Consider the following 57671-nt stretch of genomic DNA (forward strand, 5'->3'; position numbering starts at 1 on the left):
CGTTGTCGGCGGAGAAACCCGCGTCGCGCTGTCGCCCGACGGGCACTACTGGCTGAATGCAGAGGTCAACGGCGTGCCCGCGCGCTTCCTGGTCGATACGGGAGCCACGCTGACCGCGATTTCCGCCAGCACGGCCGAGGCGGCCGGGCTCGAAGAACGGACCGACCGACTGCCGGTGATGATGACCACCGCGAACGGAACGATCCGTGTCGGCACGACCACGGTGGACGAACTGCGCTTCGGCAATGTCGCTGCCTTCGGGCTCGACGCGGTGATCGCCCCCAATATCGGCGAGACCAATGTGATCGGGATGAACCTGCTCAGCCGGCTGGCCCAATGGCGGGTTGAAGAGGGGACGCTGATTCTGGTCCCCAACAATCCGCAGGCCGAGGAAGTCGGCCTGGCAGGGCCTGGCGAAGCGCCCGTGCGCTGATTTTCCAAACAAGCGCAACAATTTGTTTCACTGGCGGCTCGCGCAAGCGGCTCGGATGCGCTATTCTCAATCGAATTTTCATGTGCGTCCGATCCGATCCATGGCGCCTGTGTCGGGGCAGACTAAAGAACGATGTTGGAGGAACAGGGGACAAGCGAGAGGGGGTTCGACCACCCGGTGGTCGCCATCGGTGCATCTGCGGGTGGGATAGAAGCGCTGCAGGCCTTCGTTTCGGAGATTCCGGCGGAGACCCCGGCAAGCTTCGTCGTCATCCAGCACCTCGCTCCCGATCACGATAGCCAGCTGGGCGACATTCTTGGCCGGGCGGCAAATCTTCCGGTTCTCGAAGCGAACAAGAATATCGCCGTGGAGCGCGGGCACATCTATGTGATTACGCCCGACAGCTTCCTCACGATCGTCGACGACGGCTTGTTCGTGGAGGCCCCCACGCAGCCGCGCGGACTGCGCATGCCGATCGACCATTTCATGCGTTCGCTTGCCGAGACGGCAGGGGAACGCGCTGTCGGCGTCATCCTCTCGGGCACGGGGAACGACGGTACGGCCGGGCTCAAGGCGATCAGGGACGCGGGCGGCGTGGCGCTGGCGCAAGACCCGGAGACCGCGCTCTACGATGGCATGCCACGTGCCGCGATCGAGGCTGACGCGGTCGACAAGGTGGGCGATCTGGCCAAGCTGGGATCGAACATCGTCGAAATCGCCAGCCGTCTGCGCGATGCCCCGGAAGAGGGCGGGTTCAGCGGGCAGGATATCGGCAGCGTGATCGCCTTGCTCAAGGCGCGCATGGGCCATGATTTCGGCCCCTACAAGCGCGGGACGATTTCGCGCCGGTTGCGCAGGCGGATGAGCCTGCTGCGGTTCGACACGCTGGCGGAATACATCGCCCACCTGCGCGAGAACGCCGACGAGGTGCAGCGGCTGTTCGACGATCTGCTGATCAATGTAACTTCGTTCTTCCGCGATGGCGAAGTCTGGGAAGCGGTGACGAAGGAAGCGCTCGTTCCGCTGATCGATCGGCAGGCGAAAGCCAGGGAGCCGGTTCGCATCTGGATCCCTGCCTGTTCCACGGGCGAAGAGGCCTTCACCATCGCGATGCTGATGGACGAACAGTGCCGACTGACCGACAAGCGCTGCGACTGGCAGATCTTCGCGACCGACCTCGATACCGATGCCATCGCGCAGGGCAGGGAGGGGTTCTATCGGCCCAACATCGTCGACGAGGTGAGCCCCGAACGGCTGCAGAGGTACTTCCAGCGGGAAAACTCAGGCTACCGCGTGCGCAAGCACCTGCGCGAAAAGGTGGTGTTCGCCCGGCAGAACCTGCTGACCGACCCGCCGTTTTCCAGGCTCGATCTCATCAGCTGCCGCAATCTGCTTATCTATCTCGACCAGAGACATCAGGAACAGCTGCTGGAAACCTTCCACTTCGCGCTGAAGGAAGGGGGCTTTCTGGTGCTGGGCACCTCAGAGACCAGTGGCTCGAGGCAGCGTGAATTCAGCCTGGTCGATTCGGCGGCGCACATATTTGGCCGCAAGGCCGGCCGCTCGATCGCACGGCTCAGCCCGCGCAGCGAGCGTGCTGCCGACATGCCATCCGCATCGTCGCCGCGGTCGATCCGGCGGGACCGCGAGCGTGATCTGACCACCCAGATCCGCCGCTCGCTCGTCGAGCGCTACACCCCTGCGTCGGTCGCAGTGAAGGCGGATGGTGAAATCGTCTACTTCCACGGGCCCGTTCGCCGGTTCATCGACCAGCCCGAGGGTTCGCCCTCCTACTCGATCTTCGATGTTCTGCCGCCGCCCCTGCGCGGCCGGGCCCGTGAAGCCATCAGGGCGGTCTCCGCCGGGGAAACGCCCTCGCATCGCAGCGCGCGGATTCGCTATTCCGACAGGGATACCTCGGTGTGCCTCGAATGCGTGAAGATCGAGGCCGACGATGGCGCGCTTTTCCTCATCAGCTTTATCGAGGACGAGGAAAGCGGGGCCGCCCCCCCGCCGGCGAGCGAGAGCGACGATTCCGTATATGTCCGCCAGCTCGAAAACGAACTGGCGATCGTGCAGGAGGACTTGCAGACGACGGTGGAGGAACTCGAGACCTCCAACGAGGAACTGAAGGCGAGCCACGAGGAAGCGGTGGCCGCCAATGAGGAACTGCAGTCCGCCAACGAAGAGCTGGAAACCAGCCGCGAGGAATTGCAGTCGCTCAACGAAGAGCTGGTCACGGTCAACAACCAGCTCGAGGAAAAGATCAAGGAGGTAGAGAAATCCTCCGACGATCTTCGCAACCTGCTGACCAGTACCAAGCTTCCCGTGCTGTTCCTGGGGCCGGAACTCAAGATCAGCGGCTTCACCCCCAGCATGCGCGAACTGGTCGAGCTGCGCGATAGCGATATCGGCCGTCCCGTCACCGAACTTGCCTTCAAGGCGGACGACCCCAGCCTGTTCGACGATATCGCAAGCACGCTCGACGATCTTGCAGTGTCCGAAAAGCAGATCGTTTCCGACAATGATCGAACGTACCTGCGCCGGGTTCAGCCGTACCGTACTGCGGACGAGCGGATCCATGGCGTGGTCGTCACCTATGCGGACATCACCGAACAGGCGAAGATCGCAGCCCGCCTTACCGAGCGCGAACGCCAGCAGAGGATTATCGCCGACCTTGGCCAGAAGGGGCTGGCCGCGCGCAACCTCCAGGCCTTTCTCAACGAGTTCTGTGCTGTTCTGCGGGTCGCCTACGATTGCGACTATTCCAAGGTTCTCGCCTATGACGAAGGCGGCTCGCAATTCCTGCTGGTAGGCGGAGCGGGCTGGCCCGACGGCATGATCGGCGAGGCGACGGTGCCGGATAGTGTGAAGAGCCAGGCGGGCTACACGGTGAAGGAACACTCGGTCCTGGTCCGCGACTTCCAGAGCGAACGCCGGTTCGAGGCTCCCCCTCTCCTGAGAGACAATCAGGTATCCTCGGGGATCAGCTGCGTCATCGAAATCGGTGGCAAACCGTGGGGCGTTGTCGGCCTGCACGACCGCGATCCGGACCATTTCCGCGAGGAAGACCTGCTGATCCTCAATGCCGCCGCCAATGTTGCCGCGGCCACGATCAAGCAGGTCCAGCGCGAGCATCAGACCGCGCGCGAAAGCCTGATCCTCTCGATGGCGATCAAGACGGCGGAGATGGGCGTGTGGCAGTACGATGCCACCACCGGCAACGTCGTGTGGGATGAACGCCTGCGCGAAATGATCGGCCGTGGGGATTCGCGCACAAAACCATCTGCCGCCGATTTCTTCGACATGATTTATCCCTCCGATGTCGAACGCGTTCGCACGGCGCTGGACGAGACCATTGCCACCGGTGTGCCCTTCGACGAGGAATTCCGGCTGACGCGGGCGGACGGCAAGCTGGCCTGGCTGGATGGCCGGGGGGAACGTTTTGTCGAGAATGACCGCACCCGCGTGATCGGCATTAATGCCGACATTACCGAGCGCAAGATCGCCGAGGAGCAGAACAGCTTCGTCATGCGAGAGCTCGACCACCGGGTGAAGAACATCCTGGCGATCATCCTCTCCATCGCCAAGATCACCGGAGCGAACGCTCCCGATTTCAAGACGTTCAGTGCCTCGTTCGAAAAGCGGCTCTATGCGATGGCGCGCACCCATAGCCTGCTGGCGGAAGCACGCTGGCAGGGCGCGGATCTGAGGTCGCTGGTCGAGGACGAGCTGAGCCAATCCGCCGATATCGAGAATATCGCGATCGAGGGGCCCCGCGTCAGCCTGACGCCCAGTGCGGCGCAGAACATCTCCATGGCGCTGCACGAATTGTGTACCAACGCCATGAAATACGGCTCGCTTTCGGTGCCCGACGGGGCCCTGCGCGTGGCCTGGGGATGGCGCGAGGCGGACCGCGAGGGTGGGGATCCCGTCCTCGATCTGGTGTGGGAGGAAAGTGACGGCCCGACGGTGCGCGAACCGGAACGCAAGGGGTTCGGCTCGACGGTGATCGAACGCATCCTGCGTGCGCAAATGGGCGCCGAGACGGAGATCGATTTCGCGCCTGAGGGGCTGAGGGTAACCTGCGCGATACCGAGCAAGCGGATCCTGCCCGGCTCCGCAGCCGACCGGAACAACACCGCTTCACCAGCGTCTTCCTTGCCGCATGTCGATTTCGATCTGCTGGAGGGTGCCCGCATCCTGGTCCTCGACGACGAGTGGCTGGTGGCGGAGCAATATGCGAATGCGCTGGTCGGGGCGGGGTGCGATGTCATCGGGCCATTCCACGATCTCGAGCAGTCCCGGCAGGCGATCGAGGGCCGGAAGCTCGATTTCGCGGTGGTCGATTTCAACATCGACGGCGAGGAAGCGACCCCGCTGATCGAGCTGCTCGAAAGCCGCGCCATCCCCTTCCTGGTGGTGTCGGGCTATGGCAGCGAACTCGATCTGGCGGACAAGCTGGACGACCGGGCCTTTCTGGCGAAACCCGCGTCGCCCGCCGCGATCATGGCCCGCATAGCGCAAATCATTTCTGGCAAGCGTGGTCGTTCCGATGGCACGGCGTGACCTGATCGGGATCGGCGGCAGTGCGGGAGGCCTGCCCGCGCTGCTCAACCTGCTCGATAGCTTCGAGCCCGAAGAACCCGCTTCGCTGTTCGTGGTTCTTCACCGCAGGAATGAGGCGGGCCACCTGCTCGACATCCTGCGTCGGCGCAGCCCGATCGAGGTGATCGAGCCGGAGGACGGCTGCCCCATCCGGCATGGTTGCCTGCATCTCGCGCCGCCCGATACGCACATGCTGGTGGGCGATGGCCACGTCCATCTGCGCGGTGGGCCGAAGGAAAACAATTTCCGCCCCGCGATCGATCCGCTGTTCCGCTCGCTCGCCGTGTTCGGCCAGTCGCGGACCACGGCGGTGATCCTTTCGGGCTATCTGGACGATGGCGCGGCAGGGTGCAGGGCCGTCCTGTCGACCGGCGGTCGCGTGATCGTGCAGGACCCCAATGATGCCACCTCGCCCGGCATGCCGCGCGCCGCGATCAGCGCGGCGGGCGAGCCCGAGCTGATCGAAAAAGCCGGTGCCATCGGCCAGGCGCTGTCCTCGCTGGTGGCGCAGGAGGCGGGGCCGGGCCAGGAAGCGTCCGATGCCATCAAGCTGGAAATCATGATCGCGGGACTGGAGAAGGCCAGCATGTCGAGCGAAGACCGGCTCGGGGAGCTTTCCCCCTATAACTGCCCCGATTGCAACGGGGTGCTGTGGCGGATCGAGGACGGGCCGCTCAGCCGGTTTCGCTGCCATACCGGCCATGGCTACACGCAGGCCTCGCTGGCCGAGCGGCAGGACGAACTGCTCGAGCAGAGCATGTACGATACGCTCAGGTCGCTGAGAGAGAAGGCGCGGATGATGCGCGATCTGGCGGCGAAGGACGATATCAATCGCCAGACCTATCTGAGGCGGGCGGCCGACAGTGATTCGGACGCTGCGAATATCGAGCGGATGATCCTGCAGCGCACGGCGCGGGCGTCCTAGCGGACGCGATTCGCCCGGCCTTCAGTCACCGAAAACCCGACCGCCCGGCCGGCGGCCCCGTACCCGCCGCACCGAAAACCCCCTGCGAATTCGTCTGTACGATGGCGCGCGGCGCAGCAGTGTGGGTGCCATTTTTCCCTGCAATTTCCGTTATTCACAGTGCTCGGTCGGTTCGCCGGTGCCGCGCCGTGATCGGAAGTTCCTGGCTTCCTCGTCAACATTCACACATGAGAGAGTGAATGTTGACATCGGCGTTTTATTCGCGGATGTGTGAGTAACCACGGCAGGACCAACTGCCGGGAACGATGGAGAGGATTATGAGGGGATCGCTGCTTGCGTCCGCGTCTGCGGTCGCGCTTGGGCTTCTTCCGACCGCTGTCAGCGCGCAGGCGTCCGACCAGCCGGAACCGGGTGTGGATGCCGAGACGGAAACCACCGAGGAAATTTCGCCCACCGCCCAGCGCGAGGGCAACGAGATCATCGTCACCGCCACGCGGCGCGAAGCGCGCCTGCAGGATGTGCCGGTGAGCGTCACCGCCTTCCAGCAGGAAGAACTGACCGAAAAGGGGATCGTCGGCTACGAGCGGCTGGCGCGCGAAACGCCGGGCGTGGTGCTCAACCGGCCCACGCAGAACTTCAACAACTTCACCGCGCGCGGCATCTCCACCAACGGCTACAGCGCCGGGCTGCAGGCGCCGGTCGCGATCTATATCGACGAACTGCCGATCTCCGCGAACGGCAACTCGACCATCCTCGATCCCAACCTCTACGATGTGGAGCGGGTGGAATTCCTGCGCGGCCCGCAGGGCACGCTGTTCGGATCGGGTTCGCTGGCAGGGGCCATGCGGATCATCACCAAGGCGCCCAATCCCGGGCGGTTCGAGGCATCGGCGCTGGTCGATCTGGGCTACACCGAGGAGGGCGGTCTTCGCCAGCGCTACAACGCGATGGTCAACGTCCCCATCGCGCAGGACACGGTCGCCTTCCGCGCCGTGGGCTACTACCGCAATGAAGACGGCTGGGTCGACAATATCGGCACGGGGATCGACGATGCCAATTCGATCGAGGCTTACGGCGTTCGGGCTGCGGTCCTGATCGAGCCGACGAACAAGTTCTCGGTCAAGCTGTCGGTCAACAAGGAGGTCAGCAACCCCGCCGATTCCTCGCTGACAAACCCGGCCCTGGGCACCTATGTCCGCAGGACCGCGCAGCCCGATCTGTTCCAGAGCGATCTGACCGCGATCAACGTGACCGTCGTGGCGGACTTCGATTTCGCCGAGCTCACGAGTTCGAGCACCTATTCGGACCTCACCGGCGATTTCATCGTCGATCTGGCGGGCACCTACAACCAGCTGGTTCCCTTCTCGCTCGATGCCGTCGGTTACGACGATATCTTCGTGCAGGAACTGCGTCTGGCATCGACCCATGCCGGGCCCTTCGAATGGATCATCGGCGGCTTCTATTTCGACAAGCGGCGCGATGTCGATTTCGACTATCGCACGACGCAGGCCTTCCTGAACCAGACCAACACCACCGCGTTCTCAGACCTCTACTACCAGCGGTTCAAGAACTTCACCGACATCAGCGAAAAGGCGGTCTTCGGCGAACTCACCTATCGCTTCAGCGACAGTTTCTGGCTGACCGGCGGGCTGCGTTACGGCGAGGTGCAGGTCCAGACCACGACCCGTGGCGGCGGCTACAACAGCAACTTCCTGACCCGTGGATACTGCACGGTCTTCACCGCTCTGTGCGGAGGGTTCATCCCGGCGCTCGCGATCACGCCGATCCAGTCCTCGGTCGGCCTGCTGGCGAAGGACGACAAGCTGTCGTGGAAGGCCAGCATGTCGTACAAGCCCAGCCGCAACCTGACGACATATGCCACCGTTTCCACCGGCTTCCGTCCGCCCGTGGTCAATGCGCGCGCCGGTCTTCCGCCGCCCGCGGCCCAGCCGAACGACATCACGATCCCGGCCGGGGCAAGTTCGGACAAGCTGACCAACTACGAGCTCGGCCTGAAGGGTTCGTTCTTCGAAAACCGCCTGACCGCCAACCTCGCGGCGTTCTACATCGACTGGAACAACATCCAGGTGCAGGCGAACCGTGTTTCCGACGCGATCCAGTTCGCCACCAATATCGGCGGTGCGGTCAGCAAGGGGATCGAGCTCGAACTGGTGGCGCGGCCGGTCGAGGGTCTGCGCCTGCAGGCGAGCGGAGCCTATATCGACGCGCGGATCGACGATCTCTCTCCCACTGAAGCGGCGATTTCGGGTGCCGAGGACGGTATCCGGCTGGCCACGCCCGAATTCCAGGGGTCGGCTACTGCAACCTACAGCTTCCCGGTGGGGGACACCGAAACGGCGTTCGTGACCGGAAACGTGGCCTATGTCGGCTCCTTCCCGGGGCTGTTCCCCAATGTGCCGGGGCAGCCGGGCGTGCAATCGCCGCAGTACGATCTCACCGACGAGTACGTGTACGCGAATGCCTATGCCGGGGTGAACATCTCGCCCGACCTCACGATCACCGCCTATGTCGAGAATGTCTTCGACAACGACGCGATCAACTACGTCCATCCCGAAGCCTTCCTCGACGGGCGATACGGGCGTCTTCGCCCGCGCACCTTCGGGGTGCGGACCAACTTCGTCTTCTGACGCACAGGAGGCTTCGCGGCCCGAGCCAGGTCGCGAAGCCTCGCCATTGCAACAGCCCATGCGGCGTCCGGGACAGGGCGGGCATGTGAACGTGAACAGGTGATCTCTTGGTCGTGCCGAACATCCGACATTTCGTCTCCCTGCTGCTGGCCTTCGGAGGGGCGGCACTGGTTCTGCAACCGGCAATGGCGCTGGCCGGTCCCGCTGCCGAGACAGTGGTCGAGGCACCTGCGGGCACCGTCGAGGGAGTGACCGAGAACGGCATCGCCAGCTTCAAGGGCATCCCCTACGCCGCGCCGCCGACTGGCGATTTGCGCTGGCAGCCGCCGGTTGAGCCCGCCCGGTGGGACGGGGTGCGCGATGCGAGCGAGTTCGGCCCGGCCTGCTACCAGCCGACGGTGCCCGGCGCGGCCAACTCGATCTATCACGAGGAGCTCGGCCCGATGAGCGAGGACTGCCTCTCGCTCAATATCTGGGCTCCCGAGCACGCCTCGAATGCGCCGGTGCTGGTGTGGATACACGGCGGCGCGCTGGTATCGGGCGCCAGCAGTTTCGACATGTATGACGGTTCGCGGCTGGCGCGGCAGGGCGTGGTGGTCGTGTCGATCAACTACCGCCTCGGCGCGCTGGGCTTTCTCGCGCATCCGGGGTTGAGCGCGGAATCGCCGCAGGGCATTTCGGGCAATTACGGCCTGATGGACCAGATCGCCGCGCTGCGCTGGATCGAAAGCAATATCTCGGCCTTCGGCGGCAATCCGCAGAACGTCACCATCGCGGGCGAATCCGCCGGTGCGCTGAGCGTGATGTGGCTGATGACCGCGCCACCCGCACGCGGCCTGTTCGACAAGGCGATCATGCAGAGCGCTTACATGATTTCCTCGCCCGCGCTGAAGGAAGCAGAACACGGCCATGTATCCGCCGAAGCCATGGGCACCTGGTTGCAGGAACAGCTCGACGCGCCCGATCTCGCCGCGATGCGCGAGATGGCGCCTGGCGAACTCGTCAATCGGGCGGCTCGCGCAGGCTATCTCATCTGGTCTACCGTCGACGGGAAACTGATCCCCAACCAGATTGCGGAGACCTTCGATCGGGGCGCACAGGCGCCTGTGCCGGTGCTCGCCGGATTCAACAGTGGCGAAATCCGCTCGCTGCGGAGGCTGCTGCCTCCGGCACCGGCGACTTCGAGTGGGTACGAGGCGAAAATCCGTGAAGCGTATGGCGATCTCGCCGAGGTGTTCCTCGCGCTCTACCCGGCGGATACTATCGACGAGAGCATGCTCGCCGCCACGCGCGATGCGCTCTACGGCTGGACGGCGGAACGGCTGGCGCGCAAGCAGACCCTGCTGGGGCAGGACGGCTTCCTCTACCTGTTCGATCATGGCTATCCCGAAGCGGACAAGGCAGGGCTCCATGCCTTCCATGCCTCGGAAATTCCCTATGTCTTCGGGACGATTCACGAGACCGCGCCAAACTGGCCGAAGATCCCGCGCAACGCGCAGGAGCGCGAACTCTCCGACGCGATGCTGCAATACTGGGCCACCTTCGCGCGCGACGGGCAGCCAAGGGCCCACGGCCAGCCGGACTGGCCCGCCTACGGCGCGCAGGCCGCGTTCATGGTGTTCGACGAAACCCCGCAGACCGGTACCCGGCTGATGGGCACGCGCTACGCGCTGAACGAGGCGGTGGTGTGCCGCCGCCGTGCGGCGGGCGACCAGCCGTGGCACTGGAATGTCGGCATTGCCAGCCCGCCGCTGCCCCCGCGCGCAGAGGGCTGCCAATGATCCCCGGCAGCATGCAGCCCTATGCGCTGACTCTGGACAAGTTTCTGGACCATGCGGCCCGCTGGCACCCCCATTCGCAGGTGGTCACCGCGCTGGACGATGGCCGCAGCGCGCGGATCGATTACCCCGGCTTGCGCGAGCGGGCGAAGCGCGTGTCCGCCGCGCTGGCGGAACGCGGCGTGGGCCATGGCGACTGCGTGGCGACGCTGGCGTGGAACACTCAGGCGCACGTCGAATGCTGGTACGCGATCATGGGCATGGGGGCGGTCTGCCACACGCTCAATCCGCGCCTGCTGCCTGGGCAGATTGCCGCGATGCTGCGCCAGAGCGGGGCGCGCATCCTGATCCTGAGCGCGGATTTGCATGCGCTGGCGCGCGAAGTCCTGGCACAGGCGGAGCCGGTCGAGGAAATCCTGCTGATCGACGGCGCGGAGGGCGAGCCCGACGCGCTTGGCGAAGGCGCGCGGCGGGTCGGCACGCTCGCGGGCGCGGTGGCGAGTGCTGAGGGCGACGTCGCGTGGGGCGGGTTCGACGAGAACGCGCCGTGCGGCCTGTGTTTCACGTCGGGCACCACGGGCGAGCCCAAGGGAGTCACCTATACCCACCGGGGCAATTATCTGCACACGATGCGCCAGCTTCAGGCCGATGTCGCGGGGCTGACGGGCGAGGATTGCGTGCTGACCGTCGTGCCCATGTTCCACGCCAATGCCTGGGGTCTGCCGTTTTCCGTACCCGCCGTGGGTGGCAGGCTGGTGCTGCCGGGCCGGCATGCCGACGGAGCGACACTCGCCCGGCTGATTGTGGAGGAACAGGTCACGATCGGCGTCGGCGTGCCGACCGTCTGGCTGGGGCTGATGGACCATCTTGATGAGACAGGGGTGGAAGTGCCGTCCCTGGCGCGCATCATGGTGGGCGGGGCTGCCATGCCGCCCGCGCTGATGGAGCGGATCGAGGCACGCGGGATCGGCGTGCAGACGACCTGGGGAATGACGGAGATTTCGCCGCTGGGCACGGCCATGCCGCCCGCACGCGACATTCGCGATCCCTCCGTCTCGGGCCGCCCGGCAATCGGTATCGACCTGATGCTGAGCGACGCAGCGGGCACGCCGCTGGAGCAGCAGCGCGATGCCGAAGGGCACCTGTGGGTGCGCGGGCCGAGCGTGGTGGAGCGTTACCTCGGGCAGAGCGAGCCCGCGACGCGCGACGGCTGGTTCGACACCGGCGATCTTGCGCGGATCGATGCGCAGGGCATGCTTTCGATCACGGGGAGGTCCAAGGACCTCATCAAGTCGGGCGGGGAATGGATCAATCCGGCCGAGATAGAGGCGATCGTGGGTGCGCATCCGGACGTGTCGATGGTCGCCGTGATCGGCCGCGAGGATGCCAAGTGGGGCGAACGCCCGATGCTTCTGGTGGAGGTTCGCCCGGGTGCCGATATCTCTGACGGGGCGCTGCTTTCCACGCTGGACGACCGGGTGGCGCGCTGGTGGAAGCCCGACAGTGTGCAGCGGTTGGCGAAGATGCCATTGGCAGCGACGGGAAAAATCGACAAACTGCGGCTCAGATCGGAGTATGGCCGGTCATGACCCTTTTGCAGCAGCCTGCGGACCGCACGGCCGATCCCGCACGGAGGAAAATCGAATTGTCGAATACGCAGGCCCGCAAGAAGCGGCCGACCAAAGCCGAGCAACGCGCCGAGACCACCGAACAGATCCTCGATGAAGCGGAGTACCTCTTTTCCAAGCACGGCCTGCACGGGGTTACGCTGAAAGACGTGGCCAAGCGGGTGGGGGTGCATCACACGCTTCTGAACTACTATTTCGAAGACAAGCAGAAGCTGTTCGACGCAGTCTTCGGGCGCCGCGCCGTGGTCGCCAACGAGGTCCGCATGAAGGCCCTCGACGAATATGATCGGGAAACCGGCGGCAATCCAACGGTGGAAGGCGCGCTGCATGCCTTTCTCGATACCAACCTCGACCTTTACGGAGAGGGCGGCGATCAGTGGCGCTATTCGGGCAGGCTGGCCGCGCTGGTCTCCAACACGCCCGAATGGGGTGCCGAAATGTTCGATCAGTGGTTCGATCCTGTCGTGCTGCGCCTGATCGAGATGCTCAAGAAGGCGCTCCCGCATGCGGCGGAGGAAGACCTTTTCTGGGGCTACCACTTCACGACCGGCGCACTGATGCTGACGCTCGCGCGGACCGGTCGTATCGACAAACTTTCCGGTGGGCTCGCGCAATCGGAGGATTTTGCCGCCGTGAAGCAGCGCATGGCGCGGTTCATGGCCGCCGGCATCCAGGAAATCTGCGGCACCGGCGAAGGAGCGCCGCAAGCGGAAAGTTAAGGGAACGGGGCGGCCGGGCCTCCAGACGGGAGGGAGCACCCCCTTCCATGCAAGATATTAACTCGCTAGAGAGTGAACAACATTCACGGATGCAGAAAGGTGGGACAATTGGCTGGCGATAGGACACTGGAAGGCAAGGTTGCGATCATCACCGGCGCGGGCGGAGGGCTTGGCCGCTGCCACGCGCTCGAACTGGCGCGGCATGGCGCGAGGGTGGTGGTCAACGATCTGGCCGAGGATGCCTGCGCACAGGTGGTCGAGGAAATTCGCGAGGGCGGAGGCGAGGCGATGGCAGCCGCCGGTTCCGTGACCGACGAGCAGGCGGTGGCGGCGATGGTGGCAGGCGCGATCGATGGCTGGGGCCGGGTCGACATCCTCGTCAACAATGCCGGCATCCTGCGCGACAAGAGCTTCGCCAAGATGGACCTCGCGGATTTCCGCGCCGTGGTGGATGTTCACCTGATGGGCGCGGCGATCTGCACCAAGGCGGTGTGGGCTCCCATGCGCGAACAGGGCCATGGCCGCATCGTCATGACCACGTCCTCCTCCGGCCTGTACGGCAATTTCGGCCAGGCGAATTACGGCGCAGCGAAGATGGCGCTGGTCGGCCTGATGCAGACGCTGGCGATCGAGGGCGCGAAATACGACATCCGCGTCAACTGCCTCGCGCCCACGGCGGCCACGCAGATGACCGGCGGCGTGCTGCCCGAAGAGGCACTGGCCCGGCTGGACCCGGCCTTCGTGAGCCCCGGCATCGTGCATCTTGTCGGCAGCGACGCACCCTCGCGGGCGATCCTGTGCGCAGGCGCGGGCCACTTCGCCGCCGCGCATGTCACCCTGACCGAGGGCGTTCAGATCGGAAGCGCAGACAACGCCGCCGCCGAGGTGACGCGCCAGTGGAGCGCCATTGTCGACCGGTCGGGCGAAATCGTGCCGGAGTACGGGTTCACCCAGGCCGAACGCGAGGTCGCAGCGGCGCAGGCCGGATCCGGGGAGGCGCTCGCCCGGGCGCAGTGATCGAACACGCGGGAGCGAAGCGAGCGGGGCAAACCCGCCGCACCCCTGCGAGGAGAGGAGTGAGGAAGGCATGAAACGGCTCGTAACCTCTGCTGCGCTGATGGCGGCGGCCCTGCTTGCGGGCGCCTGCGCGAGCGTGGGCGGTGGGACAGCCACATGGACGGGCGTTTCGTCCGCGCCGGTGGCCACCACCTCGCACGGCGCCCTTCGCGGGACGGCGGAAGACGGCCTGCGCGTCTTTCGTGGCATTGCCTACGCCGCGCCCCCGGTGGGCGATCTGCGCTGGGCGCCGCCGCAGCCTGCCACCCGGTGGGATGGCGTACGAGATGCGAGCCGCTTCGGTCCCGCCTGCGTCCAGCCGCCCGTTCCGGCTGCGAGCCTCTACAACGATCCTCCCGCCAGCACCTCGGAAGACTGCCTCAATCTCAATGTCTGGGCGCCGGAGGATGCGCAGAACGCGCCCGTGATCGTCTGGATACACGGCGGTTCGCTGAGGATCGGTGCGAACAGTCTGCCGATGTACGACGGCGCCAATTACGCGCGGCGCGGGGTGGTGTTCGTATCGCTCAACTACCGGCTCGGCCCGCTCGGCTGGCTGGCGCACGAGGAGCTGAGCGAGCAATCCCCGGACGGTATTTCGGGCAACTACGGGCTGCTGGACCAGATCGCCGCGCTGCGCTGGGTGCGCGAGAATATCGCGGAGTTCGGCGGCGATCCGGGGAACGTCACGGTAATGGGCGAATCCGCAGGCGCGCTCAGCACGACCTACCTGATGGTGTCTCCGCAAGCGCGGGGCCTGTTCGACAAGGCGATCATCCAGAGCACCAACCTGCGCAGCTTCCCGGAACTGTCGGAGGCTGCCAATGGCATGCCCCCGGCCGAGCGGATCGGATCCGGTGTGCTCGAAAAGCTGGGTGCAGCCGATATCGACGCGGCCCGCGCAATGGACCCGCAGACCCTCACCAACAAGGCGACGCTGGCGGGATTTGTCCCGCAGGGCACGATTGACGGGACAATCCTGCCCGATCAGCTCAACGAAATCTTCGACCGCGGCGAACAGGCGCGCGTGCCCGTGATCGTGGGCTACAACGCGCACGAATACCGGCCCGTGGGCGGGCCCGGCCTGCGCATGCCCGCAACGCCGGAGCAGTACGAGGCGATGATCGAGCGCGTCTATGGTGCGCTGACGCCCCAATTCCTGCGCATATATCCGCATAGCGATGGCGACGACGCCCTGCTCGACGCGACGGGCGACATTATCTTCGGCTGGTCGGGAGAGCGCATCGCGCAAAGCCAGGACGCGCTGGGCCTCCCGGCCTACTTCTACGTCTTCGACCATTGCTATCCGTCCGCCAGGGCGCGCGATCTTTGCGCGTTCCACGCAAGCGAAGTGCCTTTCACCTTCGGCAATCTGGACGCCGATGCCCTGCCCGAAGTGTGGCCCGTGCCCGATGGCCCGCATGATCGCGCGGTGTCGGACGCGATGCTCGATTACTGGACCAGCTTTGCCGCCAGCGGCCGCCCGCAAGCGGACGGGCTGCCCGCGTGGCAGCCCTATGGTTCGGCGCAGCACTACGTCCGCTTCGACGACGCTCCGCTGGCGGGGCGCGACTACAAGCCAGGCATGTTCGAACTGCACGAAGCATTCGCCGCGCAGCAGCGCGCGGCCGGGCGATCATGGGGAATGCCCGCGGGCCTGAATGCCGCACCGCAATCCGACGACACAGAATAGAACGAAAATCCAAGGGGGGGAGAGCCCGATCATGAGCATGACCAACACCAGTCCGGCGGGGGCGCCGCCTGTCGAGACGCCCTATTCGAAGGCCTCCTACCGGTATTTCGTCCTCGGTGTGCTCACCCTGGTCTACGCGCTCAACTTCGTCGACCGGCAGCTGCTCGTCATCCTGCAGGAGCAGATCAAGCTGGAGCTCGACCTGTCGGATACCCAGCTCGGGCTGCTGTCCGGCTTCGCCTTTGCGCTGTTCTATGTTTCCTGCGGCATTCCCATCGCGCGCTGGGCGGATGGCGGCGTGCGGCGCAACATCATCGCCCTGGCGCTCACCGTGTGGAGCGGGATGACCGCCGTTAGCGGACTGGCGCAGAATTTTGCCCACCTGCTGCTCGCCCGGGTCGGGGTCGGCGTGGGCGAGGCGGGTGGCAGCCCCCCTGCGCACTCGATGATATCGGACATTTTCCCGGAGAAGGAGCGCGCCACCGCGCTCTCGATCTACTCCATCGGGATCTACATCGGCATCCTGACCGGCTTCGCGCTGGGCGGCTTCATTGCCGAGGCCTTCGGCTGGCGCACGGCCTTCTTCGTCGTCGGCCTGCCGGGCATTCTCGTCGCGCTCTTCCTGCGCCTGACCGTGGCCGAACCGATCCGTGGCTGGTCAGAAAAGCGCGAGAGCGAGGCGGGCGAGAGCCCGACCTTCGTGACGGTCCTCAAGTTCCTGTGGTCGCGCAAAACCTTCCGCAACCTGGCTCTCGCGGGGAGCCTGCAAGCCACGGTGATCTACGCCATCGGCAACTGGCTGCCCTCGTTCTTCCTGCGCAATCACGAGATCGGGCTGGCGGAACTGGGCCTGTGGATGGCGCTGACCTCCGGCCTGGGCGGGGGTGCGGGCTCGTTCTTCGGCGGGTGGTTCGCCGACAGGATGGGCCAGCGCGACCGTCGCTGGTACGTGTGGGGTTCCGCGATCCTGATCCTAGCCATCACCCCTGTGCTGCTGGTGATGCTCAACACGGGCAACCTGGCGCTGGCGCTAGCGCTGACGGGCGTGTTCCACTTCCTCTCGGCTTCCTATCTCGGCCCGGCACTGGCCGTGTCGCACGGGCTGGTCGGGCTGCGGATGCGGGCGATGACGTCCGCGGTGTTCTTCTTCTTCATCAACCTGATCGGCCTCGGCCTCGGCCCGCTGATCGTCGGCTATCTGAGCGACACCTTTGCCGCTGCGGGTTCCGAAACGGCACTGGCGACCGCGATGCTGATCGTGGGGTGCGCGGCTTCGCTGTGGGGCGGGGCGCATTACCTCTTCGCCTCGCGCCATATCCGGGGCGACATCGCCAACAGCCCGGCCACCGCGCCCAAGGTGGAATCGCTGTGACGGCAGCGGTCGGCCTGCGCATGCCGCTCGCCACGCTGGCCGCAGTGGCGGTGGGCGGCTGCGCGGCGGGTGCCGGCTTGCCGGCCGCTCCGCTCACGGTTGCGGATACGCCGACCTCTGCCCCCACGCCCTCGGGAGAATACATCTCCTGGCGCGAACACCGCATCGACGACGAGGATCTGGGCGGCGTGCCCATCCGTGGCGGCGACGGGCTGCAGATGGCCGATATCGACCGCGACGGCTTTCCCGATATCGTCTCGGTACACGAGGATTCGAACCATCTGCGGATCGCCTTCGGGAGTGCGGACCCCGACCGCTGGGTGCTCGCTACGGTTGCCTCGGGCGATATCGTCGCTGCGATAGAGGATGTCGCGGTCGGCGATCTCGATGGCGATGGATGGCCCGATCTGGTCGCCGCGAACGAGGAGGCGCATCTCGCTGTCTTCCGCAATCCGGGCAGCCACGAGGGCGCGCGCGCCGGCGGCTGGCCCGGCTTCGTGCCGCCGGTCACGCAGGGGCGCGGATCGTGGCTGCGGGTGTTCGTCGCGGATATCGACGGGGACGGGCGGCCCGACGTAACGGCCGCCAACAAGGGCGCGAGCGATATCGTCGATCCCGATGCTCCGCGAGAAGACCGGACGACCTCGCTGTTCACGCTTCACGGCGATCCGATGGCGGCCGGGGCGTGGCGCGAACAGGTGCTTTTCAGAAAGGATGTGCCCAACACCGCGATGCCGGTCGATATCGACGGCGACGGCGATCTGGACGTGCTGGCCGCCGCGCGCCTGGCCCAGCAGTCCTACATCCTCGAAAATCGCGGAACCGATGCTGAGGGGGCCGTGCTGGTCGTGCCGCACCGGATTGCGATCGACGACAGCGCGCTGCCCGGCTGTACGGTTTCGACCAGCGCCTTCCAGTCCGCGTTCCGCGATGTGAGCGGCGATGGGCGGCCCGACCTGATTATTGGCGCAATCGAGAAATGCGCCGATCCGCGCGCACCCGGCGGTCTGCCCGCGCTCGGCTGGCTGGAGCAGCCCGAGACGCTCGACGCGCCGTGGACCTACCACCGCATCGGAGACATCCTGCCCGATATGGTCATCGCGGTCGAACTCGCGGACATAGACGGTGATGGCGATCTGGACGCGATCACGGGGGGCTATTCGGGGCTCAACATCGTCAAGGGCGGCTATTCGGGTGCGACGCGCGAGGCGGATCATCCCGCTGTGACCGCGTCCTCCACGGTCGGACGGATCGCCTGGTTCGAGAACCCCGGCGCAGCGGATGGCGCCTGGCAGCGGCACGATATTTCGCGCCGGGTGCGCGGCATGTTCGACCAGTTCATTGCGCGCGACATGGACGCCGACGGCGATGCCGATCTGGTGGGCACGCGCGGAAACAGCGGACGGTTCGACGGGGTCTTCTGGCTGGAACAGGTGCGCTCTGCCGATCCTCGCGCCGCTTTCTCACCCGCTCGCGCCGAGGAAAGCCGCCCGCTTCCGCTGCCCCCCGCCGATTGGCTGGATCGTTACCACGAAGCGAACACGCTGGTTGCGCCCAACAAGCGCTAGGCCACTCCGAAAACTGTCACGAGGTTTACCAATGACGCATGCTCACCCCCTTGCCGGACGGGTCTGTCTGATCACCGGCGCATCCTCCGGCATCGGCGCGCATCTTGCGCGGCGGATGGCGCGGGCGGGCGCGCAGGTGGTGCTCGGGGCGCGCAGGACCGAACTGACCGGGACGATCACTGAGGACATCAACAGTGCCGGGGGCAAGGCGCTGGCCGTGCCGCTGGACGTGACCAGCGAAAGCTCGATCGCGGAGGCGTTCGCTTCTGCCGAAAGCCGCTTCGGCCCGGTCGATACGGTGGTCGCCAATGCCGGCGTGGTTCGCAACGGACGCTCTACCGACGCGCCGGAAACCGACTTGCGGCAGGTCTACGACACCAATCTTCTGGGCGTGCACCTGACCGCCAATGCCGCTGCGCGCGCGATGATGGCGGCGGGCAGCCGGGAAAGCGAGGCGGGGCGAATCGTCATCATCGGTTCGATCACCGCGCAGATGACGGGGCAGGGCGATGCCGCCTATGCAGCCAGCAAGGCAGGCGTCGCGCACCTTGGCCGGCAGCTGGCGCGCGAGTGGGTGCGGCAGGGGATCAACGTCAACACCGTGCAGCCGGGCTACATCCGCACCGAACTGGTCGGCGACTGGTTCGATAGCGATGGCGGCAAGGCGCAGATCGCCGGCTGGCACAGGCGGCGCCTGATGGAGATCGACGCGCTGGACGATCTGGTGCTGTTCCTGTGCAGCGACGCTTCGGCGCATGTCACCGGAGGCACCTTCACGGTGGACGATGGCCAGTCTCTCTAGCGCGCCGTCACCAGCTCTCGTGCCCGACCCCGGCGCTCAACCCGGTGCGCCGTTCCTGCGGACCACGGCCACGCTTCCCACGGCAACGGTCTCGCCGCCGTGATGGACGAACACCTCGGCGATGATCCGCCGCCGTTCGTCGTACCGGGCCGTGCCGTGCGCGGTGATTTCCCCGCCATCGACGGGGATCGGCGCGCAGTAGCGCAGTTGCAGATCGCTGGTGAGCAGGATTTCGCCGGGCTCCAGCAGGGTGAGCGCGGCGCCGGCGCCTGCAATGTCGATCAGCGATGCGGCCACGCCGCCGTGGATCGTCCCAGCAAAATTGGCGAGGCCAGCCTCGGCCCGGCAGGCGAACCGGATCGCGCCGCGCTCGGCATGAACCGGGCGCACGCCGAAGGTGCCGACATAGCCTGCAACCAGCCCGGCCTCGATCCAGGCCTGCGCGATTTCGAGCCCCGACTGGTCTGCCGTGAAGCCGAATTCGGGCAGGGCAGACGCGGGCGATTGCGCGCCCGTCATAGAGCCAGCCGGTTGGCATTCAGCGCGGCGAAACGCGCGACTGCCGCATCGTACTGGTCGGCCAGTTCGTCCACGATCTCGCCGATCGGCTGGACCTTCCTGATCGTCTCCAGCCCCTGGCCCGCCGCCCAGGTATCTTTCCAGCGCTTCGCGGGCGACTGGTTCGCGTCGTAATTGCGCACGGCAGCGGGGCGGGCGAGATCGTCGGGATCGTAGCCGCTGGCGATCAGGCTGGGCCGCAACCAGGAGGCAGGCGTGCCGGTAATGCCGTCGCTGACCACCAGATCGGCCATGCCGTGGTCCACCACCATCTGCTTGTAATCGTCGACCGCAAGGCTCTCGCGCGCGGGGATGAAGCGCGTACCCATGTAGACCGCGTCCGCACCGGCGGCGATGGCACCGGCGACGCCCGCGCCACTGGAAATGCCGCCGCCGACCACGATGGGCCCGGAAAAGAATTCGCGCACCGTGGCAATGAAGGCGAAGGGGGAGAGCGAGCCCGTGTGCCCTCCGGCGCCCGAGGTGATGCAGGCCAGCCCGTCGGCGCCCGCATCCGCCGCCTTGCGCGCCAGCTTCAGATCGACCACGTCGGCCAGCACGATCCCGCCATAGCCCTTGACCGTTTCCATCACCGGCTTGGGAGAGCCCAGCGCGGTGATGACGATGGGCGGCTTGTATTCGCCGACCAGCGCAAGATCGTCTGGCAGGCGCGAATTGCTGCTGTGCGTGATGAGGTTCACCGCCCAGGGCGCGTTATCCCAGGCTTGCCCGGCATCCTTCGGCTTCGACAGCGCGTCCGCGATGGAGCCCATCCATGTGTCGAGCTCCTCCACCGTCCGGCAGTTGGAGGTCGGGAAACTGCCGACGATGCCTGCCTTGCAGGCGCCGACGACCAGATCCACGCCCGAGACGAGGAACATGGGCGCGGCAAACAGGGGGAGCCGCATGGGGGAGGGCAGCTTTGCCTCGGTCGAGTTCATCGGGCGCCTTCTTTTTCGAGTATCGTGACGACGGTCGCGGCTTCTTCGCCGCGCAGGAAGCCGCCGCCATTTTCGGCCAGGGCGATCCGGGCATTCTCCACCTGGCCACTGCCCGCTTCGCCGCGCAGTTGCACGCACAGATCGTGCAGCTGGATGATGCCGGTCGCGCCGACCGGGTGCCCCTTCGAAAGCAGCCCGCCCGAGGCGTTGACCGGCTGGCGTCCGCCGAGCGCGAAATCGCCGTTGGCGAGGCATTCGCCGACGCTGCCCGGCTCGGCCAGGCCGAGGTTCTCGATCTGCTGGACTTCGGCATAGGCGGTGGCATCGTGGACTTCGATGCAGTCGATGTCTTCGGGGCCCAGGCCCGCCTGCTCGTAGGCGGCAAGCGCGGTCAGGCGGCCGATATGGCGATCGAAATCGTTCGTTTCGCGGTCCACGCCACTGCGCAGCACGCTGGCGCGGACCGTCACCGCGCGCGGGCGTGCCTTGGCAAGGCGCGCAAGACCTGCCGCGTTGCAGACCACCGCTGCCGCGGCCCCGTCGCTCAGCGGCGCGCACATGGAGCGGGTGAAGGGGAAGGCGATGGGCTTGTCCGCCATCACTTCCTCCACGCTCATGGGATCGCGGTACTGCGCCAGCGGATTGTGCTTCGCATGCGTGTGGTTCTTGGCCGCAATGGCCGCGAAGTCTTCCTGCGTGGTGCCGAAGCGATCCATGTGCGCGCGCGCCTGTGCGGCATAGAGGTCCATGAAGATGCTGCGCTTGCCCGCGCTCTCGTCGTCGGCATCGCCGCCCAGCGACCGGACGAAAGCCTTGGTGGCCTCCATGTCGTGGATATCGGTGCCGCCTTCGAATGCGGCGGCCATGGCTTCGGTCCGGTCGGGGAAGACCATCTTTTCCGCGCCCACGACCAGCGCGATGTCGGCCATCCCGGCGCGCAGATGCGCCATAGCCTGGATCAGTGCGGAGGCCCCGCTGGCGCAGGCATTCTCGATATTGACCACCGGCACGCTTTCGAAGCCCAGCGGCCGCAGGGCAATCTGCCCGCGCACCGTGTTCTGCCCTTCGAGCATCGGCTGCCGCGTGTTGGAGAACCACGCCGCGTCAACGTCGCCCACGCTTGCGCTTGCATCGGCGAGCGCGGCGTCCACCGCCTCGCGCACCATCTGCTTCACGCTCGCGTCGAGGCGCTTGCCCAGCTTCGTGCAGGAAATCCCTGCGATATAAACCTTGTCCTGCATCCCCATCATTCAGGGCGGCGCCGCTGGACGATGCGGAAGCGCGAGGCGACGAAGGCGAGATCGGCGAGCGAGGCGTTGCCAGCGGGATTGAGCCCGGTGACGTGGTAGTCGCTGTAGGCCGCCGCGAAGTTGATCCACATCGAACCGTGCAGGTTGATGGAGAGGTTCGCGCCCGCTTCCTCGTAGGCATCGGTCGACCGCGCGATGAAATCCTCGTTCGTCGAATAGAGGTAGGTCGCGATGGTCCCGTTTTCCTTCGCCAACCGGCTCGCCCGCGCTACCGCATCATCGGCGCTCGCGGTCGGGACGACGAACAGGACCGGCCCGAACTGCTCGTCTGCGTAGACCGCTTCCAGCTCCGCAGGCACGACAGCGACCAGCGGCGTCAGCGTGCGGGCCTCCGGGTATTCGGGGTGGGGGTAGGGCGATGCTTCGCGCACGATCTCGACATCCTCGCGGGCCGCGAGTTTGCTGCGAACCGTGTCCACCACATCCATGCTAAGCTCGGCCTGCACCGCGCCCATCACGCCCGCTGCGGCCTTGGGATTGTCCGCCAGCGCATCGATTTCGTCGGCCAGCGCCTGCGCGACGTCGCGCGGGGAGGCGGTGCCATCGCCGGTCTTGATGCCGTCTTCGGGTACGAAGATGGTCTGCGGGCTGGTGCACATCTGTGCCGAGAACAGCGATGCGGAGCGCGCAACCGCGCGCGCCGTCGTCGGCAGGTCCGCAACCGATTCGATCACCACGCTGTTCACGCCGCTGGTCTCGGTGAACAGCGCCTTCTTCGTGATCGAGTTTTCGAGCTGCGAGCCGTAGCGCGCGCTGCCGGTGAAATCGATGATCTGCACGGCAGGATCGTCGATGAAGGCCTGCGCGACCGGTTGCTCACGCGTGTCGGTGGCCAGCGTCACGACATTCGGATCGAAGCCGAATTCGCTCAGCACCTCGCGGGCGATCTTCACGGTCATCGCCACAGGGAAGATCGCGATCGGGTGCGGCTTCATGATCGCCGGATTGCCCGTCGCCAGGTTGGCGAACAGCGCGGGGTGCGAATTCCACGTGGGGAAGGAGGCGCAGCAGATCACCAGCGCGAGGCCGCGCGGCATGATCGTATAGTGCTTCTCCAGCGCCACATCGTCGGGCCCGAACTTGCGCCGCCACACCGCATGCGGGGTGACGTCTCGCATCGCCTTGACGGCGTAGGCCAGCGCCTCGATCCCGCGATCCAGCGCGTTGGGGCCGCTGCCCGCAAAGGCCTGGACATAGCTTTGCCCGGCGACATGCATGATGGCGTGCGCCATCTCGAAATTGCGGTCGTAAAGCCGCTGCGCGATTTCGAGGCACACCAGCGCGCGGGCTTCGAAATCCACCTTGCGCCAGCTTGCGAGGGCCTTGGTGCCTGCCTCGATCAGCGCGGCAGGCTCGCTGCGCGGATAGGTGATGCCCAGCGGCTGGCGGGTGTAGGGCGAGACCTCGTCGCCGATCCATTCCGCGATCCCGGGCTGGTCGATCTCGTACCGCTTGCCGAGCCACGCTTCGAACGCGGCCTGTCCTTCGGCGGGCTTTTCCGCGCCGTGGATCTTGCTCGACGGAGAGTCGGAGAACGGGCTCCAGCTCTCGCGGGTGGAAACCGCCTCGATTGCGCGTGCCAGCGTGTCGGAGTGACGCGCAGACAGTTCCTCGTACGCCGCGTCGGGGGACGCGGTGGCTTGCGTTGCCATGAATGCCAATCCTTCTTGTCGGTGTCCGGCCGGGGGCAGGGTGTCCGGGCGGGTGCCCGGACAGGAGTTCAGGCCGCGATCTTGTCGCCGTCCGCCCAGGTCGCGTGGAAGCCCGCAGGCACGCGCGAGGGAAGGGGGATGCGCGCGATCGGCCCGTCGGCGAATTTCTTCGCGTCGAGGATCAGCACTTCGGATTCGCCCGTTTCGGTGTGCGTGACGAAGGTGATGACATAGCCGTCATCCTCGTCCTTGGCGCCGGTACGCGGGGCGAAGACCGGTTCGGAACCGCCCTGTCCGTCCTCGAACAGGTATTCCTGCTTCTCGCCGGTCTCCAGGTCGTACTTGATGAGGCCTTCGAAGCGCTGCAGGCGCTCGTGCGCCATCGCGACGTGGTAGGAATAGCGCGTCTTGCGGCCCGCATAATCCTGGTTGATCGCGGGAAATTCGCTGAGCCGGTCGTCGAGCTGGCGCGAGGTGATCTCGCCCGTCTTCATGTTCATGCGCCATTCCCATGCATAGGCATGCAGCGCCATGACGTTGACCATGCTGGCAAACTGGCCGTGCGCAGGGTCGGGATCGAAATTGTTGGGCACCATGCGGCAGGCAACCATAACCACTTCGTCGCCTTCCTCCCACGAATTGGCGACGTGGTAGAGGTAGCAGGGATCGGTCTCGAACCATTTGACGTCGTCGTTGGTCCCGTTGCGTGGCACCACACCGAAACGCGCGCCACGCTGCTCGGTCTTGATCTGCCACATGCCGTTGCGCAGCCCGCTTTCGGTGAACACCACCGGGAGATCATGCAGGATCACGTAATTCTCGGTGAAGCCCATGTCGTGCGGCAGGCGCGGGCCGGGCAGGTCGATCTTGGCGAAGTGGGTCAGTTCGCTCTTGGGGCTGACCACGCCGAAGCTCATCCAGGGTTCGTACAGCGAATAGTCGAAGAACAGGAATTCGCCCGTTTCGGGGTCGATCTTGCCGTGGGCGGAGACATTGCGCGGAAGCTTGCCGCCGAAATCCTCGTTCCCCAGCGTTTCCAGCGTGCGCGCGTCGAGCCGCACCGGCGTGCCGGAAATGTACCACAGGGCCATCAGCTTGCCGTCGTGCAGCACCAGATCGGTGTTGGCGGTGTCCTTGTAGACCTTGTTCGGCCGGTCGCGGTTGGAAGGAACCAGCACGCCGCGGGCCTCGGCCCCGTCGCCCTTCATGTCGGCGACGTTATCGTCGGAGAGCACGTAACGGTTGCGATATTCGGCCTTGCCGTTCTCGAAATAGATCGAGTGGACCATGCCTTCGCCGTCGAACCAGTGGTGCGGCACGTCAGGGACTTCGAAGGGGTTGGGGCCGTTGCGAACATAGGCGCCCCACAGGTCGGTCGGAAGCTCGCCGATCACTTCGAGATCGGTCTTCGTCACTTCCTCGGGTTGGGCGGCATAGAATCCCTGCACGTAGGGATTCAGTTCGTTCACGTTGCCTTCTGCCAGAGCGCTCGGTTTCATAGGGCTTTCCTTTCGTGCAGTCTGAATAACAAAATAAGTCCACTACCGCAAGTTAGGCGGTGGGCCGGGGTAGCGGGAAGAACCGTGGGGTGCGGGCGCAATAGGCGGCCCATGCCTCGCCGCGCGTGCGCCGCATGTGCGCTTCCTTGAAGGGTCCGGCGGAACCGAAGCCCATGAACCATGTGGCGAAGATCGGGCCGATCACCGTGAGCCATCCCCACGGGTGCGCGAGCGCGCACAGGAAATAGCCCCACCACATCATCGATTCGCCCAGATAGTTCGGCTGGCGCACGATGGCCCATGCGCCGGTATCCAGGATCGCGCCGCGGTTGGCGGGATCGGCGCGGAAGCGCGTCAGCTGCCGGTCGGCCGTCGTCTGGAGCGCGAAGCCGGCCAGCCACACGGCTCCGCCGGCGATGGCCCAGGGGAGGGAGAAATCGGCCTGTACCGCGAAGGCCAGCGGAATCGCCCACAGCCACAAGGTAATGCCCTGCAGGCCATAGACCTGAAACAGGCTCCACCAGCGCCACTGCGGGCCGAAAGCCTTGCGCCATGCGGCATAGGGCTGGCGTTCCTCGGCATGGTTCTGGCCGATCGTCTGAACGAAAAGGCGCAGCGCCCACACCGTGACCAGGGCCAGGACAAGCGGCGCCATCGTGCCGCCTGTCGCCATGCCTCCAGCGACGAGAAAAGCCGTCCACGCAATCGCCGTCGGGGCCAGCGGATAGGAGATGTCCATGAAGCCGTGATTGCGCTTGATGCTTCCCAGCGCCCAGGTGAGCAGCAGAAGCAGGGCAGCGGCCGCGCCGCCTGCAAGCCAGGCATCGAGCGATTCGCGCAATGCCCCGGCGGGCAGGTTGCTCGCGATGAGGAAGACGAGTGCCGGTATGCCGACAAGGGCATAGTGCCAGGTCTTGCCCTTCGCCCGGGCCGGCATGGCAATGATCCAGATCAATGCGATCGCGAGCAGGATCGCGGTAACTGCGATGTCGAGAATGTCCATGAACAATTCATCACACAGAATAGTCCACTAACGCAAGTGGCAATCGGAAGTCGCCGTGCGCGGTTGCCCAGCTTCGATGAAAGGCTCTACATCCCGTGAACATGCAAGAGACGCATCCCCCTATAAAAACGGCAGATTCGCCTTCCGTCCGGGCGCTCGTCACCGGCAATCCGGTCGCGCTCGCGCATGGGGTGATCGGGGATGCGTGGACGCAGCTGATCCTGCGCGAGGCCTTTTACGGCGTTCGCCGGTTCAACGACTGGTCCGAAGCGCTGCACATTCCCCGCACCGTTCTTTCGGGGCGCCTGAAGCGGCTGGTGGAGAACGGCCTGCTCGACAGTGTCATACCGCCCGGGCGCCGACGCGCCGAATACCGGCTGACCGCGATGGGCCGCGACCTGTTCGGCATCGCGCTGATGCAGGGCCGGTGGGAACGCGACCACGCGCCATCGCGCATGCAGTCGCGCTACGACATGGTGTTCTACGATCCGGCGACGCGCAAGGCGCTCGACCCGGTGGTGCTGGACGGCCCCGGAGGCTCCACCATCGATCCCGAGAACGTCGGCTGGGAGGTCGGCCCGGGTCTCGTCGAGCGGGAATCGCCGACGCAGCGGCGCTGGCGCAGCAAGCGCCCGCCGGTCGATCGCCCGATGATAGACCGCTCGGTCGAGCTGATCGGCGACTACTGGAGCTGGATGGTCCTGGGGTGCGCCTTCTTCCGCCTGCGGCGCTTCGAGGAGTTCCTCTCCGCCACCGGCATGGCGCCCAACATTCTTTCCGACCGGCTGAACCGGCTGGTCGGCGGCTCGATCCTCGTCAGGCGCGCCTACCAGTCGAGCCCGCCGCGTAGCGAATACCGCCTGACCGAAGCGGGGCGCGCGCTGTACCCCGTCGTGCTCGCCACGCATGGCTGGTCGCTGCGGTGGCTGTGCGACCAGGATGCGCCGCCTCTCTCGCTGGTCGATCTGACCACCGGCAAGCCGATCCATCCGGTCGTGTGCGACCGGAATACGGGCGAACCGATCCAGGCTGCGCGCACCCGCTGGGTGATGGAGGGCCAGTCCGCATCGCGCAGCCGCGGCGATTCGATCGCGGGCGGATCGATCGCGGGCTGAGGCCCCATTTCTCCGAAATTGCAGACCTTCCGGTTCGGCAGGAATGGCCGACGCGATGCCCCATGTCCGGATATCAAGCGATTACGCGGCTTGAGATTAAGTCCAGTTGTGATATTCACCTCCCCGTATCGTATCCGAAAGAAGCGGAACGAACGAGAGGAGAGCAAGCATGAAAAGCGTCACCCAACCATTGTATCTCGGGACGGCCATGGCGCTGCTCGCGTGGTCGTCCGGTGCATCCGCGCAGACCACACGAGACGCGGATGCCGACGGTGTAGCCGAACAGCCGGGCGAAGCGGATAACGCCGCCGCGCTGGATACAATCGTCGTTACCGCGCAGCGCCGCGAACAGGATGCAACGCGCGTTCCGATCTCGATCGAGGTGATCGGGGGAGAGGATATCGCGGACACTGCAATCAGTACGTTAGAGGAAGTTACACTCTCCGTACCCAACTTCCAGATCACCCAGACGGGCCTGACCACGCAGACCTATATTCGCGGGATCGGCTCGGGCAACGACCCTGCTTTCGAACAGTCTGTCGCGCAGTTCGTCGACGGCGTGAGCTACGGCCGCGCGCAGCTGACCCGTGCGCCCTTCTTCGATCTGCAGCGCGTGGAAGTCCTGCGCGGCCCGCAATCGATCCTGTTCGGCAAGAACTCGACTGCCGGCGCGCTCAGCATCATCACCGCGCAGCCGACCGATTATCTCGAAGCGGGTGCCACCGCGACCTATACCGATGTGTTCGAAGGGTTCGAAGGGCAGGCCTTCGTATCCGGACCGCTGGCCGATGGCCTTTCGGCAAGGCTTGCAGTTCGCGGACTGACGGAGAACGGATACGTCTTCAACACCACGAAGGACCGCACCGAGCCGCGACTGGACGAAATCGCCGGTCGCGCAACGGTCCGGTATGAAAGCGGCAACTTTACCGCCACGCTGAAGGGCGAATATTCCAAGTTCGACGTCGAAGGGCGCAACCTTGTGGTGAGCCAGGACGTGGCGACAACCGAGGCGGCCCCCGGTGTGCCCCTGACCTTCGCAACCGCGCTCACCGGCGCCGGTCTTTCGGGCGCGCTGCAGGACACCAGCTTCAACTATCGCCGCCAGGCAGACCAGGACGAGTTCGACAACACCGAATTCTACAACGGCACCTTCACGACGGAGACCGATTTCGGATCGGCCACGCTGACCACCGTCACCGGCTATGTCGGCTATGATCGCGATACCAGCGTGGATCTCGATTTCACCTCGGCCAGCATCCTGGGCGGGCTCACGCGTGAAAGCTACGAGCAGTTCAGCCAGGAAATCCGGGTCGCGACCGACGATTCTCTGCCCCTGAGCGTGATTGCCGGCGCCTATTTCGAACATAACCAGCTCGACTATTCCGATGTTACCGCGCTCGGGCCCGATCTTGCGAACCTGGGCTTCGGCGTCATCGCGGATATCGGCGCGGTCCGCGATTTCGAACAGACCAGCGATACCTACTCTCTGTTTGCCCAGCTGCAGTGGCGGGTGGCCGACGGCTTCCGGATCATCCCCGGCCTGCGGCTCGCCATCGACGAGAAGACTGCCAGCCGCAGTCTGGTGGCACGCAACGGCGCCTTCAGCTTCGACGGGCCGCTGGTGACGAACCCCGTGCCGATTACCGTGCTGCAGACCGCGCTTGGCTTCTCGCTCGACAATGCCGTGGCGGGCGCGGGCCACGATCTGAACCGCAGCCGTTCGGAAAAGAACATCGTGCCGTCGCTGGCGGTCGAATTCGATGTGACCGAAGACATCCTGCTGTTCGGCTCCTACCGCGAAGGGTACAAGGGCTTCGGCTTCGATGCCCGGTCCAACAACAACACCTCCTTGGGATTCGACGACGAGGAAGTGAGTTCCTACGAGCTCGGCCTGCGGGCGAGCCTGCCGGGCAACCGCGCCTCTTTCGGCGTCACTCTGTATCGTTCGACCTATTCGGACCTGCAGATCAGCCAGTTCGACGGCACGGTGGGCTTCAATGTCGGCAATGCGGGTGAAACGCGTACGCAGGGCATCGAAGCCAATGCGCGCTACGCCATTGCACCGGGCATCGCGATCAACGCTTCGGCGGCCTATCTCGATTTCGAGTATCTCGATTTCCGCCGCGGCAACTGCGCCTTCGGCGAAACGCCCGATGGCGACGTGGTGGGCGGTGTCCAGCTGTGCGATTACACCGGCCGGCGCGGGCGCTTCACGCCGGAGTTCAACGTCTACGGCGGGCTCTCGGTCGACAAGCCGCTGTTCGGGGACCTTCGCCTGAAGATCAATGCCGATGCGTCCTACACGGGCGAACACAACGTGCATGACAATCTGGATCCGGCGGGCGTGGTCGACGGCTACACCATCGTCGATGCGCGCGTTGGCGTCGGGGGCGAGAACTGGACCATCGCGGCGGTGGGCAAGAACCTGCTGGACGAGCGGTTCCGCACCTACGCGGCGCAGGTTCCCTTCGCCAGCAATGTCGGCGCGAACACGCAGTACGCCACTGCCTCGCGTCCGCGCTCGGTCGCCATCCAGTTCCAGGTCAGGTACTGATCGCGGCGGCATGGCATCCAAGGCACTGACGTTCTACGCCCGCTTCGCTCCGTCCTTCACGCGGATCGGCTATCTTGCACGCGGCTTGCCCCTCAGATCGGGGGGCAAGTCGCTCGCAGGGCAAAGCTGGCTCGTCACAGGGGCGACGGGCGGGATCGGGCGCGCGCTGGCGCTGGGCGCCGCCCGGCGTGGCGCGCGCGTCATCGCGGTGGGCCGCAACGCGGAGAAATTGAGAGCGCTGGCTGACGAAGGCCGCAGGCAAAAGGAGGGTGGGCCGTTCGAGACCATCGAGCGCGACCTGTCCCTTGTGGCCGATAACCTCTCGCTCGCCGAAGAGGTCGGCCCACTCGATGCGCTGATCAACAATGTCGGCAACCTGCCCCCGGACCATCGTCTGACGCCGGAGGGCTTCGAACAAAGCTATGCGACCAGCCTGCTCGGCCAGTTCGCGCTGACCGAAGCTCTGCTGGAGCAGGGCAAGCTGGACGGGGCAGCGGTGGTCAACATGGCGTCGGGCGGAATGTACAACGCTCCGCTCGATACCAGCCTGCTCGATCTGCCGCCCGACCGCTACAACGGCTTTCTTGCCTATGCGGCCAACAAGCGCGCGCAGCTGGCGCTGGCGGATCACTGGGCGGCGCGCGTCGACGCCTATACGATGCATCCGGGATGGGTGGCGACGCAGGGCGTGTCCGACGCGCTGCCCTGGATGGACCGCTGGATCGGCCCGCTGCTGCGCTCTCCCGCGCAAGGGGCGGACACCGCGCTGTGGCTCGCCAGCAAGCGCCCGAAACATGCCGAAGGGCGGATCTGGTTCGACCGGGCCGCCCGCAAGGCGCACCATTACGATCTTACCCGCAACCCGCGCTCCAGCGTGGAGGACGTGGTCGCCAAGCTGCGCGCGGACGTTGCGAAAGTGGAGAATCAATCGTGAGCACAGGCAAGCAGCTCGTCACCCGTTTCTTCGATCACTGGCATGCCGGGCGCATCGACGAGATGGTCGGCATGTTCGCAAGCGATGGGCGCTTCCATTTCTCCGCCACCACCAAACCGCCTGCCGTGGGGCACGAAGAAATCCGTGAATTCCTGACCACCTATAGTGGGCTCTCCGCCGTGAAGCGGCTGCGCATCAACGCGATGGCCGAGGCGGGCAAGGACGTGTTCTACGAGGCGGTGGAGGATTTCGACCTGGCGGACGGTACGCGCGTGGTGACGCCCTATGCAGGGGTCGTGCGGATCGAAGATGGCCAGTTCACCGACTGGCGCGACTATTTCGACCGCGCCACGATCGACCGGCAATCGGCGGGCGAGGCGCAGCTGCCGGACTTCGCGCAAGAACTGCTAGAGCGCCCGGCGTGAGCGAAGGCGATGCCGCCGCAGCGGCAGCCTCCGGCGGGCTGCTGGGCGATATCATCCTCGACGCCATTGCGCGCCATGGCGACGCGATTGCCTTCGCGGATGATGAGGGCGAGACGAGCTACCGCGCCTTCGGCCAGATGGTCGCGCAGGCCATGGAACGGCTCGACGAGCTGGGCCTGCCGCGCGGCGCGACCGTCGCGCAGATCAGCGAGAATTGCACGCGCCAGTACGCGCTGATGGCGGCGGCCTATATCGGTGGCTACCGCTCTCTCACCCTGCATGCGATGGGCGGGCGCGAGGACCAGCTGTACATCCTGAAGGATAGTGGCGCGCGCATTCTTGTCGGCGGACCGGGCAGGATTGCGGACGCAGCTTCGCTGGCCCGCGATGCCGGGATCGCCTGTTACGCCCATCAGGACGACGATGCCGTCGGTCCGTTCTGGCCTGCCACGCCTGCATCATCCGCGCTTCCCGCGCATGCCATCGGCGAGGCGGAGGATATCGTGCGCCTTGCCTATACCGGTGGGACCACCGGGCGGCCGAAGGGCGTGATGCTGTCCAATCGCGCGCTCGTCACCAACACCCTGATGGCCCTGGCGCGGATCGATTTCCCGGCAGATATACGCTTTCTGTGCCCCGCACCCATCTCGCACGGCGCGGGCTCCATCGTGCTGCCCACGCTGGTGCGCGGCGGCACGGTGATCCTGCAGCGCGGGTTCTCGGTTTCCGGCTTTGCCGAGGCGGCGCGGGCCCACCGCGCGACCGTCAGCTGGATGGTCCCGACCATGATCGGTGCGCTGCTCGATGCCCCGGATCTGCCATCGGACGCGCTAAGCTCCATCGACACGCTGATCTATTCGGGCGCGCCCATGGAGCCTGCCCGCGTACTGGAAGCGATCGACCGCTTCGGCGAGATATTCGTCCAGTGCTACGGCCAGAGCGAGGCACCCAACACGATCCTGATCCTCGACCGGGGCGAGCATCGCGCCGCGCCCGACGCGGCGGGCCGGCCTTTCCCGGGGATCGACATTCGCCTGCTGGACGAGACGGATAACGTCGGAGAGATCGCCGTGCGCGGTCCGCTGGTCATGAGCGGCTATCTCGGCATGCCGGAGGAAAGCGCGAAAACGCTTGCGGGCGGCTGGCTGCGCACCGGGGATCTGGGCCGGATCGGAGAGGATGGCCTGTACCGGATCGTCGGCCGCGCGAAGGACATGATCATCAGCGGCGGCTTCAACGTCTTCCCGGCGGAAGTGGAAGCAGTGATCGCGCGCGATCCTGCGGTGTCGGCGGTGGCGGTCTTCGGCATTCCCGATCGCAAGTGGGGCGAGCAGGTGACGGCGCTGGTCGTCCCGCGCGCCGGGCAGGAAATCGAGGCGGACCGGCTGCGCGATGCGGTGCGAGCCGCCAAGGGCGCGGTGCACGTGCCCAAGGCGATCCACATCGCGGACGAATTGCCCAAGACCGGCCTCGGCAAGCCCGACAAGGTGGCGATGCGGCGGCTTTACTCCGAAGGCGAACCCAGCGCGGAGTAGAAGTCCGCAAACGCCGCTTCACCGCCCGGAAACTCTCTGTGCGGCTCGAGCGAGCGCAAGTTCCCGGCATTCTCCGCCAGCCATTGCGCATCGGCATCGGGCTTGCTGCCGCCAGCCCCTTCGACCATGGCCGCGCGGCGGAACTGGCCGGCACCGCCGACCCAGATTTCGCCATTGGCATCGCACTGTTCGGAAGAAAGCCACGCCGCGCCCGGCGCGGCGTGCTCGGGCAGCAGCCGCTCGTCCGTAACCTCGTCCTGTCCGCCCGTCATCTTGGTCGCCGCATAGGGCGCGAAGATATTGGTGCGGATGTTCGTGCGCCGCAGTTCGAGCGCGAGCGAACGGCCATAGGCGATCAGCGCCGCCTTGGACGCTGCGTAAGGCGCGCGGCCCTTCAGCCCGTGCAGCCCGGCGGAGGAAGCGATCAGCACGATGCGCCCCGCGGGGGACTGCTCCAGATGGGGCAGGGCCGCCTGAACGAGGGCGGCATTGGCGAAGAAATTGATCTCCATCACTGTGCGAAGATCGGACAGGTCGCTGTCCGCCACCCGTGCCGCAGGACCGGAAATCCCGGCATTGAGGATGATCCCGTCGAGCCGCCCGAACTGGTCGAGAGCGTTGGCCACGATGGCCTCGGCCGCGCCGTCCGCGTCGACCGAATGTTCGTCCACCCCGGCGCTGTATCCTTCGGCGCGCAGCGCATCGGCCAGCGCGGCGGCGGAGCTGGGGCGGTCGGCGTGGACGCGGTTATTGGCAATCACGGCATCGCCGCGTCGCGCGCAGGCATAGGCAAATGCCTCGCCCAGCCCATTACCCGCGCCCGTCACCAGCGTGACGCGCTGGTTCGCTGCCTGTGTGTTCGCGCCGCTCATAGTTTTGCCACCACCATTTCGCGCAGTTCGTCGCGCACCACCTTGTTCATTGCGTTGCGCGGGAGGGCATCGACGATCACCAGAAACTCGGGCCGCTTGAAGATGGCGATATCGCGCGCTTCGAGCCAGGCGGTGATGTCTTCCAGCTTGGGCTCTTCACCCTCGTGCGGGACGACCGCGACGGCGATCCGCTCTCCCAGCCTTTCGTCAGGCACGCCCACGGTCGCCGCTTCCTTGATCTGCGGCTGGCCCACGATCAGGTCGTCCAGCTCGGCGGGCGAGATATTGACCCCGCCGCGCATGATGATCTCCTTGGAGCGCCCCTGGAACTGGTAGAAGCGGTTGCCCGGCCCGGCGATCTCGAACAGGTCGCCGGTGCGGTAGTAGCCTTCGCTATCGAACGCGGTCGCGTTCATTTCGGGGGCGCGCCAGTAGCCATCGAAGATCATCGCACCGCCAAGCCGCAGTTCGCCCACCTTGCCCGGCTCGGTGATCTCCTCTTCCGTCGCGGGGTCGACCAGCCGCGAGTCCATGATGGTGGCCGTCATCCCGTCCCAATCGGCATCGCGTGCGCCGAAGCGCGGGAAGTAGCGCGCTCTCTCGACCGGATCGGGCACCGATTGCAGGTTGGAGAACAGCGAGGCGCCTTCGTTCGAGCCGAAGATATTGGCGATTTCGATTCCGTAGCGGTCCTTCCAGCCCTCGATCAGCCAGGGCGAGAGCGGGGCCGAGCCCGAACCGACCGTCCGCAAGGCGGAAAGATCGAACTTTTCCAGAAGTTCGGGCTGCTTGAGCAGTGCGCCCAGCACTGCAGGCGGGGCGATCGTGTAGCTGACCTTTTCCTGCTGCAGCTGGGTCAGGAAAACGCCGACGTCGAAGGGGTGGTGCAAAACCACCGTGCCGCCGCAGCGCAACCAGGGCATCATGAGGCCGCCGATCGATCCGATGTTCACCAGCGGGAACGGGTTGAGGATGGTGTCGCCGCTCTTCATCGCGGTCGCTTCCACCATCACGTCGCCATTCAGGACCCAGTGGTTGTGGTTGCGCGGCACGCCCTTGGGCTGGCTTTCCGTCCCGGAGGTCCAGCAGATGGTGAAAACCTCGCCCGCCGAGACGGGATTTTCCGCGCGGTAGCGGGCAAGCGCATCGCGGTCTGCATCTTGCATGGCATCGTCGAGGGAGGTCGCGCCATCGGGCGCGTCGCCGAACATCAGCAGCTGCGCGCCGTGGGCCTTGCACAATTGCGTGCCCAATGCCGCCTGATCGAAATCGTGAAAGCTCGGGATGGTGACGAAAGCGGCAGGTTCTACCTTCTCGAACACGTGTCCGAGCTCGTGCTTGCGGTACTGCATCACCACCGGGCTCAGGATCAGGCCCAGCCGCGCCGACGCGAACAGGGTGAGCATGGCGTCGATCGTGTTCGGCAGCTGCGCAACGATCCGGTCGTCCTTGCGCAGGCCCAGCTGGTGGAAGCTGGCCGCCAGCCGGTCGATCCGCTCATCGAATTCTTCCCAGGTCAGCCGCCCCGGCGCCACGCCATCGAGCGCTTCGCGGTTGGACGGATCGATGACCGCCAGTTCGGCGTGATCGCCCGCCAGGGTTTCCTTCAGCAGCTCATCTACGGTGATTCCCCGCCACCAGCCTTTCGATTCGTAATCTGCGATCCGCGCTTCGGGCGTAAGGTACATTCTGCTCTCCGGTTATGCCGGACGGCTGGGCCGTCTCTGTCTGTCACTATTGTAAGCATACTAATTTGATGCGACAAGCTTTGCCGAAGCGTGCCGTCGAGGCCGGCGATCCCGGCCGGGCGCACCGAGCAGTATCCAAGCAATGGAGCCATTCATGGAAGTCTATATCGCCGACGCAGTCCGCACCCCACGAGGCGCCGCCAAGCCCGAAGGTGGTCTGGCGACGCAAACCCCGCACGGTCTCGGCGCGGCGCTGGTCGATGCGCTGGAGCAGCGCACGGGAATCGCGCGCGACAGGGTAGATCGTCTCTCGCTGGGATGCGTCGGCCAGATCGGATCGCAGGGTGGCCATGTGGCGATGGTGACGAAGATCGCCGCCGGTCTTCCCGAGCGCACCGTGACCCACACGCTCAACAATTTCTGCGTCTCGGGCCTCACTGCAATCGGCGAAAGCGCGGCCGCCATCGCCGCCGGCCAGGCCGATGTCGCGCTGGCGGGCGGGGTCGAGATGATGTCGCAGGTGCCGTTCATGGCGGACAAGGCGGACTATTACGGCGCGCGCGAATTCGCCCCACGCGATCAGTATATTCCCGTCGTTCTGGCCGCCGAAAGGCTGGCCACCAGGGAGGGCATCGACCGTGAGACGATGGACCGGGCGGCGGTCCGGTCGCAGCAGCTCTCCGTCAGCGCGGAAGATGACGCGGCCCTCAAGGCCTCGCGCATCAAGATCGGATCGCTCGACCGCGACGAGGTGGTGCGCGGGCTCGATATGGAAAAGGCCGGTGGGCTGAAACCGGCCTTCGAGAAGATGAGCGAACATTACGCCGAACCTCTCGAAGGGGAGGAAATCGACTATCGCATGACCGTGGCTCATGCGCCGCCCATGGCGGACGGTGCCGGGCTGGCGCTGATCGGCAGCAAGGAGCAGATCGCCAACCCGCGCGCAAAGATCGTCGCCTTCGCGGAGTCGGGCGGGGACGTGCGCGATTCGCTGCTGGCCGGGTTCACCGCGATGGAGACCGCGCTTGAACGCGCCGGGCTGTCACTTGCAGATATGGACCGTATCGAGTTCATGGAAGCCTTCGCCGTCACCATCGCAAAGCTGGAACGCGACTACGATGTGGACATGGACAAGGTGAATGTCGGCGGCGGGCACATGGCCAAGGGGCACCCGATGGGCGCGACCGGCGCGATCCTGCTGTCCACCCTGCTCGACGCGCTCGATGCGTGCGAGGGGCGCTACGGGCTGGTCGTCACCACCGGCGCGCAGGGTGTCGGCTCGGCCATGATCGTCGAACGGATCGCACGCTAGGAGGAGACAGCGCATGGTGTATGTACTCGGCGGGGCGCAGACCGATTTCGCGCGCAACTGGGCGCGCGAGGGCACGGACATGCTGGGCGTGTTCGGCGAAGTGCTGCGCGACGGGCTGGATCAGGCACAACTCGATCCAGCCGAGATCGAGACCGGGCATGTCGGCAACTTCGCAGGCGAGCTCTTCTGCAGGCAGGGGCAGCTGGGCGGCTTCTTCGGCATGGTCGATCCCGTGTTCGACGGGCTGCCGACCGCACGGCACGAAGCCGCCTGCGCTTCGGGCAGCGTCGCAATCCTCGCCGCGATGGCGGAGATCGAGGCCGGGCGTTACGATCTCGCCTGCGTGGTCGGCATCGAACAGATGCGCAATACCGGCGGGCGCGAGGCGGCCGGGCACCTGGGCGCAGCCGCATGGGTTGGGCGGGAGTTCGAGGACGCGGATTTCGTATGGCCACGGGCATTCTCCGACCTGTCGGAAGAGTACCAGAACCGCCACGGGCTGGAATACGAACACCTGATGCGCATCGCGCAGATCAATTTCGACAATGCGCGCGTCAATCCCGATGCGCAGACGCGCGACTGGCAGTTCACCCCGGAGAGCTTCTCCGCCGATGACGAAGCCAATCCCGTGGTCGAAGGCCGCACGCGCAAGATGGATTGCGGCCAGATCACCGATGGCGCTGCGGTCGTTTTCCTCGCCTCCGAAGAGCGGGCCGCAGACTATGCGAAGAAGCGCGGGATCGCGCTGGAGGACCTGCCGCGCATCTCCGGCTGGGGGCACCGCACCGCGCCGCTCTCCTACGAGGCCAAGGTGAAGGCGAGCGCAGATGGGCCCTACGTCTTCCCGCAGGTGCGCGGCGCGATCGAGGATGCGCGCAGGCGCGCCGGGATCGAGGGGGTGGACCAGCTGGACGCGGTGGAAACGCACGACTGCTTCACCGTCACCGAATACATGGCGATCGACCATCTGGGCATCACCGCGCCCGGCGAAAGCTGGAAGGCGATCGAGGATGGCAGCATCGAGAAGGGCGGGCGCATCCCCGTGAATCCCTCGGGCGGGCTGATCGGCCTGGGCCATCCGGTCGGCGCGACGGGCGTTCGCATGGTGCACGACGCCGCGCGGCAGGTGTCTGGCAAGGCTGGGAGCTGTCAGGTCGAGGGTGCCGGAATGGTGCAGACACTCAATATCGGCGGCTCCACCACCACGACCGTCAGCTTCATCGTCGATACCGGGCGATAGGCCGGGACGCGCTGCGCGGGATCGTTCACGGCGCGCATAGGCTGCCCGATCCTGCGTGCCAGCCTGAGTGCGGGTGCGACGGCGAAACAGGGCGCGCCGGCATCCTCGACATCCGAGGGTACCGGCGCGTGCATATTTCCGTTGCTCCAGTCCGTCGCAGGTACTGCGCCTCCGCAGTCCCTTGCCGCCGGTCGTCTCGAGACCGCGGGCATGGGCTGGTCAGAGTGATAGCCTTCCCGGCTGCTGCGGGATCAGGGCCGCCACCGGCACATCGAGTTCACGCGGGGCATCGGCCGGCCGCTCGGCGGGCTTCGAAACGGTGACCGCGCGGTTGTGCGGCTGGTGCATGGCAGGCATGATCCCGGCCTGGGCAGGGGCAGGCGTCGGCTTGTCTGCCGGCGCGCCAGCTCGCTCCAGCCCTGCCTGCTCGGCGAGCATGGCGAAGCGGGGGTCGGTCTGAACCAGACGCGCCAGTTGCTTGCTGGCACGGCGCACGATCTGACGGATGCGCTCGCGCGTCAGGCTGGTGTCCAGGCTCAGCGCCTCGCGGGTGTCGCCGGAGAACAGGCTGCGCTCGATAATGGCGCGATCGCGCTCCAGCCGCTCGTGCAGCGCTGCGAGTTCTTCCGGGTCCGGACCGGCAAGATGGGCGCGAAAGCTCACGGGCAGATCGGGGCGGGCTTCGCGCATGTCGCGTTTCGGACGGCGTGCCCGGGCGCGCTTGCGCAGCTGCTCGATACCCGCCTTGCGTTCCGCTTCGACATAGGCGTCGAGCAGCGCGGCGCAGGTCTCATGGGCCAGGTGGTCGGACGCGGCCCGTTCGGTGCGTTCCAGCGCTTCTTCATCCTCCACCAGCGCCTCGAGGCTGGTTTCTTCGCCATCGGGAGTGGTCGTCCCGGCGTGGATGGTGACGGTCACAGCCTCGACCTTGCGGGCCGACGGGCGCTGATCGGTCATCAGGCGGAAGCGCAGGCTCTGCAGCTCGCCACGGATCTGCCAGTTGAGGAACGTGGTGAACTTGGCCTTGGTCGGATCATAGGCCTCGATCGCGCGGTGAACCGCAATGGCACAAACCTGTTCGGCGTCCTCGTGAAAAGCGGAAAGGCCGTACTGGCGGATGAAGTGACGAATACGCGGCGCTGCGATCTTGAGGATCCGCGAAAAGGCGCGGTCGATATTGGCGCGCTGCCTGGCAGAACCGGGCGATCCATCTGAATTCTTGTTGGCAATAACTTCGGCGACAGCAACTTCTAGTGCTTCTGTGCTTTTGGACATTGGTACGCTCCCCTTGGCTTCAGTCTCTGACTGTGTTGAGCAAGGGATAGAGGGGCGCCTATAAATGCCTTCTTGCCGGTGGCTTCGGGTTTTCTCCTTTAAGAGATGCTACCAAGGCCCCCTTCCGTAATGTCCCGGAGCCCCGCCTAAGGGGTTTTCAGGAGGCCGCGATGGCGATGGATTTGTGCCCCGCGAAAACGCGCGATTCTGCCCGGATGCGTGGCTGCGGAGGGGGGGCGGCACCCGCGAGGCGGGGCCTGTCGGAACTGGTCTAGCTGGTGCTCGCCTGTTGCAGACCGGCAAAACGATCCGGCCTGATCTTGCGTGCGATGTAACCATTGAGCCAGTCGCGGTGCGCGACGGCGGCATCGCCCGTGCGGTTGATCTTTTCCAGGGCCTGTGCGGAACCCACCTGCGCCTTGAGAAGATGGGCCGCCCGGCTTTCGCTCAGGCCACCCTTGAGGTACCGGATTGCATCGCCCGGCCCAAGGTGGTGGCCGAGATAGGCCATGTTCGCCAGCACCTGCGGATCGTTCCCGGGCCTTATCCCTGCACGGCGGATGGTGGCGATGTTCGATCGGGCGTAGTCGGCGATGCTGTTGATAGAGGCCGTCGCATCGTACCGCAGCGCGAGCAGCGATCCGCGCGCGGCCGGGGCGACCCGACCGTTGGAATCGAGCCAACCCTTCTGCCGCGCCACATCGTTGAGCCAGTTGCCCGGCTGCTGGGCCATGCCGATCCACGTGCCCGAGAGGAACTGGCCCAGCCCCGCAGCGCTGGAGCGCGGATTGCGCGACATCAGGTTCCAGCTGCCGTCGGGACGCTTGGCGGCTTCCGCATCGACGATTGCCGCCAGGGTGGTGGCGGGCAGACCGCTGCGCTGGGCCGCATTTTGCAGCGTGGCGGCGAAGCGGGAATTGGCGCCCAGACCGCCAAGCGGCCCGCCTGCGGGACCACCCTTGGCGACAGGGCCGGTGGGGAAGGGCGCATCGAAGCCGAGCCCCGGCTTGGTTACCGGCGGGGTGACGGGATCGATGCGGCTCTCCGCCTCCACACCCGGGGTGCGAAGGCCATCGATGCCTTGCCCGCGTGCAGCGAAGCCGTTGGGGGCTGCGTCGAACGCCCGCGCCAGGGCCTCGGCGCCATGCCCCCCACCCAGCAGTGCCTCCATCCCCATCGGGAGCATCATCCCCGAATGGTGGCGGCACGGTGCCTGCGTGCCCGACCGGTCGTCCTGCGCACCGCCGATCGCCGCCTGCCACAGGCGGTCGGTCATGGCGGTACGGGCCTGGGTATAGATGACGCGCGCCCGTTCCTGGGGTGAGAGCGCTTCGAGACCTGCTGTCTGCATGGTGGATTACCGCGCCGGAAGCCGGGGAATGGCCGGGTCGGCCTTCACGGAGGGCAGGGCGGCGATGCGCGCGGCGCACAGATCGTCCGCATCGCGCTGCTCGGCCCGCGAAATGCAGCGCCTGCGATCGGTGCGAAAGGCCTCTGCGGCGCTCTCCAGCACGTGCTGGGAGCCATAGGCATCGACCGCCTCACGGCGCAGCCGGTCGATTTCGTCCGACACGGTCAGGCGCTGTTCGACCAGTTGTGCCTGCTGGGCCATTCTTCGCCGGATGAACGCCTCCGAAGAGATCGCCCAGCTCTGCGCGCAAGCCTGGTATTCCTCGGCCAGTTCGCGCTCCAGCGCTGCGTTCTGCCGGTCGATCTCGTGCAGGCGCGTCGCCTCGGCGTGAATCGCGATGCGCAGATGGTCGATGGCCCGGCGACGCGTGCGCAGAGCGGTGTCGAAAGGGGTTCTCACTGCGGATTCTCCGTCATCAGTTCGGCCAGCCGTGCAAAGGTCTGCGCCGCCGATCCGCGATCGCCCTTGGTCTGCTTCAGCAGGTCCTCGATCATCGGGGCGAGGCGGATCGCCTCGTCCACGCGCGGGTCGGCGCCGGCTTCGTACGCGCCCAGCCGCACCAGCTCTTCCATGTCCCCGAAGGTGGCGAGCTGGCCGAGCGCGGCGAGGCGCAGGCGGTTCTCTTCTTCCGCATGGCATTCGGGCAGCATGCGGGAGACCGATTTGAGGATGTCGATCGCGGGAAAACGCCCGCGTTCGGCGATCTTGCGCGACATGACGATATGCCCGTCAAGGATGCCGCGCACCGCGTCGGCAATGGGCTCGTCATGGTCGTCGCCATCGACCAGCACGCTGAACAGACCGGTGATCGATCCCTGTCCCGGCCCGCCGGGGCCAGCACGTTCCAGCAAACGCGGCAGCTCGGCGAAGACGGTGGGCGTATAGCCCTTGGTCGCCGGGGGCTCGCCATTTGCGAGCCCGATCTCGCGCTGCGCCATGGCAAACCGGGTGACCGAATCCATCAGGCACATGACGTCACGCCCGGCGTCCCGGAAATGCTCGGCAATGGCGAGCGTGGTCCAGGCGGCCTGGCGCCGCATCAAGGCGGGCGAATCCGACGTTGCGACGACCACCACGCTGCGCGCGAGGCCATCGGGGCCCAGATCGTCCTCGATGAATTCCTGCACTTCGCGGCCGCGCTCACCGATCAGGCCGATCACGGCCACGTCGGTTTCGACCCACCGCGCCAGCATCGAGAGCATGGTCGATTTGCCCACGCCAGAGCCTGCGAACAGGCCGAGCCGCTGGCCCCGGCACAGCGGTGCGAAGATGTCGAGCGCGCGAACGCCGGTTTCAAGCCGGCGGCCCACGCGGGCACGGTGGGCAGCGGCCGGAGGATCGGCCTTGAAGGCGCGGGGCACGGGGCCGGGGGCAAGCGGCCCCTTGCCGTCGATGGGACGGCCCAGACCGTCCACGACCCTGCCCAGCCAATCGGCGGTCGGGCGCAGCTGCGAGCGGCCATGGAGCAGGTCGGCGCGCGAGCCCGTGGCGATACCCTGCGGCTCGTTGTAGCAAAGGCAATGCGCGGTCTCCCGGTCGAGCCCGGTGACCTCCGCATCGATGGTGCCCCCATCGCATTCGATCGTGAGCCGCGAGCCGATCCGGGCTGCGCCCAGCAGGCCTTCCACTTCGATCAGTGCGCCGCGAACCGCTGCGACCGAACCGAAAGGCCGATCGTGCGGGAGCGCGCGGATCGCGCGCGCGGCGGAGGCCAGCGTCTGCATTGGAGGCGGGTCAGGCCGCGTCCGCCGGGACGAGGCGGGCCAGCGCCTCGCTCTCGTAGGCGATCAGGGCGCGGCAATCGCTCAGCGCCCGGTAGAAATCGCAGTACGCGACATTGCGGGCGAAGGAGAGGCAATGGCTCTTCGCTTCGGGCGATTCCAGCGCTTCCACGAAATCCTCGAACAGCGAGAGGATGCGGCTCTGGTACTGGGTGAGGTTGGCGGGGTCGAGATACGCGAGCATGCACGCGAAATAGAGCCGCTTGGCCGGAGTATCCGCATCCTCGGGCGACATGACGTCGCGCCCGCGCAGGATCGCGGCCGCATTCTCGACCACGATCTCCGCGCGCCCGGTGGAGCGCAGCACGGCGCCGTTGATGACGACCTTTTCGCCGTCGCGTAAAGTGATGCGAAGCATCGCATTTCCCCTTCGAATGATGGGGTCATTATAGAGGGGTGCGACCGGGCGCGGCGGGTGCGCGGAAAAAACTGCCGCCTTTTGGGTTCGGGCCGGTCGCCCTTCTACAATGCACTTGTGATCGGGCGCACGTGCCCGCCATCCAGGAGGTGCATTCAAGTGAGCCTATATTCCGCCCTGTATGCCGGCGTGTCCGGCCTTGGCGCGCAATCGAGCGCAATGGCAACGGTTGCCGACAACATCACCAATATCAATACCGTGGGCTACAAGGGGGTCGAAGCCGACTTCCGTTCGCTGGTCACGGACGGCAGCGTGAGGAGCAATTATTCGGCCGGGGGCGTCGCGGCTGCACCGCGCGCGATGATCTCCAAACAGGGCCTGCTGCAGGCGTCCGGCAGCCAGACCGATCTCGGGATCGATGGGGGCGGCTTCTTCGTCACGCGGCAGGGCGCCGATGCCGACAACGGCGTCGCCTTTACCCGCGCGGGGGCCTTCCGTCCGGACGAACAGGGCTATCTGCGCAACACCAGCGGCTATTACCTGCAGGGCTGGCGGCTGGATTCCGCGGGCGGCTACACCAGCACCGGCGGACTGAACGAACTGGAACCGGTGCGCCTGAGCGGGCTGACCGGCACGGCTGCGGCCACCACCCGCCTGCAGGTGCGCGCGAACCTGCAATCGACGCAGGAGCCGTTCACGGCCGCCTATGCCGCCGGCGACATGGCGACAGGCGCGCTGGAGCCGCATTTCTCGCGTACTTTCGAGATTTACGACGCCCAGGGCGGCGGCCATCAGATTACGATGGGCTTCGTCAAGACCGGCCCCAACCAGTGGGTGGCGGAGATTTACGGCGATCCCGCAGAAGTGACCGCCGCCAATGGCCTGCTGGCCAGCGGCAACGTGGCCTTCAACCCGGACGGCAGCCTCGATCTCGCCAATTCGACGCCGGGCCTGTTCGATACGCTCAACGTATCATGGACCAACCAGGCCGGTTCCCTGCCGATCAACCTGAACCTCGGCAGCCAGGACGGGCTTGACGGGCTGACGCAGTTCGGCAGCCAGTCGGCGCTGATCGCGTCGAGTTCGGACGGCGGAATGCTGAACAACCTGGTCTCGGTCGATGTCAGCAAGGATGGCGTGGTCAGCGCGATCTTCGATGATGGCACGGCGCGCGCGGTGTTCCAGCTGCCGGTGGCGACCTTCGCCAATCCGGACGGCCTCGCCCGCATGCCGGGCAATGCCTACGGCGTCTCCCAGCAGTCGGGCAATGTCGCCCTCGGTCGCCCCGGCGAACTGGGAAGCGGTACGATCGCGGCGGGCACGCTGGAATCCTCCAACGTCGATCTGGCGCAGGAATTCACCAACATGATCCGCTTCCAGCGTGCCTACAGCGCATCGTCCAAGATCATCACCACGGTCGACGACATGCTGCAGGAAGTCAGCGGTCTGAAGCGCTAGCACTCGTTCCGACGGAGCTAATTGAATGTCGTTGAGCGAGATCCTCGGGTCTGCGGTATCCGGGCTGTCGGCTTCGCAGGCCGGCATGCGGTCGGTATCCAACAATATCGCCAATGTCGGCACGCCGGGATACGCGCGCGAGCGCGTATCGCTGGCGACCGGCGTGACCCAGGGACGCATCAACGGCGTCGTGATCGGGGAACCGAACCGGATTGCGGACCGGTTCCTCGAAAATACGGTCTATCTGCGTTCCGGCGACATGGGCCGGGCAGAGGTCACCGCGAATTACCTGGAGCGGCTGCAGGCCTTCCTGGGCGCGCCGGGTGCCGAAAGCGGCGTGCCAGCGCGGATCGATGCGATCAGCGCGTCGGCCATTGCGATGACGAGCGCGCAAAGTTCGCCCCAGAACGCGGCTGCCTTCGTGGGCGATGTGGAGGATGCGATCGGTTCGCTCCGCCAGCTCGACGACGATGTGCGGATATTGCGGGGCGATGTGGAGTCGGAAGTAGGCTACACGGTGGAGGCGGTCAACGTCCTGCTCGAACGGATCCACGGGCTCAATGCCACGGTGGCACAGCTCGGCGGGCTGGGCCGCAGCACGGGCGGGGCCGAGGACCGGCGCATGTCGGCGATCGAGGAACTGAGCGGGATGATCAACGTCGCGGTGCGCACGCAGCCCGACGGCCGGATCAATATCGAAACCGCCACCGGCGCGGTCCTGCTCGACGGGCGGCTGCGCCAGCTCTCCTACCCGAGCCCGGCCGACGGGGTGGCACAGCCGAGCTATCCCCCCATTGCCATCCGCTTCGCCAACGAAGCGGGGGAGCCGACCACGGCGACCGGCGAAAAGCTCGATTCTTCGGCCGTGGGCGGCAAGCTGGGCGGTCTGCTCGATTTGCGCGATCGCGCGCTTCCGCAATTTTCCGACCAGCTCGGATTGCTGTTCGGCGGGCTTGCCGAAACCCTGAATGGCGTGGCCAATGCGGGCACCGCCTTCCCGCCACCCAGCCGCCTCGACGGGCGGCCCACGGGGCTGATCGGCGGCGACCGGCTGGGCTTTACCGGGCAGAGCACCTTCGCGGTGACCGACCAGCGCGGAGTCCTGGTCGCGCGGACCACGGTGGATTTCGATGCGCTGGGCCCGCTGGCGACGCTCGACGATGCTGTCGCCGCGATCAATGCGGGGCTGGGCGGGTCGGCAAGCGCGAGCCTGCAGGACGGTCGCCTGTCGATCGTGGCAGCCAATTCCGCCGATGGGGTGGTCGTGGCGCAGGGCGAACCGCCCAGCGCGCGCGCTGGCAGTGGCTTCGCGCATTTCTTCGGGCTCAACGATATCGTGCGCAGCGAGGGTGCGCCGCTGGTGCCGCCGGGGTTTCTGGCAAGCGACCCGCACGGCTTCGGCGCGGGGGAATCCGCCCAGCTGGTGCTGCGCGATGCGAGCGGGCGCACCCTCGGCCAGACCACCCTGACCGGCGGGCTGGGCCCCAGCTTCGGCGACCTGGTGGGCGAACTCAACCAGAGCCCGCTGGCAGCCTTCGGCAGCTTTGCGATGGACGATCGCGGGCGGGTGCGGTTCGAACCCACGCCAGGCAATAGCGGCGCGCTGCTTTCGATCCCGAGCGATTCGACCAGCCGGTTCGGTACCGGCGTGTCCTTTGCTGCGCTTTCCGGGCTGACCGGCGGCGCGACCGGGCTGGGCGAGGCGGGCGTGCGGCCCGACATGCTGGCGGATTCGGGCCGGCTCCCGCTTGGCCGTTTGCGGGCCGACGCGGCCATCGGCGAACCTGCGCTGGGCAGCGGCGACACACGCGGCGCGGGCGCCTTCGTGGAGGCGCTGGGCGAGTCGGTCGACTTCGGCAAGGCGGGGTCCGCTGCGCTCGAGCGCTTTTCCAGCCTGCTGATGGGGCGCACCGGCACGCAGGCGGCGCAGGCCCGCGACCTGCTGGTGGACGCCAGCGCGCGGCGCGACGATGCGGTGAACCGGCGCGACAGCTTCTCGGGCGTCAATCTGGACGAGGAACTCTCCCAGATGGTCGTGCTTCAGAACAGCTATTCCGCCGCGGCGCGCGTGATGACCACCGCCACAAAGATGTACGACACTCTCCTCGAAATGGTCCGCTGAAAGGGCGCATGATGAACCGGGTTGCCACCATTCCGCTGCAAAGAACCATGGCCGACGCCATTCAGCGCGCGCAGCAAAATCTCGCCAAGACGCAAACGGCGCTGTCGACCGGCAAGAAGGCGCAGGATTATGCAAGCCTTGGAACCGAGGCGGTGCGGACCATGTCGGCGCACTCCATGCTCGCCAAGCAGGATGCGCAGGCGGTGGTGTCCAAGCATGTGACCACCACGCTTGCGATCTACGATGCGCATGTGACCGGGATCGACAATGCCATGATCGACCTGCGCACCCAGCTGGCGACCGCGATCGGTACGGAGGACGCGGCCGGCCTGCAGCACACCATCGAAGGCGCGTTCGAGCATTTCCGAAACAGTCTCAACGCGAGGGAGGGCGGTGTGTCGCTGTTCGCCGGATCGCGCAGCGACGTGACGCCTTTCGTGCCGCAGACACTGGCGGACGCCGCAGCCACGCCTGCGACCGATGCGTTTCGCAACGACGATGTGCAGGCCGTCGCCTACCTCGCCGAGGGAACCAAGGTAACCTACGGCCTGACCGCGAGCGACGTAGGCGCGGAAATCTACGAGGCGTTCCGCACGCTGGCGGCCGCTGGCCCGATCGGGGAGCGGCTGACCGATGCACAGAAGACAGCCCTGCAGGATGCGGTTGCCCAGATCGATACCGGTTCGGTTGGTCTGCGCTCCGTCAATGCCGAGAACGGCCGGCGCCAGGCGCGCATGGAGGTCCTGGGCGAGCGCGCCGAACAGCGCGCGCTGCTGCTGAAGGACATCATCTCCGCGAACGAGGACGCCGATCTGGGGCAGGTGGCGGTGGATCTCGCGCAGCAGAAGGCGACGCTGGAGGCGAGCTATTCCGTCTTCGCGCAGCTCACCCAGCTCAATCTCACCAGATATCTCTAGGCCCGTCGCCGCGCGCACCGGGTAGCGGGGGCGTCATGCGCGCCGTCGCCGCCCCCGGGGCAGCGCACTGGGACTAGGACTGGGTCTTTGCGGTTTCGGGCCGTTCGCGCGCCAGCAGGTCGGCGATCTCGCCCGCAGGGCTGGCGGCAGGCATCGCGGCCATGGCGCGCGCGACCATGGCGGGCTCCAGCTGCTCGACCGGGCCTGTCAGCATGTCGAAAGCCGCTGCGGTCGGCTGCGCTGCGAAGGCCGGGGCGTAGCGCGAACGCAGCCCTGCAAGCGACTGTTCGCGGCCCAGCATGGCAAGCGCGATGGCGCGGCGCAGGACGATGGTCTGTTCCACCTCGCTCAGCCTGCCGCCCGTGGCCTTGGGCAGGGTCCCCGATCCCGAGATCGCCTTCCAGTTGTGCCGTTCCCACTCGATCTCGTCGCGGATGGCGCCACCTTGCGGCACGCCGTCGAGAACGGCCAGCGCCTCGTCGGTCCGCCCGAGCTGGTGGAGCGCGACAGCCTCCATGCGCAACCGGGCCCACAGCATCGGGTCGGGATAGATATTGCCGTCCGTCGCATCCAGCGCGCGCAAGGCCTCATCGGGCGTTCCGGCCATGATATAGAGCTTCGCCACCCGAACCGAGAGCGGCCCCTGGGCAATGTCCTTGGCGCGCGCCATCAACTGGTAATCCAGCAGTTCTGCCGCCCGTTCGTAAAGACCGGCGGCCTGCAACCTGTCGGCGAGGCGGCTGACCAGCAGATCGCCGCCGGCCCCCGCCGGGCCGAGATCGCGGTATTCCCAGAAGAGCCCGGCTGCCTCGGGCAGGGGGACCTTGCTGTCGGGCGAGAGGATCGCCTCCAGCCGTTCGCGCAGCGCGTCCAGAAGCGCTGCGCTGTCGGCGCCCACCCGATGATAACGCAGCAAAGCGGCCCCTGCAGCCAGCGTCGCGCGATCGTCACGCAATGTCTCGGCGAGCTTGAAGCGCAGTTTCAGTGCGCGCCGCTCGACCGGTCCGCCACGCCAGGAATAGCCGATCCGTTCCAGTTCGGCCGCGACCTTGCGCGGCTTCGCACGATTATGCGCCACCAGCCCTTCGAGCAGCGAAACGCGGGCATCGACGCGCTGTTCGGGCGTACCGTTGTCGGCGGCCCTGTTCAGCCGCAGCCGGGCCTGCTGTTCCTTGCCGAGCTGGAAGAACGCACGACCGCGCAGCAGATTGGCTGCGGCATCGCTATCGGAAACCGCGCCGAGCAACGCGATGGTCTTGTCGGCCTTACCGGCGTCGAGCGCGGCCTGGGCCGCGGCGAGAAGGAAAGGTGCCCGCTCCGCCCCTTCGCGCGAGACGATGGTGGCGCGCGCGCAGCTCCATTCCTTCAAGGCCTCGGTGTTCATGTCCAGTGCGGCCCAGGCACGCATGCGCCAGGCGCATGCCTCTGTGTTCGCGGCGAGCCGATCGGCGGACAGCGCATCGAGCGCGTCGGCATGCCGACCCAGCCCGACCAGCGCCACGCCGAGCGCCAGCTTGTGGGCCGCGACCAGATTCAGATCGGGATCGTCCTGCGCCATCGCCATGAGTACGCCATAGGCCTCCGCCGAGCGCCCCTTGCCGATAAGGCTGCGTGCGTAGGCCCACCGTGCCGCCTGGCGCGTGGCGGGGGTGCTGCTCGCAATCGCCCGCCATGCATCGCGGTCGGCCACGACCTGCCAGCCCGCGCTGCTCTGGATCGGTGTTTCGTTGGCCAGCGCGGCGGCGAAACCGGGGAGGGCGGCGGCGGGTGCCGGTTCGTCCGCGGTCTCGGCGGTGTCTGCCTGCGGGGAGGCGCCCGTGTCCGGGCGGGATTCGGCTTCGGGTTTGGGCTGGGGTGGGCTTTCGTGGCCGTGCGGACCCGCTTCGGCATTGGCCGGGGCGGCCAGAACCAGACTGAGCGAGGCGGCCAGAGACAGTGTTGCGCGCATGCCGCCTTCAGCTCGCCAGGTGGGGCCATGCGGCCAGGCCCGCGCCGCCGATCGCGCAACCCGCAAGGAACAGGATCGCGGGAAGCACCGGCGCACGGCGCGCGGGCTGCTCGCCGGGCTGTGCCGGATCGTTCGCCCCTTCGAGAGCAGGTGCGAGCGCATCCGCATTCTGGGGCGCGCCCGCCGGCCTGCCACTGCTGACAAGCTTGATGCGTGACGGTTTTTGATCGTAACTCATGGGCGCTCCCTCCGGGATATCCTCTATTATAGAATAGGGACCGGTTTGCCGGTCGACTTGCGAACCCCTTTTTCAACCGGACTGGCGGCACATCATGAAGAACAAGACCATCCTGCTGGGCGGCGCGTTGCTCGCCTCCATCCCCATGAGCGGGGCGACGGGAGCGGGCGGCGGCGGCGGATCGGGCGATGGAAATCTCGTCCCGATGGAGACCATCGCGGTGCCGATCGTCGACGGCGCGAAGCTGCAGGGGACGTTGCACTTCCGGCTCGTCCTCGAGGCGAGCGACGGTGACGCCGCCATCAGAGTGGCCCGCGACATGCCGGGCCTGCGTGCAGAAGCGCTTGCCGCAGGGGCGGAATTCTCGCGGCTGCGCGTGTCGCCCTTCCTGGCCGTCGATGCGCGGCGGCTTTCGGCCGAGATGACCGACGCCCTGCACGCGCGCGAGCCGGGCATCTCGCGGGTGCTGCTGGTCGAAGTGGCGGCCCGGCCCAACTGACGAACACGATCGACCGGCTCGACCGTCGGCGGTCGGGCCTGCCGCGACCCGCCGGCGAGCCGGTTTTGAGGCTCAGCCGGACGGATCGGCCTTGGGGCGCCTGCGGGGGATCGGCTTGCCGGCCAGAGCCATGCTCAGCCGCGCAGCGCCCTGCGGGGTCATTGCCGCGAGAATCTGTGCGGTCGATCGCTCTCGCATCTTGCGCGCCACCGCGATCTGCACATCGATGTCCAGTTGCTCGAAGACGGGCGCAGCCTGCTTGGGCTTCATGGACTGGTAGATGCGCGCCAGCTGATCGAGCGTTTCCGCCTCCTCGGCCTCTTTCTCGGCCTTGCTGTCGACCGGAGCCTGCCCGTCCTGTTTCGGCTGGGCCTGCTGGGTCTGCAGGTTGTTCTTGAGCCGCTTTTCGGATGCCTTCAGCGCCTGCTCGCGCAGTTCCAGCTGACGTTCCCGATCGCGCGCGGTCTTCTTCGTCTAGCTCATTTCCGACTGGATCGCGGAGCCCAGTCTGGTGGGCGCGGCCTTGGTCTGGGCCTTGTCTTCACCGGGACCGGACGCATTGACGCTGTGGGCAAAGGTCGACAGCGCAGCGGCTCCGGCCATCAGCATCAGCAGGGATGGGCGTTTGAGGGTCATGCCAGTTCCTTCGCTGTCGTCTTGCGGCTGGCCGCCTTGCGCGGCTTGCGGGCGGGGGCCTTTGCAGACGCGAGTTTATCGGTCTTATCGGTCTTATCGGCTTGAGGCTCGGGGCTGGCCGACGGCCGGGCAGGCTGGGCCTTCGCCGTCCTTGCCGGGGTGGTGCGCCGCGCCGGGCGCGCCGGTTTGGATGGCTTTGCCGGTTCGGCAACGGGCGCCGCACTGCTGTGCGATCCGGTCGAAGCAGCCTCCATCAGCCGCTCCGCCATGGCGTTGGCGATGCCGACCATGATGTTGAGCTCCTCGCGCACTTCGCGCGCTTCGCCAAGCGTCCGCGCATTGGCGGTCCCTTCGATCGAGAGCGTCTGCTTCAGGTCCGCCAGCACGCTTCGCGCGCTCGCGGTGGCAGTGTCGAGCGCGGCGACCGTGTGGTCGAGGCGGCCCTCGCGGACCTGCTTGAGGCTGCGCATCATCCGCATGCTCTGGACCAGCACGGCCAGGCAGAAGAGGATCGTGATGATATTGGTGAGGACGGTGAAGCTCATCGTGGCAGGCCTTCTGCATTGGTGGAAACGATGCCGATGGCAACGTGATTGCGCTGGCGTCCGATCTGTGCCCGGGCGAGGGGCACGCCCCCGCAGGTGACTTCGAACGGATCGTCCGGGGTGATGTCGAACGGGATCGTCTGGCCGACTTTCAGTGATTTGACGTCGGCAAGCCGCATTTCGCGTTCGCCCAGAACCGTGCAGATCTCGACCTCGGTCTTCAGTATCTCGGATCGCATGTGATCGCGCCAGGTCGTGTCGCCGCCCAGCTTTTCGCCCATGAAACGCTGGGTCAGCTTGCCCCGCACCGGCTCGAGCGTGGCGAAGGGCAGCAGGATGGTGAACTTGCCGCCCCGGCCATCCATGTCGACCGCGAAGGTAGCGGCGGCGGCGACATTGGTGGGGCCTGCAATCGTGGCGAAGCGCGGGCTCGTCTCGATCCGCTCAAGCTCCATCGAAATGGGCGCGATCGGTTCGAAAGCGGTGCTGAATTCGCGCAGCACCAGTTCGATCATCTTGGAGACGAGCGTGGTTTCGATGGTGGTGAAGGCGCGCCCTTCGATCTTGCGGGGGGCGCCGCCCTTGCGGCCACCCAGAAGCGCGTCCACCACTGCGTAGATCAGGTTGGCCTCCACCGCGACGAGGCCGTAATCCTGCCAGGCAGGAACCTTGAACACGGCCAGCATCGAAGGCAGCGGCACGCGGTTCATGAAGTCGCCGAACCGCACCGAGGCGATCTCGTCCAGCGAGACCTCGATCGCGTCCGAGGTGAGGTTGCGCATGCTGGTGGCGAAAGAGCGCACCATGCGCTCGCACACCACTTCGAGCATCGGCAGCCGGGCATGGCTGACCAGATTCGATTCGACCACCGCGCGCAGGCCGCTCTTCTGCGGAATATCCGCATTGGAATCGCCGAACAGGGCATCGATGCTCGCCTGGTCGAACGTTCCGTCCACCGGCATGTCCATCGCCGGGGGATCGGGCAGTTCGAGCTCTTCGAAATCGTCGTTGATCATCACTGCTGAACCATGTCCTGGATGAGAACGTCGGCGACCACGCCTTCGCCCACCGTATCCGCTGCCCGCAGGATAAGCTCTTCCTTGAGCCGGTAGACCGCGGCCGATCCGGCGAGGTCCTCCGGGCGCAGTTCGCGCAGGAAGGGCTGATAGCGGTCTATGATGAGCGGCAGGTTGGACTCGATCGTGGAGACATCGTCGGGCGATCCTGCGGCCAGCAGGATGCGCAGTTTCAGAAAACGCGCCTGGCCATCATTGGTGCGCAGGTTCACCATCAGCGGCGCCACCTCCACCAGATCGCCCTTGCCTTCGTCGCCGTGGCCCTTGCTCTCTTTACCGTGGCCCTTTTCTTCCGACTTGCCGTGGCCTTCTTCCTTGCCGTCCTCGCCGCCGCCACCGCCGGCCATCAGGGCGGTCGCGGTTCCGCCGCCCAGCAGCAGCACGGCGCCCGCCGCCGCGATAAGCTTCTTCTTCTTGGAGAAACGCGGGGCTTTGGCGGCCTCGCCGGGCGCAGTCCCGTCTTCGGTGCTCTCGGTGGTCACGTTCTGCCGCCTTCCTTTTAGCAAAAGCCGGAGGTCGCGCCGCCGACTGTGATTTTCTCCTATTATAGGATCGTGACCCGGCAAGATTTGCCGAGTGCGCTTTTTCGAAGCAGTTTTTTCAGGACTGACAGTCGATGGATATTTCCTCTTACGTACTGCTAAGCCAGGAACAGGCGCTGAGGCGGCGGCTGGACATTGTCGCCAACAATCTTGCGAACACCTCGACCGTCGGTTTCCGGCGCGAGCAGCCGCAATTCCGCGAATTCGTGGAGCGCGCCGACGAGGCGCTCCACGACGATGCGAAGCCGACTTCTTTCGTGCTCGATTTTCGTGCCATTCACGACATGGCGCCGGGCGCCTTCCAGCCGACCGGCAATCCGCTGGACGTGATGATCGAGGGGCCGGGCTATCTGACGGTTCAGCTGCCCGATGGGGCGGGCACCGCCTATACCCGCGCGGGCTTCGTCAACGTGCTCGACACGGGCGAGCTTGCGACCGCCGGGGGGCAGCGCCTGCTCGACGAGGGCGGACAGCCGATCGCAGTTCCTCCCGAACAGGCCGGTCGCATCTCGATCGCGGGCGATGGCAGCGTGATGGGGCCTGATGGCCCGCTAGGCCGTCTGGCAGTGACCGTCTTCGACGACGAGACCGGCCTCGCGCCCAGGGGCGACGGGCTTTATTCGGGGGCCGAGGGCCGCGTGCTCGCCGCCGAGGAAACGAAGCTGCGCAGCGGCGGGGTCGAAGGCTCGAACGTCCAGCCAATCGTGGAAACCACCGCGATGATCGACATCCTGCGCTCCTACCAGAACAGCGTGCGCATGTCCGAAAGCCTCAACGACATGCGCAAACGCGCGCTCGACCGGCTGGGCCGCGTCGGCTGATCCGCTTCAAACAGACCTCCAACCAAGGAATAACACCATGCGTTCGCTCTCGATCGCCGGCACCGGCATGCTCGCGCAGCAGACCAATGTCGACGTCATCTCCAACAACATCGCCAACATGAACACGACCGGGTTCAAGCGTCAGCGCGCCCAGTTCCAGGATCTGCTCTACCAGCAGGTCTCGCGTCCCGGCGCGGCATCCAACGGGCCCGAAGCGCGCGTGCCGACGGGCATCCAGATCGGCGCGGGCGTGCGCACCGGCGGCGTCTACCGCATCGCGGAGCAGGGCGCGCTGGTACAGACCGACAATCGCTACGACCTCGCAATTCAGGGGCTGGGCTATTTCCAGGTCCAGATGCCCACGGGCGAGATCGCCTATACCCGCGACGGCACGTTCCAGCTTTCCGACCAGGGAGAACTGGTCACGTCGCAGGGCTTGCGTGTCGAGCCGGGCATCACCGTGCCGCAGGGTGCGGTGGATGTCGTGGTGTCGCGCACGGGCGAGGTACAGATCAAGCTCGCGGGCGAGCCCGAGCTGCAGGTGGTGGGTCAGATCGAACTCGCCACCTTCGTCAACGAAGCCGGACTGGAAGCCAAGGGCGACAACCTGTTCCTCGCCACCGCATCCTCGGGCGAGCCGACCATCTCGCCGCCGGGCGAGCCGGGCTTCGGCAATCTGGCGCAGGGCTTCGTCGAGGCGTCCAACGTCAATCCGGTTGCGGAAATCACCGCGCTCATCACCGCGCAGCGCGCTTACGAGATGAACAGCCGGGTGGTGAAGACCGCCGACGAAATGCTCGGCACGACGAGCCAGCTGCGCTGATGGCCCGGCAAGCCCTGATCCGTCTCGCGCTGGTCGCCGGACTGGTGCTGGCCCCTTGCGGCCCGGCCTTTGCGCAGAGCGCTGGCGAGGGGGTCGAGGCCGATGTCCTCACCCGCTCGATCCAGCGTGGCGAAGTACTTTCGGCACGCGATTTCGCGCCCGAGCAGATCTCGGCGGGCCAGGCCCGCGGGAGCATTTCGGCCGAAGAGGCCGCCGGTTTCGAGGCGCGGCGCCCGCTGCGCAGCGGGATGCCAGTGCGCGCCAGCGACCTGACCGAACCCCGCCTCGTGCGCCGGGGGCAGCCGGTCACGCTCATCCTGCGATCCGGTGCGCTTTCCATCAGTGCCACCGGGCGCGCGCTCGCCGACGGAGCGCTGGGCGAGCCGGTCCGCGTGTTCAGCGAAGCCACCAACCAGACGCTGGATGGCGTCGTCGAAAGCGCCGGGCGCGTGCGCGTCTCCGCCGGCTGACACCTTTGGGAGGAAATCCAATGAAGAAGATTGCGATACTGATCGCCATGGGAACGATGCTGGCCGGGTGCGGCTCGCTCGAGCGGCTCCGCAATGTCGGCAAGGCGCCGGCGATGACCCCCATCGAGCAGATGGAAGTCCCCGGCTACGAACCCTCGATCGCCCGGGCGGACATGGCCCCGCAGCGCGCGGGATCGACGCCTGTGCCGCCCGCCGCCCAGGAGGCACCAACGGCCTCGCTGTTCCGGGCTGGTGCGGGCACGCTGTTCCAGGATCAGCGTGCCTCGCAGGTGGGCGATGTGCTGACCGTGGAAATCAACATCGCGGACAGGGCCGATCTGGCCAATTCCACCTCCCGTTCGCGCAGCGGCTCGGAAAGCGTCGGCATTGCCTCCTTGCTGGGGCTTCAGAAGCTCATCCCCGGCGATCCGGGCAGCGCCGTCGATGCCTCTTCCGCTTCCCAGTCGGGCGGACAGGGCAACACCAGCCGGAGCGAGACGTTGCGGATGACGATGGCCGCCATCGTCACCGATGTGCTGCCCAACGGCAATCTGGTGATCCGGGGACGCCAGGAGGTGCGGGTCAACTTCGAACTGCGCGAACTGATCGTCACCGGCATCGTGCGGCCGCAGGATATCCGGCGGGGCAACACGATCCAGCACGGCCAGATCGCCGAGGCGCGGATCAGCTATGGCGGACGCGGCCAGTTGACCGATGTGCAGCAGGCCCGCTGGGGCCAGCAGATCTACGAGGCGCTGTTCCCCTTCTGACGCTTCGCGGCGCTTTTCGGGAAGCTCCTCTCGGGACGGGATGGCCCGGTGCACGGCGCTGCACCGGGTCTTTCCGCTTGCCTCGCGCAGCCTGCGCGGTGCGCAAAAAAAGACGGCACATCGGTTGGGGGCAACCCGCATTTCTTCCCAGAATGAAAGGCGCGCTGTGTTTTTGCAGGGCGTCGGGGGCCAGCGTTTCTGGCCCGGACCGCAGAAGGCGGTCCCACTATCCAGAAGGAAATGAAAAATGGCGTTCTCAGTCAACACCAACACCGGTGCCATGGCGGCCCTGCAGAGCCTCAACCAGACCAACAAGGGTCTGTCGCAGGTTCAGAGCCGCATCAACACCGGCCTGAACGTCGCATCGACCAAGGACGATTCGGCATCGTTCACGATTGCGCAGACCCTCCGCGGCGACGTGGGTGGTCTTTCGGCGGTCAACTCCTCGCTCAACCGGGCGAAGAGCTCCGTCGACGTGGCGGTTGCGGGTACGGAGCAGATCTCCGACATCCTCAACCAGATGAAGGCCAAGGCCATCCAGGCGTCGGACGACGGCCTGGACGCTGACAGCCGCACCGCGATCAACGCCGACTACACGGCCCTGAAGGAGCAGATCGGCACGATCATCGCTTCTTCGGAGTTCAACGGCACGAACCTGCTGAAGGATGACGCTACCGCGACCGGTCGGGTTTCCGCGCTTCAGTCGCTCGACACCACGAGCACGCTGACCGTGGCCAACCAGGCCTTCGACACCAACGTCACCACCGCTCTTGGTACCGGCCTCGGCTCGAAAGCCGATGCCGACACCGCACTGACCGAGATCGACACCGTGTCTGCCACGGTGACGTCGACGCTGAGCACTCTGGGTTCGGCTTCGCGCAAGATCGAGGGACAGCTGGAGTTCAACGGAAAGCTTTCGGACGTGATCGAGAGCGGTATCGGCAACCTCGTCGATGCCGATCTGGCCAAGGAATCCGCCAAGCTGCAGGCCTTGCAGGTCAAGCAGCAGCTGGGTGTCCAGGCCCTGTCGATCGCCAACCAGGCGCCGCAGACGATCACCTCGCTGTTCCGTTAATCCGGTCGACACAGCTTCTTCCCGCTGGGGAGAAGCACACTGGGGCCGGGCGCAAGCCCGGCCCCTTTTTTGGGTCGCGCCGGTCAGCGGCGCCGCCTACGCTGCCGGGCGCAGCAGCATCAACGTCAGGATGGGTATCCCCACTAGTGGCCACAATCTTTCCCCGCGTGCGCGAAATAGCCGATCCATACGGGGAGGTGGTGAGGATAAGCGTAGAGCCTCATCCCGGCGGCGCGCTGGTTCTGATAGACCGTCCCGATGCCCCGCACGCGGGGAAGGCCATGCTCGATGGCTACGGCGCCGACGTCCTGCTCGGCTACATCATGTCGGCCCGCCTCGCGGTTCCGGGCTCGATGCCCGAAGAAGAGATCGGCGGCCTCTTCCCCGCCCGCTTCCAGCTCGAGCCGGAACCGGACGCCGCCATCATCATCGACCAGATCAACGACGAAGAGCCGCTCAGGATCGCAGCGGCACTCTGGGATCGTGTCTATGCCGATCTGTGCATCGTGTGCGCGCATGCGCGCGAACTCGGCCGACGACAGCAGGCCTATCTCCACTAGGAAGCCGGTGAAGGTGCGTGCCGGCGCCACAAGGCGCGACCGGCCATGAGCCGGTGGCGCAAGCCGTTCGGTGAAATGGGGGAGGGGAAAGGCGGACTTCCGGGGCACGCCGCGGCGCGATTGCGATCGTGCCGACGACAGGGAGGGAGGGGGAGATGTGCCCCGGAAGTCGCAACCTGGCAGTGGGAGACTGAGGAACTGCCTGTCCTTCTTTCATTATAGCAATCGCGGGGACGGTTTGGTGCCCGCCCCCGCGGAAATTTGTCAGGGCGCGATCACCCGCAGGAGAGCCCCGGAAGGGAAGCCCTGCCCGTTGATCCCGAGCGTCACCGCGCCATCGCGCGTGGCCACTTCGTCGATCACGCCCGTGCTGCGGATGGTCACAGGCACATTCTGGCCGGCTGCATCGAGCGCGCCTAGCGAGAGCGTGTAGCTGCCAGCAGCCGCAGTTCGCCCGTTGCCAAGGGAGCCGTCCCAG

At 66.3% G+C, this 57671-nt stretch carries 50 protein-coding genes (2 of these 50 only partly in view); 29 read left to right on the plus strand and 21 right to left on the minus strand.

Annotated features, from left to right (window positions below; genetic code table 11):
• The 12 genes from ADAD_RS15605 to ADAD_RS0105725 form a co-directional block, all read left to right on the plus strand.
• Nucleotides 1-433: the 3' portion of a retropepsin-like aspartic protease family protein gene (locus ADAD_RS15605; protein ID WP_010410859.1), read on the plus strand. It extends 266 nt beyond the left edge of the window; 433 of the gene's 699 nt are visible here — the last part of the coding sequence; its start codon lies beyond the left edge, outside the window; the stop codon is at nt 431-433.
• Nucleotides 434-565: 132 nt separating this feature from the next.
• Nucleotides 566-5002, plus strand: a complete 4437-nt coding sequence (locus tag ADAD_RS0105675; protein ID WP_139020350.1) for a chemotaxis protein CheB — start codon at nt 566-568, stop codon at nt 5000-5002.
• Nucleotides 4989-5966 carry a chemotaxis protein CheB gene (locus ADAD_RS0105680; protein ID WP_010410865.1) on the plus strand — a complete coding sequence of 326 codons (978 nt, stop codon included), beginning with the start codon at nt 4989-4991 and terminating at the stop codon, nt 5964-5966. The genes ADAD_RS0105675 and ADAD_RS0105680 overlap by 14 nt, the downstream gene beginning before the upstream one ends.
• 317 nt (nt 5967-6283) lie before the next feature.
• Nucleotides 6284-8614: a TonB-dependent receptor gene (locus ADAD_RS0105685; protein WP_010410867.1), complete on the plus strand. Its 2331-nt coding sequence runs from the start codon at nt 6284-6286 to the stop codon at nt 8612-8614.
• A 113-nt stretch (nt 8615-8727) separates the two neighbouring features.
• The gene (locus tag ADAD_RS0105690; protein WP_237700780.1) at nt 8728-10395 is read left to right on the plus strand and encodes a carboxylesterase/lipase family protein; all 1668 of its coding nucleotides are present in this window, start codon (nt 8728-8730) and stop codon (nt 10393-10395) included.
• Nucleotides 10392-11981: an AMP-binding protein gene (locus tag ADAD_RS0105695; protein WP_010410873.1), complete on the plus strand. Its 1590-nt coding sequence runs from the start codon at nt 10392-10394 to the stop codon at nt 11979-11981. Before ADAD_RS0105690 ends, ADAD_RS0105695 begins: the two co-directional genes overlap by 4 nt.
• Entirely contained in the window at nt 11978-12739 is a 762-nt protein-coding gene (locus ADAD_RS0105700; protein ID WP_010410876.1) for a TetR/AcrR family transcriptional regulator, read from the plus strand. Before ADAD_RS0105695 ends, ADAD_RS0105700 begins: the two co-directional genes overlap by 4 nt.
• Nucleotides 12740-12847: 108 nt before the next feature.
• Nucleotides 12848-13756: an SDR family NAD(P)-dependent oxidoreductase gene (locus tag ADAD_RS0105705; protein ID WP_010410879.1), complete on the plus strand. Its 909-nt coding sequence runs from the start codon at nt 12848-12850 to the stop codon at nt 13754-13756.
• Nucleotides 13757-13826: 70 nt separating this feature from the next.
• Nucleotides 13827-15488: a carboxylesterase/lipase family protein gene (locus tag ADAD_RS0105710; protein ID WP_010410881.1), complete on the plus strand. Its 1662-nt coding sequence runs from the start codon at nt 13827-13829 to the stop codon at nt 15486-15488.
• Nucleotides 15489-15519: 31 nt separating this feature from the next.
• Nucleotides 15520-16860 (plus strand): spinster family MFS transporter, encoded by a 1341-nt coding sequence (locus tag ADAD_RS0105715; protein WP_010410882.1) that lies wholly within the window; start codon nt 15520-15522, stop codon nt 16858-16860.
• On the plus strand, nt 16857-18428 hold the full coding sequence (locus tag ADAD_RS0105720; protein ID WP_010410885.1) for an FG-GAP repeat domain-containing protein: 1572 nt from the start codon (nt 16857-16859) through the stop codon (nt 18426-18428). Before ADAD_RS0105715 ends, ADAD_RS0105720 begins: the two co-directional genes overlap by 4 nt.
• A gap of 31 nt (nt 18429-18459) precedes the next feature.
• Entirely contained in the window at nt 18460-19230 is a 771-nt protein-coding gene (locus ADAD_RS0105725) for an SDR family NAD(P)-dependent oxidoreductase (RefSeq protein WP_010410887.1), read from the plus strand.
• Nucleotides 19231-19266: 36 nt separating this feature from the next.
• Here ADAD_RS0105725 and ADAD_RS16315 read toward each other — a convergent pair whose 3' ends face one another.
• The 6 genes from ADAD_RS16315 to ADAD_RS0105755 form a co-directional block, all read right to left on the minus strand.
• Complete coding sequence (locus ADAD_RS16315) at nt 19267-19749, minus strand: PaaI family thioesterase (RefSeq protein WP_010410891.1); 483 nt, start codon at nt 19747-19749, stop codon at nt 19267-19269.
• On the minus strand, nt 19746-20729 hold the full coding sequence (locus ADAD_RS0105735) for an NAD(P)H-dependent flavin oxidoreductase (RefSeq protein ID WP_010410894.1): 984 nt from the start codon (nt 20727-20729) through the stop codon (nt 19746-19748). Before ADAD_RS0105735 ends, ADAD_RS16315 begins: the two co-directional genes overlap by 4 nt.
• Nucleotides 20726-21979, minus strand: coding sequence for a thiolase family protein (locus ADAD_RS0105740; protein WP_337442408.1), 1254 nt, complete (start codon nt 21977-21979; stop codon nt 20726-20728). Before ADAD_RS0105740 ends, ADAD_RS0105735 begins: the two co-directional genes overlap by 4 nt.
• Nucleotides 21976-23691: a phenylacetic acid degradation protein PaaN gene (gene paaN / locus ADAD_RS0105745; RefSeq protein WP_010410901.1), complete on the minus strand. Its 1716-nt coding sequence runs from the start codon at nt 23689-23691 to the stop codon at nt 21976-21978. The genes ADAD_RS0105740 and paaN overlap by 4 nt, the downstream gene beginning before the upstream one ends.
• Before the next feature lie 68 nt (nt 23692-23759).
• Nucleotides 23760-25190, minus strand: a complete 1431-nt coding sequence (locus ADAD_RS0105750; protein ID WP_010410904.1) for a carotenoid oxygenase family protein — start codon at nt 25188-25190, stop codon at nt 23760-23762.
• 52 nt (nt 25191-25242) lie between these two features.
• Nucleotides 25243-26193 carry a DUF1295 domain-containing protein gene (locus ADAD_RS0105755; protein ID WP_010410907.1) on the minus strand — a complete coding sequence of 317 codons (951 nt, stop codon included), beginning with the start codon at nt 26191-26193 and terminating at the stop codon, nt 25243-25245.
• 101 nt (nt 26194-26294) lie between these two features.
• On the opposite strand from ADAD_RS0105755, the gene ADAD_RS0105760 reads away from it, so the two are divergent.
• The 5 genes from ADAD_RS0105760 (at nt 26295) to ADAD_RS0105780 (ending at nt 32756) form a co-directional block, all read left to right on the plus strand.
• The gene (locus ADAD_RS0105760) at nt 26295-27308 is read left to right on the plus strand and encodes a winged helix-turn-helix transcriptional regulator (protein ID WP_010410911.1); all 1014 of its coding nucleotides are present in this window, start codon (nt 26295-26297) and stop codon (nt 27306-27308) included.
• A 169-nt stretch (nt 27309-27477) separates the two neighbouring features.
• Nucleotides 27478-29862 carry a TonB-dependent receptor gene (locus ADAD_RS0105765; protein WP_083825566.1) on the plus strand — a complete coding sequence of 795 codons (2385 nt, stop codon included), beginning with the start codon at nt 27478-27480 and terminating at the stop codon, nt 29860-29862.
• A 10-nt stretch (nt 29863-29872) separates the two neighbouring features.
• On the plus strand, nt 29873-30796 hold the full coding sequence (locus ADAD_RS15615; protein WP_010410919.1) for an SDR family NAD(P)-dependent oxidoreductase: 924 nt from the start codon (nt 29873-29875) through the stop codon (nt 30794-30796).
• Complete coding sequence (locus ADAD_RS16970; protein ID WP_010410921.1) at nt 30793-31221, plus strand: nuclear transport factor 2 family protein; 429 nt, start codon at nt 30793-30795, stop codon at nt 31219-31221. Before ADAD_RS15615 ends, ADAD_RS16970 begins: the two co-directional genes overlap by 4 nt.
• Nucleotides 31218-32756, plus strand: coding sequence for an AMP-binding protein (locus ADAD_RS0105780; protein ID WP_010410925.1), 1539 nt, complete (start codon nt 31218-31220; stop codon nt 32754-32756). Before ADAD_RS16970 ends, ADAD_RS0105780 begins: the two co-directional genes overlap by 4 nt.
• Here the strand turns inward: ADAD_RS0105780 and ADAD_RS15625 are convergent.
• Together ADAD_RS15625 and ADAD_RS0105790 are read right to left on the minus strand one after the other, a co-directional pair.
• The gene (locus tag ADAD_RS15625) at nt 32726-33628 is read right to left on the minus strand and encodes an SDR family NAD(P)-dependent oxidoreductase (RefSeq protein WP_010410929.1); all 903 of its coding nucleotides are present in this window, start codon (nt 33626-33628) and stop codon (nt 32726-32728) included. The genes ADAD_RS0105780 and ADAD_RS15625 overlap by 31 nt on opposite strands.
• Nucleotides 33625-35316 (minus strand): class I adenylate-forming enzyme family protein, encoded by a 1692-nt coding sequence (locus tag ADAD_RS0105790; RefSeq protein ID WP_010410933.1) that lies wholly within the window; start codon nt 35314-35316, stop codon nt 33625-33627. The genes ADAD_RS15625 and ADAD_RS0105790 overlap by 4 nt, the downstream gene beginning before the upstream one ends.
• Nucleotides 35317-35470: 154 nt before the next feature.
• Between ADAD_RS0105790 and ADAD_RS0105795 the strand changes: the two genes are divergently transcribed.
• Both ADAD_RS0105795 and ADAD_RS0105800 read left to right on the plus strand, forming a co-directional pair.
• A complete protein-coding gene (locus tag ADAD_RS0105795) occupies nt 35471-36628 on the plus strand; it encodes an acetyl-CoA C-acyltransferase (RefSeq protein ID WP_139020352.1) in 1158 nt (385 codons plus the stop codon).
• A 13-nt stretch (nt 36629-36641) separates the two neighbouring features.
• Entirely contained in the window at nt 36642-37868 is a 1227-nt protein-coding gene (locus ADAD_RS0105800; protein ID WP_010410939.1) for an acetyl-CoA acetyltransferase, read from the plus strand.
• Between the two features lie 219 nt (nt 37869-38087).
• Here the strand turns inward: ADAD_RS0105800 and ADAD_RS0105805 are convergent, their stop codons facing one another.
• From ADAD_RS0105805 to ADAD_RS0105825, 5 genes are all read right to left on the minus strand, one after another.
• Nucleotides 38088-39143: a sigma factor gene (locus ADAD_RS0105805; protein ID WP_010410944.1), complete on the minus strand. Its 1056-nt coding sequence runs from the start codon at nt 39141-39143 to the stop codon at nt 38088-38090.
• A gap of 271 nt (nt 39144-39414) precedes the next feature.
• Nucleotides 39415-40494 carry a hypothetical protein gene (locus tag ADAD_RS0105810; protein WP_010410946.1) on the minus strand — a complete coding sequence of 360 codons (1080 nt, stop codon included), beginning with the start codon at nt 40492-40494 and terminating at the stop codon, nt 39415-39417.
• 6 nt (nt 40495-40500) lie between these two features.
• A complete protein-coding gene (locus tag ADAD_RS0105815) occupies nt 40501-40953 on the minus strand; it encodes a hypothetical protein (RefSeq protein WP_010410948.1) in 453 nt (150 codons plus the stop codon).
• A complete protein-coding gene (gene fliI / locus ADAD_RS0105820; protein ID WP_010410952.1) occupies nt 40950-42278 on the minus strand; it encodes a flagellar protein export ATPase FliI in 1329 nt (442 codons plus the stop codon). Before fliI ends, ADAD_RS0105815 begins: the two co-directional genes overlap by 4 nt.
• A 10-nt stretch (nt 42279-42288) precedes the next feature.
• A complete protein-coding gene (locus ADAD_RS0105825) occupies nt 42289-42693 on the minus strand; it encodes a flagellar biosynthesis repressor FlbT (RefSeq protein WP_010410955.1) in 405 nt (134 codons plus the stop codon).
• 159 nt (nt 42694-42852) lie between these two features.
• Here ADAD_RS0105825 and ADAD_RS0105830 point away from each other — a divergent pair, with 159 nt between their 5' ends.
• The 3 genes from ADAD_RS0105830 to ADAD_RS0105840 are packed head-to-tail and all read left to right on the plus strand — an operon-like array spanning nt 42853 to nt 47190.
• Complete coding sequence (locus ADAD_RS0105830) at nt 42853-44151, plus strand: flagellar hook protein FlgE (protein ID WP_083825568.1); 1299 nt, start codon at nt 42853-42855, stop codon at nt 44149-44151.
• A 25-nt stretch (nt 44152-44176) separates the two neighbouring features.
• A complete protein-coding gene (locus ADAD_RS0105835; RefSeq protein WP_010410961.1) occupies nt 44177-46273 on the plus strand; it encodes a flagellar hook-associated protein FlgK in 2097 nt (698 codons plus the stop codon).
• Nucleotides 46274-46284: 11 nt separating this feature from the next.
• Nucleotides 46285-47190 carry a flagellin gene (locus ADAD_RS0105840; protein WP_029139942.1) on the plus strand — a complete coding sequence of 302 codons (906 nt, stop codon included), beginning with the start codon at nt 46285-46287 and terminating at the stop codon, nt 47188-47190.
• 73 nt (nt 47191-47263) lie between these two features.
• Here ADAD_RS0105840 and ADAD_RS0105845 read toward each other — a convergent pair whose 3' ends face one another.
• The gene (locus tag ADAD_RS0105845; protein ID WP_010410967.1) at nt 47264-49138 is read right to left on the minus strand and encodes a hypothetical protein; all 1875 of its coding nucleotides are present in this window, start codon (nt 49136-49138) and stop codon (nt 47264-47266) included.
• 7 nt (nt 49139-49145) lie between these two features.
• Nucleotides 49146-49376: a hypothetical protein gene (locus tag ADAD_RS0105850; RefSeq protein ID WP_010410970.1), complete on the minus strand. Its 231-nt coding sequence runs from the start codon at nt 49374-49376 to the stop codon at nt 49146-49148.
• 94 nt (nt 49377-49470) lie between these two features.
• Here ADAD_RS0105850 and ADAD_RS0105855 point away from each other — a divergent pair, with 94 nt between their 5' ends.
• On the plus strand, nt 49471-49875 hold the full coding sequence (locus ADAD_RS0105855) for a hypothetical protein (protein WP_010410973.1): 405 nt from the start codon (nt 49471-49473) through the stop codon (nt 49873-49875).
• Nucleotides 49876-49947: 72 nt separating this feature from the next.
• Here ADAD_RS0105855 and ADAD_RS17350 read toward each other — a convergent pair whose 3' ends face one another.
• The 5 genes from ADAD_RS17350 to ADAD_RS0105880 all read right to left on the minus strand — a co-directional run bounded on the left by ADAD_RS17350 (nt 49948) and on the right by ADAD_RS0105880 (nt 52614).
• Entirely contained in the window at nt 49948-50145 is a 198-nt protein-coding gene (locus ADAD_RS17350) for a magnesium transporter MgtE N-terminal domain-containing protein (protein WP_010410974.1), read from the minus strand.
• A gap of 204 nt (nt 50146-50349) precedes the next feature.
• Nucleotides 50350-50511, minus strand: coding sequence for a hypothetical protein (locus tag ADAD_RS16975; protein WP_010410977.1), 162 nt, complete (start codon nt 50509-50511; stop codon nt 50350-50352).
• Nucleotides 50508-51056 carry a DUF6468 domain-containing protein gene (locus ADAD_RS16320; RefSeq protein ID WP_010410981.1) on the minus strand — a complete coding sequence of 183 codons (549 nt, stop codon included), beginning with the start codon at nt 51054-51056 and terminating at the stop codon, nt 50508-50510. The genes ADAD_RS16975 and ADAD_RS16320 overlap by 4 nt, the downstream gene beginning before the upstream one ends.
• The gene (gene fliM / locus ADAD_RS0105875) at nt 51053-52072 is read right to left on the minus strand and encodes a flagellar motor switch protein FliM (protein ID WP_010410983.1); all 1020 of its coding nucleotides are present in this window, start codon (nt 52070-52072) and stop codon (nt 51053-51055) included. Before fliM ends, ADAD_RS16320 begins: the two co-directional genes overlap by 4 nt.
• Nucleotides 52072-52614: a flagellar basal body-associated FliL family protein gene (locus tag ADAD_RS0105880; protein ID WP_010410985.1), complete on the minus strand. Its 543-nt coding sequence runs from the start codon at nt 52612-52614 to the stop codon at nt 52072-52074. Before ADAD_RS0105880 ends, fliM begins: the two co-directional genes overlap by 1 nt.
• Before the next feature lie 134 nt (nt 52615-52748).
• Here ADAD_RS0105880 and ADAD_RS0105885 point away from each other — a divergent pair, with 134 nt between their 5' ends.
• From ADAD_RS0105885 to ADAD_RS0105910, 6 genes are all read left to right on the plus strand, one after another.
• On the plus strand, nt 52749-53495 hold the full coding sequence (locus ADAD_RS0105885) for a flagellar hook basal-body protein (RefSeq protein ID WP_010410988.1): 747 nt from the start codon (nt 52749-52751) through the stop codon (nt 53493-53495).
• A gap of 37 nt (nt 53496-53532) precedes the next feature.
• Nucleotides 53533-54318, plus strand: coding sequence for a flagellar basal-body rod protein FlgG (flgG, locus tag ADAD_RS0105890; protein WP_010410990.1), 786 nt, complete (start codon nt 53533-53535; stop codon nt 54316-54318).
• Entirely contained in the window at nt 54318-54788 is a 471-nt protein-coding gene (gene flgA, locus ADAD_RS0105895) for a flagellar basal body P-ring formation chaperone FlgA (protein ID WP_010410992.1), read from the plus strand. The genes flgG and flgA overlap by 1 nt, the downstream gene beginning before the upstream one ends.
• Nucleotides 54789-54808: 20 nt before the next feature.
• The gene (flgH, locus tag ADAD_RS0105900; protein ID WP_010410997.1) at nt 54809-55558 is read left to right on the plus strand and encodes a flagellar basal body L-ring protein FlgH; all 750 of its coding nucleotides are present in this window, start codon (nt 54809-54811) and stop codon (nt 55556-55558) included.
• Between the two features lie 247 nt (nt 55559-55805).
• The gene (locus ADAD_RS0105905) at nt 55806-56633 is read left to right on the plus strand and encodes a flagellin (RefSeq protein ID WP_010411000.1); all 828 of its coding nucleotides are present in this window, start codon (nt 55806-55808) and stop codon (nt 56631-56633) included.
• A 167-nt stretch (nt 56634-56800) separates the two neighbouring features.
• Nucleotides 56801-57193, plus strand: a complete 393-nt coding sequence (locus ADAD_RS0105910; protein ID WP_237700781.1) for a hypothetical protein — start codon at nt 56801-56803, stop codon at nt 57191-57193.
• A 264-nt stretch (nt 57194-57457) separates the two neighbouring features.
• Here ADAD_RS0105910 and ADAD_RS0105915 read toward each other — a convergent pair whose 3' ends face one another.
• Nucleotides 57458-57671, minus strand: partial view of a flagellar hook assembly protein FlgD gene (locus tag ADAD_RS0105915; RefSeq protein ID WP_029139944.1) — the final stretch only. 449 nt of this gene lie beyond the right edge of the window; 214 of the gene's 663 nt are visible here — the last part of the coding sequence; its start codon lies beyond the right edge, outside the window — the gene reads right to left on this strand; it ends in the stop codon at nt 57458-57460.

Origin of the sequence: Citromicrobium sp. JLT1363, assembly GCF_000186705.1 — a bacterium.
Lineage (GTDB): Bacteria > Pseudomonadota > Alphaproteobacteria > Sphingomonadales > Sphingomonadaceae > Alteriqipengyuania.

What these genes read in the sequence shown, in the direction of transcription:
- ADAD_RS0105675 (WP_139020350.1), top strand. Translation starts at nt 566, where the DNA reads ATGTTGGAGGAACAGGGGACAAGCGAGAGGGGGTTCGACCACCCGGTG.
- ADAD_RS0105680 (WP_010410865.1), top strand. Translation starts at nt 4,989, where the DNA reads ATGGCACGGCGTGACCTGATCGGGATCGGCGGCAGTGCGGGAGGCCTG.
- ADAD_RS0105685 (WP_010410867.1), top strand. Translation starts at nt 6,284, where the DNA reads ATGAGGGGATCGCTGCTTGCGTCCGCGTCTGCGGTCGCGCTTGGGCTT.
- ADAD_RS0105695 (WP_010410873.1), top strand. Translation starts at nt 10,392, where the DNA reads ATGATCCCCGGCAGCATGCAGCCCTATGCGCTGACTCTGGACAAGTTT.
- ADAD_RS0105700 (WP_010410876.1), top strand. Translation starts at nt 11,978, where the DNA reads ATGACCCTTTTGCAGCAGCCTGCGGACCGCACGGCCGATCCCGCACGG.
- ADAD_RS0105710 (WP_010410881.1), top strand. Translation starts at nt 13,827, where the DNA reads ATGAAACGGCTCGTAACCTCTGCTGCGCTGATGGCGGCGGCCCTGCTT.
- ADAD_RS0105715 (WP_010410882.1), top strand. Translation starts at nt 15,520, where the DNA reads ATGAGCATGACCAACACCAGTCCGGCGGGGGCGCCGCCTGTCGAGACG.
- ADAD_RS0105725 (WP_010410887.1), top strand. Translation starts at nt 18,460, where the DNA reads ATGACGCATGCTCACCCCCTTGCCGGACGGGTCTGTCTGATCACCGGC.
- ADAD_RS16315 (WP_010410891.1), bottom strand. Translation starts at nt 19,749, where the DNA reads ATGACGGGCGCGCAATCGCCCGCGTCTGCCCTGCCCGAATTCGGCTTC.
- ADAD_RS0105735 (WP_010410894.1), bottom strand. Translation starts at nt 20,729, where the DNA reads ATGAACTCGACCGAGGCAAAGCTGCCCTCCCCCATGCGGCTCCCCCTG.
- ADAD_RS0105740 (WP_337442408.1), bottom strand. Translation starts at nt 21,979, where the DNA reads ATGATGGGGATGCAGGACAAGGTTTATATCGCAGGGATTTCCTGCACG.
- paaN (WP_010410901.1), bottom strand. Translation starts at nt 23,691, where the DNA reads ATGGCAACGCAAGCCACCGCGTCCCCCGACGCGGCGTACGAGGAACTG.
- ADAD_RS0105750 (WP_010410904.1), bottom strand. Translation starts at nt 25,190, where the DNA reads ATGAAACCGAGCGCTCTGGCAGAAGGCAACGTGAACGAACTGAATCCC.
- ADAD_RS0105755 (WP_010410907.1), bottom strand. Translation starts at nt 26,193, where the DNA reads ATGGACATTCTCGACATCGCAGTTACCGCGATCCTGCTCGCGATCGCA.
- ADAD_RS0105760 (WP_010410911.1), top strand. Translation starts at nt 26,295, where the DNA reads ATGCAAGAGACGCATCCCCCTATAAAAACGGCAGATTCGCCTTCCGTC.
- ADAD_RS0105765 (WP_083825566.1), top strand. Translation starts at nt 27,478, where the DNA reads ATGAAAAGCGTCACCCAACCATTGTATCTCGGGACGGCCATGGCGCTG.
- ADAD_RS15615 (WP_010410919.1), top strand. Translation starts at nt 29,873, where the DNA reads ATGGCATCCAAGGCACTGACGTTCTACGCCCGCTTCGCTCCGTCCTTC.
- ADAD_RS15625 (WP_010410929.1), bottom strand. Translation starts at nt 33,628, where the DNA reads ATGAGCGGCGCGAACACACAGGCAGCGAACCAGCGCGTCACGCTGGTG.
- ADAD_RS0105790 (WP_010410933.1), bottom strand. Translation starts at nt 35,316, where the DNA reads ATGTACCTTACGCCCGAAGCGCGGATCGCAGATTACGAATCGAAAGGC.
- ADAD_RS0105795 (WP_139020352.1), top strand. Translation starts at nt 35,471, where the DNA reads ATGGAAGTCTATATCGCCGACGCAGTCCGCACCCCACGAGGCGCCGCC.
- ADAD_RS0105800 (WP_010410939.1), top strand. Translation starts at nt 36,642, where the DNA reads ATGGTGTATGTACTCGGCGGGGCGCAGACCGATTTCGCGCGCAACTGG.
- ADAD_RS0105805 (WP_010410944.1), bottom strand. Translation starts at nt 39,143, where the DNA reads ATGTCCAAAAGCACAGAAGCACTAGAAGTTGCTGTCGCCGAAGTTATT.
- ADAD_RS0105810 (WP_010410946.1), bottom strand. Translation starts at nt 40,494, where the DNA reads ATGCAGACAGCAGGTCTCGAAGCGCTCTCACCCCAGGAACGGGCGCGC.
- fliI (WP_010410952.1), bottom strand. Translation starts at nt 42,278, where the DNA reads ATGCAGACGCTGGCCTCCGCCGCGCGCGCGATCCGCGCGCTCCCGCAC.
- ADAD_RS0105825 (WP_010410955.1), bottom strand. Translation starts at nt 42,693, where the DNA reads ATGCTTCGCATCACTTTACGCGACGGCGAAAAGGTCGTCATCAACGGC.
- ADAD_RS0105835 (WP_010410961.1), top strand. Translation starts at nt 44,177, where the DNA reads ATGTCGTTGAGCGAGATCCTCGGGTCTGCGGTATCCGGGCTGTCGGCT.
- ADAD_RS0105840 (WP_029139942.1), top strand. Translation starts at nt 46,285, where the DNA reads ATGAACCGGGTTGCCACCATTCCGCTGCAAAGAACCATGGCCGACGCC.
- ADAD_RS0105845 (WP_010410967.1), bottom strand. Translation starts at nt 49,138, where the DNA reads ATGCGCGCAACACTGTCTCTGGCCGCCTCGCTCAGTCTGGTTCTGGCC.
- ADAD_RS0105850 (WP_010410970.1), bottom strand. Translation starts at nt 49,376, where the DNA reads ATGAGTTACGATCAAAAACCGTCACGCATCAAGCTTGTCAGCAGTGGC.
- ADAD_RS0105855 (WP_010410973.1), top strand. Translation starts at nt 49,471, where the DNA reads ATGAAGAACAAGACCATCCTGCTGGGCGGCGCGTTGCTCGCCTCCATC.
- ADAD_RS17350 (WP_010410974.1), bottom strand. Translation starts at nt 50,145, where the DNA reads ATGAAGCCCAAGCAGGCTGCGCCCGTCTTCGAGCAACTGGACATCGAT.
- ADAD_RS16975 (WP_010410977.1), bottom strand. Translation starts at nt 50,511, where the DNA reads ATGACCCTCAAACGCCCATCCCTGCTGATGCTGATGGCCGGAGCCGCT.
- ADAD_RS16320 (WP_010410981.1), bottom strand. Translation starts at nt 51,056, where the DNA reads ATGAGCTTCACCGTCCTCACCAATATCATCACGATCCTCTTCTGCCTG.
- fliM (WP_010410983.1), bottom strand. Translation starts at nt 52,072, where the DNA reads ATGATCAACGACGATTTCGAAGAGCTCGAACTGCCCGATCCCCCGGCG.
- ADAD_RS0105885 (WP_010410988.1), top strand. Translation starts at nt 52,749, where the DNA reads ATGGATATTTCCTCTTACGTACTGCTAAGCCAGGAACAGGCGCTGAGG.
- flgG (WP_010410990.1), top strand. Translation starts at nt 53,533, where the DNA reads ATGCGTTCGCTCTCGATCGCCGGCACCGGCATGCTCGCGCAGCAGACC.
- flgA (WP_010410992.1), top strand. Translation starts at nt 54,318, where the DNA reads ATGGCCCGGCAAGCCCTGATCCGTCTCGCGCTGGTCGCCGGACTGGTG.
- flgH (WP_010410997.1), top strand. Translation starts at nt 54,809, where the DNA reads ATGAAGAAGATTGCGATACTGATCGCCATGGGAACGATGCTGGCCGGG.
- ADAD_RS0105905 (WP_010411000.1), top strand. Translation starts at nt 55,806, where the DNA reads ATGGCGTTCTCAGTCAACACCAACACCGGTGCCATGGCGGCCCTGCAG.